The following is a 57,671-nucleotide window of genomic DNA, read 5'->3' on the forward strand; positions in this document are numbered from 1 at the left end:
GGTGATGGGTGACCACCGCTCGGCCTCCGGGGACTCCCTGGAGCACTGGCAGCAGTCCGGTCGCAACATCGACAGCGCCACCATCCCCGAGGGTGAGGTCGTGGGCCGGGCCTTCACCGTGTTCTGGCCGTTCGACCGGGCCACCTGGCTCACCGTGCCCAAGTCGTTCGACGGGATTCCCAACCCCTGACTGGTTCGCGACCACCCGGGCGTGGCCGAGCGTCGACACCGTCTGGCAGGCTGATGCGGTGACCGTCTTCCACCCCCGTCGTGCGGCCCGGGTGCTGCTCGTCGACGCGTCCGGCCGGGTGCTCCTCTTCGCGGGCGTCGACCCGGCCCGCCCGGGTCACCGGTACTGGTTCACCCCCGGTGGTGGGCTCACCCCGGGGGAGTCCCCGGCGGCCGGGGCGGCCCGCGAGCTGGCCGAGGAGACCGGGCTGCGGCTGACCCCGGCCGAGCTGGGCGGGTCGGTCCGCTCCGAGACGGTGGAGTTTCCCTTCGACGGCGTGTGGTACCGCCAGGAACAGGAGTTCTTCGTGGTCCGGGTGCCCACCTGGGAGGTCGACACGGCCGGGTTCGACGAGATCGAACGGGCCAGCGTCACCGGACACCGCTGGTGGTCGGCGGCCGAGCTGGCCGACACCGCCGAGCGGTGCTACCCGGCCGACCTGGCCGCCCTGCTCACCCAGGTGCTGGCCGCCGCCCCGGCCCCGGAGGCGTCGTGCTGACCCCGCCGCGCACGGTGGTGCGCCGCGACGGAGGGCTCTACGCGCTGGAACGGGCCCTGCAACGGCGCGGCTTCCGGCACGTCGCGGGCGCGGACGAGGCCGGCCGGGGCGCCTGCGCCGGCCCGCTGGTGGCCGCCGCCGCGGTGCTCCCCGAGGGACGACGCGGCGAGATCGAGGGGCTGGCCGACTCCAAACTGCTCACCCCGGCCAGCCGGGAGCGGGTCTACGCCGAGGTCGTCGCCCGTGCCCTGGCGTACGCGGTGGTGGTCATCCCGGCCGAGGAGGTCGACGCCCGGGGGCTGCACGTGTGCAACCTCGCCGCGATGCGCCGGGCCCTGGCCTCACTGACCACCCGACCGGAGTACGTGCTCACCGACGGCTTCGGGGTGGACGGGCTGGACGTGCCGGGGCTGGCGGTCTGGAAGGGTGACCGGGTGGCGGCCTGCGTGGCGGCGGCGAGCGTACTGGCCAAGGTCACCCGGGACCGGATCATGGTGGAGCTGGACGGACACCACCCGGGCTACGGCTTCGCCGAGCACAAGGGGTACATCACGGCCGAGCACACCGAGGCGCTGCGCGAGCGTGGGCCCTGCGTGGAGCACCGGTTCTCGTACGTCAATGTGGCCGCCGTGTCGGGCCGGGAGGGTGCCCCGCCCCGGGCCCGTCGGCCGCTCGGCGCAGCCGCTCCCGAGCCGATGGAGCGCTCGGGCACGGCAGGGGGTACCGTCGGCGTGGCGTTGGGCGAGCAGCCTCGGCCTCCGGCACCGGTGGGGGAAGATGTGGTCATGGAAGGCGGAGTGCGATGAGCGCGGAAGATCTCGAAAAGTACGAGACCGAGATGGAGCTGCAGCTCTACCGGGAGTACCGCGACATTGTCCGTCAGTTCTCCTACGTGGTGGAGACGGAACGCCGCTTCTACCTGGCCAACCAGGTGGACCTGCACGTGCGCAACTCCGACGGCGAGGTGTACTTCGAGGTCGAGATGCACGACGCCTGGGTCTGGGACATGTACCGTCCGGCCCGCTTCGTCAAGAACGTCCGGGTGATGACGTTCAAGGACGTCAACGTCGAGGAGCTGGAGAAGCCCGACATCTCGCTGCCCGCCGACTCGGGTTTCGGTAGCTGACCCCCCGCCCCGCGTCGGCCCCCACCCGCCGACACCGGGGCCCCGCCGGGCCAGGGTTGTTCACCCCGCCGCCGACCTCACTCCTCGACGACGAGCACGTCGACCCGTTGGACCAGGTTGTTGGCGAAACCACCCCGGTTCCACGGCTGCTCCACCGGCTGGGTACGCCCCGACGCGTCGGTCGCCCGCGCGGCCAGCGCGTACCGGCCGGGCTGCGGCGTCCACTCGTACCGCCAGCGCCGCCAGGACCACTCGCCACCGCTGGGCGGGTCCAGGACGGCCGGCGTCCAGGTCACCCCGCCGTCCGTGGTCACCTCCACCGCGACCACCGGGGCGTGCCCCGACCAGGCACGTCCGTCCACCGTGCACGGCCCCGGACGCAGCACCCTGCTGCGGGACATGAAGTCCGGGAAGCCCGGCGGCCGGACCAGCGCCCGGGGCTCGATCCGGGTCACCGGCACACCCGGGTCGTCGGCGTCGCGCCGCAGCCGGTAGGCCACCGCGTTCTGGTAGCCGTCGAACTCCCCGGTCAGCACGTTGATCGACCGTAGCCACTTGACGTGCGCCATGCCGTACCAGCCGGGGACGATCAGCCGCAGCGGTGCGCCGTGCTGGGGCAGCAGCGGAGCGCCGTTCATCTCGTACGCCAGCAGCACCTCGTCGCGCAGCGCGTCGGCGACCGGCAGGGCCCGCTGGTAGTCCTGCTCCACCCCGCGTTCCACACCGTGGTCGGCGCCGGTGAACACCACGTCCACCGCGTCGGGCGCGATCCCGGCCTCACGCAGTAACGGCGCCAACGGGGTGCCGGTCCACTCGGCGTTGCCCACCGCCTCCACCAACCACGGCTGGCTGACCGGGCGGGGGTGCAGCAGCGCCCGCCCGTTGCCGGCGCACTCCAGCGTGACCCGTCGCGTCACCCGGGGGCGTTCGCGCAGCTCGGTCAGCCCGAGCCGGAGCGGCTGACGTACCGCGCCGTCCACGGTCAGCGTGTGGGTCACCGCGTCGAGGTCGGGGATGTCGTAGTGGATGAGCAGGTAGTGCAGGCCGGCCGGGGTGACGTCGTAGCGCAACGCTTCGAGTGGGATGCCGTGGTTGCGGGCAGCCAGTTGCAGCTCCTCCGCGCTGATCGCCTCGTCCGGCCCGGCGACCCGCGACGGTCGGCTCACCTCGTTGATGGTGGTCATCGGTGGCCTCCCGGTCTGCGCCCGCCTGCGATGCCGCCAGCCTAGCCCCGCTGCGGGGCCGACACCGCCGGACCACGGCCGTCCCCCTGCGCTCTCCCCGACCGCCGCCCGCACGCCGGCACAGGGGCATAGCAGAGCGACAGGCCGGGTGGGCGTTTTCCACAGCCGGTCCCGTCATCCACAGCGGACAGCCGGTCCGTGGCGTCGGTCCGCCGGCCCCGACATGCTGCGGTGATGCGCACAACACTGCGGCAGGTGGTGGCCCTCGGGGCCGCCGTGCTCATGTTCGGCCCCCACTGGGTTCCCGGGCGGTCCACCCCACCCCGGTCCACCCCACCCCCGTCCGCCCCGGTCCGGGCCGGGCCGGCCCCGGTGTTCCGGTGGCCACTCGACGGGCCACCCCGGCCGGTGCGCCGGTTCGACCCGCCTCCGCTGCCCTGGCTGGCGGGTCACCGGGGCGTGGACCTCGCCGCCGTACCCGGGGCCGCCGTCCGGGCCGCCGCAGCCGGCACCGTGCTGTTCGCCGGCATGGTCGCCGGCCGCCCGGTGGTCACCGTCGGCCACTCCGGCGGGCTGCGGACCACCTACGAACCGGTCCGCCCCGAGGTGCTCCCCGGCGACGTCGTGGCGGGCGGCGCACCGCTGGGTGTGCTGCTGGGCGGGCATCCGGGCTGCCCCGTGGCGGGGGTGTCCACCCCGACCGGCGGGTGCCTGCACTGGGGGGTCCGGCGGGGCCAGGAATACCTCGACCCGCTGGCCCTGCTGGGGCTCGGCCCGGTCCGGCTGCTCCCGGTGGCGACACCCGCCGAGGTGGGTCTCCTCCGGGTCGACGGGCCCGGCGACTCCGCCGACCGGTTCACCCCGGATGCCGCCCCCGGCGCTGACCACCTGCTGGTCCGGCGCGGCGGCCCCCTGCTGGTCCGGATTGGCGCCCTCGACACCGGTCAGCGGTGGGACCAGGGGCCGGACGGGATCGCCCGGCGGGACGAACGGCCACCCTGCCGGTGCGGTCAGCGCCCGGCAGGAGCCCCGTCACCCCTGGGCCAGCAACGCCGGCAGCCGGGAGGCCAACCGCTCGTACTCGTCGGGGGCGTTGTAGACCTGACCGCAGAGCCGGAGCCACCCCCGCCCGTTCCAGGCCATCACCGAGACCTCGGCGGCGAGCCGGTCGGCGATCCGGGCCCGCAACGCACCGGCGGCCTCCAACGTGCCGGCGACGCCCGGTGGCAACGGCACGATCCGCATCGCCACCCCCGGCCCGCCCGGGTCGGGCAGGTCGGTCGGCGGCACCCCGAGCGCGTCGGCGACCACCCGCTGCCCGTACCCCGCCAGTGCCGCGTTGTGCGCGCGGACCCGCTCCAGCCCGAGGCTACGCAATGTGTAGAGCCCGGCCGGGGCGCTCAGCCAACCCGTGTAGTCGAGTGTGGCCTGCCACTCGACGTTGCCCGGGAAGCCGCTCGCCTGCTGCCAGGACACCACCAGCGGCTCGATCCGGTCCCGCCACCGTGGGGCGACCACCAGGACGGCCGTGCCACGGGGCGCGAACCCCCACTTGTGCAGGTTGCCCACCCAGAAGTCGGCCCCGATCGCGTCGACCTGGACGGGCAGCATCCCGGGCACGTGCGCGGCGTCCACCAGCACGGCGACGCCGTGTTCACGGGCCACGGCCACCAGCGCGGCGACCGGCAGCAACCGGGCGGTGGCCGAGGTGAGCTGGTCGACCAGCAGCAACCGGGTCCGTCCCGGGCGCAGCCCGGCCCGCACGATCTCCACGAGCTGCGCGTCGCTGGCCGACAGGGGCAGGTGCAGGCTACGGGCGGTCGCACCCGTCCGGCGGCATTCCCGGGCGACGGAGAGGTGCACCGCGCCGTACCCGTGGTCGGTGCTGAGTACCTCGTCGTCGGGGCGCAGACCGAGTGACTGGAGGGCGACGGCCACCCCCGTGGTGGTGTTGCCGACCAGGGCGGTGCCCTCCGGATCGGCACCGAGGAAAGCGGCCAGGTGCCGCCGGGTGTGGGCGAGCCGGTCGGTCAGTGACTGGCCGAAGAAGCGCTGCGGGTTGGCTTCCATCTCGTCGCGCAACCGCTGCTGGGTCCGCTGCACCCCGACCGGCACCGCGCCGAACGCCCCGTGGTTGAGATAACTGACCGAGGGGTCGAGGGTGAAGAGCAGTCGGGCCCCGGGAATCGACTCGGGCGGCGGCGGGACGCTCATCCGGTGATCGTAGCCCGCACGCCGGGGCCCGCAGGACCGATCGTCGCCGGCCACTGTGGTCCGACGCCCCCTCGCTGCGGCGGTCGGTCCTGCGGGCCGGCCAGTTACCCGCGGTGGTCTACGCCGACCTGACGCGCCGGGGCCGGCGGGACTGGCCGGGCCGGGGCTGGTCGGCTGGCAGGTCAGGCCCGGGGGTGGGCCTGGCGGTAGGCGGCACGCAACCGCTCCACCGACACGTGGGTGTAGATCTGGGTGCTCGCCAGGGACGAGTGCCCCAGCAGCTCCTGCACCGCCCGCAGGTCCGCGCCGCCGTCGAGCAGGTGGGTTGCCGCCGAGTGGCGCAGCCCGTGGGGGCTGGTCGGAGGCAGCCCGGCGGCTCTGGCCCAGCCGGCGACGATCCGCCGGGCCATCGTCGGGTGCAGCCGGCCGCCCCGGGCACCGAGGAACAGTGCCCGGTCGGAGTCCGGGCCGGCCAGTGCGGGCCGGCCGACCGCCAGCCACCTGTCGACGGCCCGCTGGGCCGGCAGCCCGTACGGGACCGTGCGCTCCCGGTTGCCCTTGCCGAGGACCCGGACCACCCGACGGTCGTGGTCGACGTCCGTGCTGTCCAACCCGCACACCTCGCTGATCCGCGCGCCGGTCGCGTAGAGCAGTTCCAGCAACGCCCGGTCGCGCAACAGCAGCGGCTCGTCCGCCCCGGCCACCGACCCGACGGCTCCGCCCCCGCCCCCGCCCGGGGACGTAGGTCCGCCCTCGCCCGAAGCGGTAGGTCCGCTACCGCCCGAAGCGGGAGAGGTGCTGTCGTCCGAGGCGGGAGAGGTGCTGTCGTCCGAGGCGGGAGAGGTGCTGTCGCCCGGGGTGGGAGGCCCCTCGTCGGGGGTGTCGCCGCGGCCCGGGACGGCGGGCCCGCCGCTGCCCGGGGTGGGAGGCCGACCCCGACCCGGAGCCTCGACCAGGGTGGCGGCCTGGTCGGCCCGGAGCACCACCGGCAACTCCCGACGCGTCTTCGGGGTGGCCAACGGGGCGGCCACATCCGTGACCAGCAGACCGCAGCGGTGGGCCCACCCGCTGAAGGTCCGCACCGCAGCGGCTCGACGGGCCGCCGAACTGGCGGCCGTGCCGGTCGTCCGCTGCTTCGCCAGCCAACTGCGTAGCACGCCCAGGTCCAGGTCGCCGGGTGCGGCACAGCCCATCCGGACGGCATGGTCGAGCAGTGACACCAGGTCGGCGACGTACGCCCGGACGGTGTGCGGGGACCGGTTGCGCACCTGGGCCAGGTGCGCGGCGAACTCGTCCACGGCGTCCCGCATGGCCGGTGGCAGGGCCTGGTGGGTGACCCGGGTGCCCGGACCGCGCCGGCTCATCGCCACGCCCGTGCCGAGACCGGCCGGTGGACGCTGCCGGGGTGCGGCGGTCGCCGACCTGCCATCGGGTCCGGATCCACCGGCCCAGCTTACGGGCACCGACGCCAGCGGCAGGAGCGAGCGCGACGGCGGCAGGGATGGGCCGGCGGCAGGGCTGGCGGGGGAGCGCGCTGGTGGGGGAGAGGGCCGGCGGGAGCAGCATGCCGGCGGGCGGAGGGCGACTGGCAGCCCCGACGGGCCCGGCGAAGCTGACCGCAGGGATGACCGGCGGGTGGGGAGGTGGGTGGTCCCCCGGGGTCAGGCGAACGTGTCGGCCACGGCGACCCGGGCCGGGTCCGGGTCGGCCCAGCTCCAGTTCGGATGGGCACGGTTGGTGAGCAGCACCAGCACCCGGCGGCGGTCGGGTTGGACCAGGAACGAGGTGCCGGTGAACCCGGTGTGTCCGAAGGTGGTGGGTCGGGCGAGCCTGCCCATGAACCAGGGCTGGTTGAGCACCACGCCGAGGCCGTGGTCGGAGGTGCGGCCCGGCCGGTCCGGGTCGACGGCCGGCAGCCCGGTGTTGGCGTTGCGCAGCATCCGGGCGACGGTGCTCTCGGCGAGGATCCGTTTCCCGCCGTAGCTGCCGCCGTCGAGCAGCAGTTGCCCGATGACCGCCACCTCCTCGGCGGGGGCGAAGATGCCGGCGTGGCCGGCGATGCCGCCGAGATGGTTGGCGACGTCGTCGTGCACCACGCCCCGCAACAACCCCCGGGAGGAGCGGGCGTCGGTGGCGACCAGCCGGTTGGCCCGGTCGGCCGTGCCGAGCCAGGTGTTGGGGTTGAACCCGGTGTGGCGCAGCCCCAACGGGGTGGTCAGGTTGGTTTTCAGGGCCCGGTCGAGGCTGAGCCCGGTGACCTTCTCGACGATCTTCCCGGCCACCATCAGGCCGACGCTGGAGTAGCGGAACTTGGTGCCCGGGATGGCGCCGCTGACCAGTGGCGTGGCCAGCACCGCACGCCACCGCTGCGCCATCGTCGCGTAACCGGTGACCTTCGCACCGACCGGCAGGCCGCTGGTGTGGGCCAGCAGCATCGCCACGGTGACGGTGGACTTGCCGGTGCCGGTGAACTCGGGCAGGTAGCGGACCACGGGCGCGTCCAGGTCGATCCGGCCGCTGTCGACCTGTTGCAGGGTGAGGATCGCGGTGTAGACCTTGGTGAGCGAGGCCAGGTCGAAGATCGAGTCGGGACGCATGGCGACCCGCTTCGCCGCGGGCAGCAGCACCGGGCCGGCCCCGTAACGCAGCGCCTCACCGACCGCCAGGTGGTCGGTCGGCTCACCGTCGGTCACCGCCAGCACCACCGCCCCGGCGTACGTCGGGTGTTTGGGGTTCTCCGGGGTCGGCTGGAGGTGCCGCTGGAGTGCCGCGGCGAGCGTGCGCGGCTTCGCGGCTGCGGTCGGGGCGGAACGCCGGGCTGTGGCTCCCGGTCGGCCGGTCGCCGCCGCGCCCTGGCCGCCCTGTGCCCCGTCGCCCGGTGCGGGAGTGGCCCAGGCTCCCGCAGTCCGGGCAGGTGGGTTCGGTGCGCAACCGGCCAACCCGAGGGCGGCGGCGAATCCTAGACCGAGCGCGGAACGGCGGGGTATCGACACGGCAGCGATCATCGCATTCGTACTGCTCTCGGGCCAGCGCGATCGATGGCCGGAGCGCCCGGTGGTCGTCTGCGCGGTCCTGGCCTGACCGGTGCGTGCGCAGCGGCGTGGCCGGAGAGCCGCCGTGTCGACCGCCTACCGTCGGACCAGGGTGTAGCCGTCGTCGTGCCGGCTCACCAGGCCCAGCTCCGTCAGCAGGGCGAGCTTGCGCAACGCCGTGCGGATCGGCACGCCGGCCCGGGCGGCGAGCGCGTCCGCGCCGATCGCACCGCGCCGGGGCATCGACTCGCGCAGCATGGCCGCCTCGTCGTCGAGGACGTCCGTCGGACGGTCCGCGCCCCGGGCGGGTGGTGCCAGGTCCGCTCCGATCCGGCCCACCTCCTCCAGCACGTGCGCCAGCCCGGTCACGAGTCGGGTGCGCTCGTATTCACGGAGCAGTTCGTGCGCGCCGACGGACAGCGCCGAGGTGACCGGGCCGGGCACCACCATCGCCGGTCGTCGCAGGGCGATCGCCCGGTGCATGGTCTGGGCTGCGCCGCTGCGGGCCGCCGCCTCCACCAGCACGCTGCCCCGGGTGCCGGCGGCGATCACCCGGTTACGGATCAGGAAGCGGGGACGCAGCGGCTCCGCACCGGGCAGCCACTCGCTGATCAACAACCCGGTCTCGGCGATCCGGTCGAACAGGGCGGAGTTGCCCATCGGATAGGGGCGGTCCACCCCACATGCCAGCACCGCCACCGTCACCCCACCGGCGTTCAACGCGCCCCGGTGGGCGGCGGCGTCGATGCCGAACGCGCCGCCGGAGACCACCGTCCACTCCCGGTCGGCCAGGCCGTAACCGAGTTCCGTGGCGACGTGTACGCCGTACCCGGTGGCGGCCCGCGCGCCGACCACCGCCACCGAGCGGTCCAGCACCTGGGCCAACGGCCACCCGCCGCGTACCCAGACGCAGAGCGGTGGGGCGGTCTCCCGGTCGACCTTCCGGCTCGCCCCGGGCAGCACCAGCCCTTCCAGGTCGCCCAGCGGGGCGGGCCACTCGTCGTCGTGCGGGGAGACGATCCGCGCGCCGAGCCGGTCGGTGAGCGCCACCGCCTCGGCGGCTGCCGCCCGGGGGTCACCCGCGTGCAGCCGGGCCGCCACCGCCGCCCGCAACGTCTCGTCGGGTGCCCCACCGTCGAGCAGGAGGTCCAGCGTGGCGACCGGACCGAGCCGGCCCACCAGCCGGTGCACCAACCGGGTGCCCGGCTCGGTCAGCCAGGTCAGTGCCACCCGGGCGTGCAGATCCTCGGTGCTGTTCACACTTCCTCCCCCGTTCTCAGGCCGGTGGCCTCCCGGACGTCCTCAAGATCGGGCCGTGGCCGGCCGTCAAGATCGGCGATCGTCCAGGCGAGCCGGATGATGCGATCGAAGCCCCGGGCCGACAGCGAGCCCCGGTCGAGCCGCCCCCGTAGTTCGGCAGTGGCCTGGGCGGCGAGCCGCCACGGTGGTCGGCGCAGCAGCGGGCCCGGCACCTCCGCGTTGAGCCGGTGCCCGACCGGGGCCCACCGTTCGGCGGCAGCCGCGCGCGCCACCGCCACCCGGGCGGCGACCACCGCCGACGGTTCGCCGTCCGGGTCGACGCCCATCAGTTCGGCCGCCCGTACCGGCAGCACCCTGACCTGTACGTCGATCCGGTCGAGCAGGGGACCGGAGAGCCGGCCGAGGTAGCGCCGTCGCACCAGCGGACTGCACTCGCAGAGCGAGTCGCCACCGGGCTTCGCACAGGGGCAGGGATTGGCCGCCATGATCAACTGAACCCGGGCCGGGTAACGGGTGCTGCCCCGGGCCCGGGTGAGATGGACCTGCCCACTTTCCAACGGCTGGCGCAGCGCCTCCAGGGCTCCTTTGCTGAACTCGGCTGCCTCGTCGAGAAAGAGCACCCCCCGGTGGGCCAGCGACACCGCGCCCGGCCGGGCCAGCCCCGAGCCGCCGCCGACCAGCGACGGCACGGTCGCCGAGTGGTGGGGTGCCTGGAAGGGCGGCCGACGCAGCAACCGGCCGTCAGGTGGCAGTGTGCCGGCGATCGAGTGCAGTGCGGTGACCTCCAACGCGGCCTCGTCGTCGAGCTCCGGCAGGATCGACGGCAGGCGCTCGGCGAGCATCGTCTTGCCGGCGCCGGGCGGCCCCAGCAGACAGAGGTGGTGCCCGCCGGCCGCCGCCACCTCCAACGCCCGCCGACCCAGCCCCTGCCCGGCGACGTCGGCGAGATCCGGCCCGGACGGCGTCCCGGCGGGAGCAGCCGGCGGCGGCTCCAGCAGGGGAGCGCCGTCCCGGACGAAGGCGACGAGCCGGTGCAGGGTGTCGACGGCGCGCACCTTCACCCCCGGGATCACCGCCGCCTCCGCCGCGTTTCCCACCGGCACGACCACCCGGCCCAGCCCGGCGCGTACCGCCGCGGTGACCATCGGCAGCACGCCGCGGACCGGGCGGACGGTGCCGTCGAGCCCCAACTCGCCCAGGACCACCACCCCCTCCATCGGCAGCAGCGGCAGCTCACCGGCGGCACCGAGCAGGGCGACCGCGATGGCCAAGTCGAACGCCGAGCCGTACTTGGGGAGCGTGGCGGGAAGCAGGTTGAGGGTGATCCGGCGGTTGGGCCAGCGCTGGCCGGAGTTGACCACGGCGGCGCGGACCCGGTCCCGGGCCTCGTGCAGGGCGGTGTCCGGCAGCCCCGAGATGACCACGGCCGGTAGCCCGGGGGAGAGGTCCGCCTCCACCTCGACCAGGTGGCCGGTGACCCCCACCAGGCCGACCGCGTGCACCTTGGCGTAGCTCACCGTGCCACCCCCGCCCCCGGCCGCCCGGCGTGGTGCCGGATGACCCGACGGGCGCGGTGACGGGCCAGGGCCGGCCGGACGCGGTGGCCAGTCGGGGCCGGCCGGGCGCGGTGGCGGGCCAGAGCCGGCCGGGCGCGGTGGCGGGTCGGGATCATCAGAAGGCCCCCTTGAGGTGCTCGACCTGTGCCGGGCCGGCCGGCGGCAACCGGACCGACAGGACGTCGAAACGCACCTCGTCGGTGGTCGTCCCGGTCTCGGCCAGCCAGCGGGCGGCGAGCCCCCGCAGCCGTCGGGCCTTGGCCGGGACGACCGCCTCTGCGGGGCTGCCGTAGGCGTCGCCGCGTCGGGTCTTCACCTCGCAGAAGGCGAGGACCGGGCCGTCCCACGCGATGACGTCGATCTCACCTTCGCGGCAGCGCCAGTTGCGGGCCACCGGGCGCAGCCCGGCCCCGATCAGATGCCGTACGGCGCACCTCTCGCCGTACGCGCCGATCGCCTGGTTCCGCTTCGTCATGCCCGTCAGGCTGCGGGTGGGGCGGGGGTGGGCGCGACATCCGAGGCCGCACCTGTGGACAACTCGACGCCCTGTGGACGAGCGGACGATCAAGGCCCAGACCTGCTATGTGATCTGCTGATGCCCTGCTCCCGGGGGGTGGCCGGCGATCGTCCGTCGACCCGTCCGATCGGTCCCGTGCGCCGGTACGACCTGCGAATGGCGCCGGGCGGGTCGGTCGCATACGGTGCCGGACGTGGACGCACGACGGAGCTACCCCGAAGATCAGGAGTCACGCTGGTACCCGGCCGGCCGGGAACGCGCGTACGACGACTCCGACTGGCGGACGGCGAGCGGGGTGCGCCGGCGCGACGACGAGGCCCGCACCCCCGACCAACGAGCTGCCGAGGAAGGCCGGTACGGGGACGCCAGCCGTTTCGACTCGGGACGCCTCGACACGGCTGATCCCTTGGGTGCCGCCGGGGGCGAGAGCACCGGATACCGGCCGACCCGGTCCCGCCGGGACGACCCGGATGTCTCCGGCGAACTGCCCGGTGACCGGGTGGGTCGACGCGCCGCCCGCGAGGCCGCAGTCAGTGGCGTCGGCCCGCTCGGGGACACCGGTGCGGGCCCGCTCGGCGGTATCCCGGTGCGGGGCGTGGGCGACACCGGCACCGGCCGCCTGTCCGACACCGGCACCGGCCGCCTGTCCGACACCGGTATTGGCCGGGGCGTGGGCGACACCGGCACCGGCCGCCTGTCCGACACCGGTATTGGCGGGGGCGTTGGCGACACCGGTACCGGCCGCCTGGCCGACACCGGCACCGGCCGCTTGTCCGACACCGGCACCGGGCGGCGTGTCGGCGATACCGGTACGGGTCGGTTGGGTGGTACCGGGGGTGGTCGGCTCGGCAGCGGTGACAGTGGCACCGGCCGGTTCACCGCCGATTCCGGACTGTTGGGGGTCAGCGGGGTCGGCCCGCTGGCGGGGACCGATCCGGTCCGGCCGGCGGCGCTGGGCAACTACCCGATCGTCGAACCCACCCGACCGGCGGAGCCCTCCCCCCTGGAGGTGCCGACCGGCCCGATGGTGCCGGTCACGCCGCGGGCGGATGACCTGGCCAGCCCGGACGGGGCGTACCGCACGGGTGGCCCGACCTCCGACGGCGTGTACCGCACCCGGCGGCCGGCGCTGGCGGTGCTGCTGGGGTTGTCGGCCCTGGTCTTCGAGGTTCCCGCGCTGCGGGTGCTGCTGCACGGACTCACCGGTGACCCGGTCTCGGCGTCGCACGTCGTCGTGGGCACCTTCCTGGTGATCGGGTTGCCGGTCTTCGCCGGCGGCCTGTACGGGCTGCGCACCGGTGGCCTGGCGATGGCCGACGGGGCCCGGGGCTGGCTGCGCCCGCCGACCGCCTACCTCACCGTCGGGCTGGTCCTCTTCCTCGCCGCCGCCCTCGCCGCCCGCTGAACCGCCCCCGGACCGCCCCGGACCGCCCCTGAACCGCCCCCGGACCGCCCGTCGAACGGCGGCCTGCGGAGAACCGTCACCGTCCCCGACCCGCTGGACCCCCGTCGCCTGCCGACACCTCGGCACCCACCCGATCCAACCCGAGACCCGAGACCGGGAGCCGGGAGCGAGAGCCGAGAGCTGGGGGCGGGAACCGGATGCGCGGCTGGATGGTGGGGCGGGGGTCGGGTGGCAGGGCGGGGGCGTACACTGGCCTCTTGGCGACCGCCTCGGCGGTCGACCTCGCGTGCCCTCTCCACGTCTCGTCGTGGGGCGACGGCCTCCCTGGTCCCGATCTCCTTCGGGCCCACCATGGGCCGGCGACCAGGCACCAGGACGCCCGGCCACCGGCCGGGCGTGACAACCAGGGATCTTGAGGAGTACCCCACCATGGCCGTCGTGACCATGCGTCAGCTGCTGGAGAGCGGTGTCCACTTCGGGCACCAGACCCGGCGCTGGAACCCGAAGATGAAGCGCTTCATCATGACCGAGCGCAACGGCATCTACATCATCGACCTGCGCCAGACCCTCGACTACATCGAGAAGGCGTACGACTTCGTGCGCAACACGGTGGCCGAGGGCGGCAGCATCCTGTTCGTCGGCACCAAGAAGCAGGCTCAGGAGGCCATCTCCGAGCAGGCCACCCGGGTCGGCCAGCCGTACGTCAACCACCGCTGGCTCGGTGGCATGCTGACCAACTTCCAGACGGTGTACAAGCGGCTCCAGCGGATGAAGGAGCTTGAGGCGCTCGGTGACCTGACCGGCACCGCCGCCGGCTACACCAAGAAGGAGACCCTGCAGCTGTTCCGCGAGAAGACCAAGCTCACCAAGACCCTTGGTGGCCTGCGGGACATGCAGAAGCTCCCGGCCGCGGTCTGGATCGTCGACACCAAGAAGGAGCACATCGCCGTCGACGAGGCCCGCAAGCTGGGCATCCCGGTGATCGCGGTGCTGGACACCAACTGCGACCCGGACGAGGTCGACTTCCCGATCCCGGGCAACGACGACGCGATCCGCTCCGCCGAGCTGCTGACCCGGGTGGTGGCCGCCGCCGTCGCCGACGGTCTGATCGCCCGGTCCGGCCGTCGTCGTGGTGGCGACGAGAAGCCGGAGGCGGGTCAGGTCGGCAGCGACGAGCCGCTGACCGAGTGGGAGCGTGAGCTGCTGGAGCCGAAGAAGGCCGACGAGCAGCCCGCCGCTGCCGAGCAGCCGGCCGCCGAGCCTGCCGCCGCCGCCGAGCAGCCTGCCGCCGAGCAGAAGCCGGCCGAGCAGCCGGCGGCCGCCGCCGCCGAGTGACCCGTACCGCCGGATCCTCGCCGCTCGTCCGGGCGGCGGGGTCCGGCGGTCACCGCCGGGCGCATCCGGCCTGTTCCGGGTAGCCGGCATCCCAGACCACCCACCGCAGACTCAACACCCGAAGAGAGAGTCATGTCCAACTTCACCGCCGCGGACGTCAAGAAGCTCCGCGACCTCACCGGCGCCGGCATGATGGACTGCAAGAAGGCGCTCACCGAGGCTGAGGGCGACTTCGACAAGGCCGTCGAGATCCTGCGCGTCAAGGGCGCCAAGGACGTCGGCAAGCGGGCCGGCCGGACCGCCGCCAACGGCCTCGTCGCGCACTCCGGCAAGGCGCTGCTGGAGCTCAACTGCGAGACCGACTTCGTGGCCAAGACCGACGCGTTCGTCGCGCTGGCCCAGCAGCTGGTCGAGCACGGTGAGCGCAGCGGCGTCGGCACCGCCGAGGAGCTGCTCGCCACCGAGCTGGACGGCAAGACCGTCGCCGACCTGATCCAGGAGCAGTCCGCCAAGATCGGCGAGAAGCTGGTGCTCAACCGCTTCGCCAAGCTCGACGGCACCGTCGCGGTCTACCTGCACCGCAAGAGCCAGGACCTGCCGCCGGCCGTCGGTGTGCTGGTGGAGTACAGCGGCAAGACCGACGAGGCCGGCGACGCCGACGCCCGGGGCACCGCCATGCAGATCGCCGCGATGCGGCCGAAGTACGTCACCCGTGACGAGGTGCCGGCCGAGGTCGTCGAGTCCGAGCGGCGCATCGCCGAGCAGACCGCCCGCGAGGAGAACAAGCCCGAAGCGGCCCTGCCGAAGATCGTCGAGGGTCGGGTGAACGCCTTCTTCAAGGACTACGTCCTGATCGAGCAGGCGTCGGTCTCCGACAACAAGAAGACCGTCAAGCAGGTGCTGGCCGAGGCCGGCATCGAGGTGACCCGCTTCGTCCGGTTCGAGGTCGGCCAGGCCTGAGCCGCCACCGTCCGGGCGCGCGTGCCGCGCCCGGACGGGCACGCAACGTCGACGAGGAGGCCGCAGGTGTACGCGACAGGCACCGCGGCCTCCTCGTCGCATAGGGTCGGCAACGGGCAGGTACGCGGTGACGCGGCGCGGTCGACGCGCACGCGGGAGGGGCGGGGCGGATGACACAGGTTGTGAACGACCGGAGCCTGGAGGCGGACGACCCGACGGCGCCGCCGGCCGGCCGCGCCCGCCGGGTGGTGCTGAAGCTCTCGGGTGAGGTCTTCGGCGGTGGGGCGATCGGTGTCGACCCGGACGTCGTGCAGGCCATCGCCCGGCAGATCGCCACCGTGGTCCGCCGTGGTGTGCAGGTCTCCGTGGTGGTCGGCGGCGGCAACTTCTTCCGTGGGGCGGAGTTGCAGAAGCGCGGCATGGACCGGGCCCGCGCCGACTACATGGGCATGCTGGGCACGGTGATGAACTGCCTGGCGTTGCAGGACTTCCTGGAGAAGGAGGGCATCGAGACGCGGGTGCAGAGCGCGATCACGATGGCCCAGGTCGCCGAGCCGTACATTCCGCTGCGGGCGATCCGGCACCTGGAGAAGGGACGTGTGGTGATCTTCGGTGCGGGCGCCGGGATGCCGTACTTCTCCACCGACACGGTGGCCGCCCAGCGGGCGCTGGAGATCCGCGCCGACGTGGTGCTGATGAGCAAGAACGGCGTGGACGGCGTCTACAGCGCCGACCCGCGGATCGACCCGGCCGCCAGCAAGTTCGACTCGATCACCTTTTCCGAGGTGTTGCAACGCAACCTGCGGGTGGCGGACGCGGCGGCGTTCAGCCTCTGCATGGAGAACGGGCTGCCGATGCTGGTCTTCGGCGCCCAGGGCGAGGACACGATCATCCGGGCCGTCGGCGGCGACACGATCGGTACGCTGATCACCGCCTGACCGGTCCCGGCGACCCGAGCGGTCCTCCGCACCAGAGCAGCAGCTTCAGCCCACGACGAGCAACAGAAGGAGGCGAGGAGACCGGTGATCGACGACACCCTCCTCGAGGCCGAGGAGAAGATGGAGCGTGCGGTCGAGCACGCCAAGGAGGAGTTCGGCGCCATCCGTACCGGTCGCGCCAACGCCGCCATGTTCTCCAAGGTCATCATCGACTACTACGGCACGCCGACCCCGCTGCCCCAGATGGCGTCCATCGGGGTGCCGGAGCCGCGCATGGCCATCATCAAGCCGTACGACAACTCGCAGATCAACGCCATGGAGAAGGCGATCCGCGACTCCGACCTGGGGTTGAACCCGAACAACGAGGGCAACCAGCTGCGCATCCTGCTCCCGCAGATGACCGAGGAACGTCGCCGCGAGATGATCAAGGTGGCTCGGCACAAGGGCGAGGAAGCCAAGGTGGCGGTCCGCAACGTCCGCCGCAAGGGCAAGGAAGAGCTGGACCGCCTGGTCAAGGACGGTGAGGTCGGCGAGGACGACGGCCGCCGCGCCGAGAAGGAACTCGACGACATGACCCAGCGTTACGTCGCCACGGTCGACGAGCTGGTCAAGCACAAGGAGTCGGAGCTGCTCGAAGTCTGAGCCCGGCCCACGGCACCGGCGCGTCACCGCTCTGCGGAGGCAGCGCCGGTGCCGTCGTCGTCCGTCGGCCGGACGGCCGGGCCGACGTCCACCGTGCCCGGCTGGCCGGTGCAGTAGGCTCGGCAGGATTCCTGGCCACCGGGCGGTGAACGGCGGGGATCGATCGGTCGTCGGGCCGGTCAACCGGAAGTAGTCACGCGGGTAGGGGATGGTTGTGGTCTTGCGTCATGTGGTGGCACTCGTACCCTCGTCCGGTGCGTGATGTCCCCCCTCGACCCCTACAGCGGCACCGAGCCCCGTGGCTGGGAGCGGTCCGACCGTCCCCCGGCCCTGCCCTGGCCGGAACGGGAGGTCGAACCGTGGTCGCCCCGGCAGTCCGGCCCCGGATTGTCGGCCGGGCCGCAGGCCCCGCTCCGGCCACCGGTGCGTGGCCACGACGAGCCGAACGGCGGGCCGTACGACGAACCGGTCGGTGACCTCTTCGGTGCCGATCACCCGGGCGGGCCGCTCGCCGACGACGCCTCGACCGCGCAGTTCGCCGCGGTGCGCGACGACGACGCCCCGACCGCGCACCTGACGCCGGTGCGCGACGGCGACCTGCCGACCCCCCAGTTCGTCCCGGTCGGTGACGACGGCGGTACCGGGTCGCGCTTGCCGTCGCCCGATGCCGAGGCGGATCCGGAGCCACCGGCCGGTCGACGGTTCCGGGGCCGACGGCGGGCCAGTGCCGACCGGCCGGCCACCCCACTGCCGGCGACCGGGCGGGCCGGTCGTAACCTGCCGGCCGCCATCGGCGTCGGGCTGGGGCTCGGCGCGTTGGTCCTGGTGCCGCTCTTCTTCTTCCTGCCCGGCTTCCTGGCCGTGCTGGCCGGCGCGATCGGGGTGGGCATCTGGGAGATGACCCGCGCGGTCCGGCGCAGCGGCGCGCACCCGCCGCTGGTGCCGCTGCTCGCCGGTGGCGTGCTCACCATCGGGTTGGCCTGGTTCGCCGGGCCGGACGCGCTGAGCCTGGGGCTGCTGGTCACCGTGCTGGGCGCGATGGTCTGGCGGCTGGGTGACGGCCCGGCCGGCTTCCAACGGGACATCACCGCGGCCACCCTGATCGCGGTCTACGTGCCGTTCCTGGGTGGTTTCGCGGCGATGCTCGCGGCGGCTCCGGGCGACGGCCACCTGCGGGTGCTGGTCACCGTGGTCGGCGTGGTGCTCTCCGACACCGGCGGGTACGCCGCCGGGGTGTCCTTCGGTAGGCACCCGATGGCACCCAGGATCAGCCCGAAGAAATCCTGGGAGGGGTTCGCCGGCTCGGTCGCCGCCGCAGCGCTCGGCAGTGCCCTGCTGATCTGGCTGCTCTTCGACGTGGCGCCCTGGTGGGGTGCGGTGTTCGGGATGGCGGTCTCCGTCGCGGCGGTGCTGGGCGACCTCGCCGAGTCGATGATCAAACGGGACCTCGGCGTGAAAGACATGAGCACCCTGCTGCCGGGGCACGGTGGCCTGATGGACCGGCTGGACTCGATCCTGTTCGCCGTACCCACCGCCTACCTGCTGCTGGCGATCCTCGTGCCGGTGGTGGGCTGAGGGATGAATCACGCCGCGCCACCCGGGTGGTCCCCCTGGTGGGGGCCGATTCGGCACCTCCGGACGGGTGGGTCCGGCGACCGGCGTGACAGACTGGACCAGCCATGACGATCCTGCCTGTGATCCCCGTTGACCCGGACGCCCCCGGCCGCCGCCCGGCGATGCCACCCCGACACCTCGCCGACCTGGACCTGCCGGGCCGGCGGGCGCTCGTCACCGAGCTGGGTGAACCAGCCTTCCGGGCAAAGCAGGTCTCCCACCACTACTTCGGGCGACTGGTGCGCGACCCGGCCGAGATGACCGACCTGCCGGCGGCCACCCGGGACCGGTTGGCCGGGGCGCTGCTGCCCCGGCTGCTCACCCCGGTCCGCGAGCTGGCCTGCGACGACGGGGCCACCCGTAAGGCGCTGTGGCGGTTGCACGACGGGTCGCTGGTGGAGAGCGTGCTGATGGGTTACCCGGACCGGGTCACCGTCTGTATCTCCAGCCAGGCGGGCTGCGGCATGGCCTGCCCGTTCTGCGCCACCGGCCAAGCCGGGTTGACCCGCAACCTGTCCGCCGCCGAGATCGTCGACCAGGCGGTCTATCTCGCCGGGGTCGCCGCCTCGGGCGCGGTGGCCGGGTCGCCACCCCGGTTGTCGCACGTCGTGTTCATGGGCATGGGTGAGCCGCTGGCCAACTACTCCCGGGTCGTCACGGCGATCCGGCGGCTGGTCGCGCCGGCCCCGGAGGGGCTGGGTCTGTCGCAGCGGCACATCACCGTCTCCACGGTCGGTCTGGTGCCGGCCATCCGCCGACTGGCCAGCGAAGACCTCGCGGTGACCCTTGCGTTGTCGCTGCATGCGCCCGATGATGAGCTGCGCGACGAACTCGTGCCGGTCAACCAGCGCTGGAAGGTAGCCGAGGTGCTGGACGCAGCGTGGGACTACGCGGCGACGACGGGGCGCCGGGTGTCGATCGAGTACGCGATGATCAAAGACGTGAACGATCAGCCGTGGCGGGCCGACCTGCTCGGGCGGTTGTTGGCCGGTAGGTCGGCGCACGTCAACCTCATCCCGCTCAATCCGACACCGGGTAGCCGGTGGGACGCCAGCGCCAAGCCGGTGGAGCGGGAGTTCGTCCGACGGTTGCGGGAGTCCGGCGTCTCCACCACGGTGCGTGACACCCGGGGGCGTGAGATCGACGGTGCGTGCGGGCAGTTGGCTGCCGCGGTGGACAGTGACATCGAAGCGCCGCGCGGGCGCGACCGGGCGTAGCGGTACGAGACCAGGAGACATAGTGGCGAGTCAGGGTCAGCGTTTCCGGCGTAAGGCGCTCCGCCGGGGCTACAAGGTCGACGAGGTCGACGCCTTCCTGGACCGGGTGGAGGCCACCCTCGCCGGTCAGCCGGTCGGTGCCCCCGTGGCCTCCCAGGAGGTCCACGACGTCGTCTTCCGGGTCCGCTTCAACGGCTATGACGAGTGGCAGGTCGACCTGCACCTGGATCGGGTGGAGCGGCAGTTGGCCGAGCTGGAGGAGCGCGCCGCCCCCGGTGGCCGGGTCGCCGACCCGCGTGGCGCGGACCGGCTCGCCCCGCCGATGCGCGACGACCACCGGGGTATGTCGCCGGTGCCGCAGCCGATGCCGCCCCGCGCGATGCCGGCCCAGCCTGGTCCGCCGGACCGTTACGGCAGCCGCTACGACGAGCCGAGTGGCGCCTTCGCCGTCGGACGTGACGCGCCTCGCGGTGGGTACGACGAGCCGAGTGGCACCTTCGCCGTCGGACGTGACGCGCCGCGCGGTGGGTACGACGAGCCGAGCGGCGCCTTCGCCGTCGGACACGACGCGCCGCGCGGTGGGTACGACCCGCCTCGTGGTGGGTACGACGCGCCGCGCGGCCAGTTGGGCCCGGGCCCCGGCGGGCCGATGGGCCCCGGTCCGAGCGGGCCGATGGGGCACGGTGGCCCACCGCCGCGGGGTCTGCCGGCCGGCCCGGGTAGTGGCTACGGCCCCCCGGACGAGCAGCGCTTCGACGGTTTCGAGGCGGGCCGGCACGGTCGTACCGACATGACTGCCGAGATCCGGATGCCCGAGCGCGACCGGATGCCGGAACGCGACCGGATGCCCGAGCGGGACCGGATGCCCGAGCGCGACCCGCGGGAGATGCGTGGTCGTGGTCCGGGAGGCCCGCCGCCGATGGGTGGCCCGTCGATGGGCGGGCCCGCGCCGATGGGTCCGCCGGCTGGTGGCCCGCCGATGGTGGGTCCGCCGATGGCCGGCCCGCCCGGCAGCGAGCTGTACCGGGTCGACCAGATCCGGCGCAGCTTCCAGGTGCGCCGCTTCGGCAGCGGGTACGACCCCGACCAGGTGGACCGGTTCTTCGAGAGCCTGCTCGGTGGGATGCAGGGCCGTAACCAGATGCCGGTGAACCCCAAGGACCTGGACACGCTGCGGTTCGGGCTGGTGCCCGGTGGTTACTTCGAGGCGGAGGTCGACGCCGCGCTCAAGGACGTCCAGGACATCCTCTTCGGCCGTTGATCCAGCAGATGTGACGAGGGCCCATCCCCGACCGGGGTGGGCCCTCGTACGTCTGTGGGGCGGTGCGTCAGGAGCGCAGCCCGCTGCGGCGCAGCACGGCGTCGCCGATGACGATCGCCAGCAACAGCACGGCCAGGCCGACCAGCCAGATGTCCTCGACCTTGCCCTCGTGGTTGCCGCACAGCATCGCCAGCAGCGCCAACGCGGAGAGCACCGCGCCGATCCGTCCGGCCTTGCGGTGCCCGGGCCTGTGCTGATCTGGCGCGGTTACCGGCTCGCTTCCTGCCACTGTCGGTCCTTCCCTCGCGATCGGATCTCCGGCTAGTCTGGCACGCCCTGCCCCGGCCCCGGTGCGGGGTCCGCCCTGCCGAAGCCCGGCGGACCGGGAAACTCGTGGCGCGCGGCCGGCTGTTGACCAGCAGCGCCCGGGCCGCCGGGGGCCGGGCCGGCAGGATCGGGGTGCCGGGTGGCCGGGCCGGGCAGGAGTGGGCAGGGCTGGCCGGGGACCGGGCCGAAAGACCCCGGCCCGGTGGGGCGGGTCGGCTCTACCGGCGTCGCGGGCCGTCGACCACACTGCCTCCGGTAGCGTTCGGGCGTACACCTTGATTGTCTGTTTGAGGGGGACTGCGGTGCGAGTGACCGGTACGGGACATGCCAGCATGCGGATCGACACGGCTGCGGGCAGCATCCTGTGCGACCCGTGGGTCAATCCGGCCTACTTCGCCTCCTGGTTCCCGTTCCCCGACAACTCCCTGCTCGACTGGGAGGCCCTGGGCCAGGTCGACTACCTGTACGTGTCGCACCTGCACCGGGACCACTTCGACGCCAAGCACCTGCGGGAGTTCGTCTCGAAGGACGCCACCGTCCTGCTGCCCGAGTTCCCCACCTCGGAGATGGCCGACGAGCTGCGGGCGCTGGGCTTCACGAAGTTCCTGCGGGCCCCCAACGAGCAGGTGGTGGAGCTGCCCGGCGGCCTGAAGATCATGATCCAGGCGCTGACCAGCCCGACCGACGGCCCGATCGGCGACTCGTCGCTCTGGGTGGAGTACGACGGGGTCCGGCTGCTCAACCAGAACGACGCCCGCCCCACCGACCTGACCGTCTTCGCCGAGCTGGGCCACGTGCACGCGCACCTGCTCCAGTTCTCCGGCGCGATCTGGTACCCGATGGTCTACGAGCTGCCGCAGTCGGCGAAGACCGCGTTCGGCAAGCAGAAGCGGGAGCGGCAGTTCGACCGGACCTGGCGCTACATCGACGACCTGAAGGCCGACCACGTCTTCCCGATCGCCGGCCCGCCGTGTTTCCTCGACGACGCGTTGTGGCAGTTCAACGACATTCACGGCGACGAGGGCAACATCTTCCCGGACCAGTCGGTGTTCCTGTCGGAGTACGCGAAGGTCGGCGGCACCAACGGCATCGTGCTGCTGCCGGGCAGCGTCGCCGAGGTGACCACCTCCGGCGCGACCACCACCCACCCGCAGCCGGTCGAGGAGTTCTTCGCGAACAAGACCGCGCACCTGGAGGAGATGCGGGAGCGCAAGCGCCCGGTCATCGAGGCCGAGAAGGCGTCCTGGCGGCACCCCGAGATCGACGTGCTGGCCGGGATGAAACGCCGGATCGAGCCGCTGCTCGACGAGTCGATCTACCTGGCCAAGGGGGTCGGCGGCCCGGTCCGCTTCGACCTGGTCGGCTACGACGGGGACAGCGTCGAATCCATCGTGGTGGACTTCCCCGGCAAGCAGGTCCGGCCGTACGCCGACGAGAAGGTCAGGTACCGGTTCCGTACCGAGCGGGCGCTCATCGAGCACCTGCTCCATATCGACGAGGTTGACTGGGTCAACTCGCTCTTCCTGTCCTGCCGGTTCTCGGCGGCCCGGATCGGCCAGTACAACGAGTTCGTCTACGCCTTCTTCAAGTGCCTGTCCACCGAGCGCCTCCAGTACGCCGAGGGCTGGTACGACGAGCACGAGCGGGCCGTCGACGCCGAGGACATCACCCTGGGTGACTGGGTGGTGCAGCGCCGCTGCCCCCACCTCAAGGCGGACCTGACCCGGTTCGGTATCGTCGACGGCGACCAGCTCACCTGCCAGCTGCACGGCTGGAAGTTCGACCTGCCGTCGGGCCGCTGCCTGACCAGCGTCGGCCACAAGATCCGCGCCGCCCGGGTGGACGCGGAAGCTCCCGCCCCGGCGAACTGACCGGCCGCGCCCGACCGCTCCCGTCCTCGCTGCCGCCCGATGGGGTGGCGGCAACTGACCCCGTTCCCACCCCGCCATCCCCCGTTTCCGGCGACCATGACGTGGTGCCGGCCCGGCTGACCGGTGCACTCCGGGCACGGTGACGTCAGGACCGACAGGGCGGGTGGGGCGGGGTGGTGGACGAGGAGGAGTACGAGTTCGGGCACCGGCGGGAGAAGGAGCGGGACGCCTCCCGGGTGGAGGCGTTCAGCGACGCGGTGATCGCGATCGTGCTGACCCTGATGGCGGTGGAGCTGCTCCAACTCAGCCCGCAGCGGCCCGAGGGGCAGGATCTGCCCGGGGCGCTGTTCCACGAGTGGCCCGCCTACCTGGCGTACGTGATCACGTTCGTGATCGTCGGTCAGGTCTGGTTGACCCACCACAACATGTGGCGGTACGTCGTCAAGGTCGACCAGTTGCTGCTCGTCCTCAACCTGCTGTTGTTGCTGTTCGTGGCGGCCATTCCGTTCGCGGCCAGCCTGCTCGCCGACAACCTGCGGGGCACCGTCGCCGACCAGCGGTTGACCGCCGCCCTCTATGTCGGCACGGTGCTCGGTGAGGCGCTGTTCTTCAACCTGAGCTGGTGGTGGGCCCGCCGCCGACGGCTGCTCGACCCGGGATTGGATCCCCGGCTGGCCCGCGCCGTGGCCCGCCGCTTCCTGCTCGGCCCGGTCCTGTACCTGGTGGCGTTCGGCATCTCCTTCGTCGACCCGGTGCTCAGCCTCGCGGCGTACTTCCTGCTCACCGGGCTCTATCTGATCCGGGGCCCCGGCGACCTGCCGTCCTCCCGTCCAGCTCCCGCCTGAGCCGGGCAGGCCCGTCTCCGCCCGTCCGGACGGCGACGGTGTCACCCGGCCCGCCCGCCCGGCGGCGGTCTCACCCGGCCCGGCCGGACGGCGACGGTGTCACCCGGTCCGCCTGCCGGGACGGGCCGGTGGGCGTCAGCGGCCCAGGTCGGCGAGGATGCGTCGGGCGGCGTTGTGGCCGGCCGCGCCGATCACGCTGCCCGCCGGGTGGCAGCCGGCGCTACCCGCGTACACCCCGTCGATGCCGGTGGCGTACGGCATCCGGTCGGTGAACGAGACGGTGTTGTCGACGTGGTGGATGTGCCCGCCGGTGATGCCGAAGTGCGCCTCGATGCCGGGCGGGGGCAGCGGCACCGCGTCGGCGATCAGGTCACCGGTGCCCGGGGCGTACCGTTCGCAGATCTCCACCAGTCGGGTGACGTAGCCGGGTAGCGCGCTGTCCCAGTCGGTGCCGGCCAGCGTGTAGGGCACCGACTGGACGAACAACGCCGACGAGTGGTGCCCGGCCGGGTCGGACAGCGACGGGTCGACCGTGGTGTGCAGGTACCACTCGATGGTCGGTTCGGCGGGCAGCCGCCCGGCCTGCACGTCGGCCCACATCGCCCGCAGCGCCGCCATCGGTGACTCGCCGCCGGCCCCGACCAGCGACGCCGACCCGGGCAGCAGGTGGATGGTGGACCCGAACGGGCTGGGCGCGTCGGCCGGCAGGCAGGAGAACCGGGGCAGCCCGGTCAGCGCCAGGTTGAGCTTGAGGGTGGTGCCGGGCCGGCGGACCGCCGCCATCCGCGCGCCCAGCTCCGCCGGGAGCGCGCCGTCGGGCACCAGCTCCATCAGCCGGTACGGGTCACACGCGCCGAGCACCACCTCGGCGGCGACCTCCCGCCCGTCGGCGAGCCGGACGCCCGACGCCGCGCCCCCGGTCAGGGTGACGGCGTCGACCCGGGCACCGGTCAGGATGGTCGCCCCGGCGGCGCGGGCGGCCTCGGCGAAGGTGCGCGAGACGGTGCCCATCCCGCCCTCGGCGATCATCCAGGTGCCGTCCGCGCCGGGCAGCCGGCACATGTTGTGCACCAGGAAGTTGTGGCCGGTGCCGGGGTCGTCCGGGCCGGCGTTGAGGCCGGACAGCCCGTCGGTGACCGCGTACATGCTGACCAGCAGTTCGGAGCGGAAGTCGAAGCGGGCCAGGTAGTCGGCGACGGAACCACGGACCAGGTCGACGAAGACCTGCCGCAGCTCGGGGCGGACGTAGCGTTCGGCGGTCTGCTCCACCGGCAGCGGCTCGGCCAGCCACGCCGGGGCCAGGTCGGCGCGCAGCTGCGCCAGCTCGGCCTGGAGCGCGTCGTCGGCGGCCACGTCGGCGGGGGAGAAGAACTCGGTGAGCTGCCGCCGGGTCGCGGCGGTGTCGCTGCCGAACAGCAGGTACGGCGCTCCGGGCCCGCCCGGGGTGGGCAGGAAGTAGTGCGGGTCGCGGCGCAGCACCGGGATGCGCACGTCGAGGGTGGCGAGCAGCTCCGGCGGCATCAGCCCCAGCAGGTACGACCCGGTGGAGTGGCGCAGCGCGGGCACCTTCGGGAACGGGTTCTCGGTGCGGGTGGCCCCGCCGATCACCTCCGCCGCCTCCAGCACCAGCACGTCCAGCCCGGCGCGGGCCAGCAGGACGGCGGAGACCAGCCCGTTGTGCCCCGATCCGATGATCACGACGTCGGCGCGGGACGGCAGCTCACTCGCATCGCTCATGCCTGGGCAGCCTAGTGCGGCGGGCGGCGTCCGTCTGCCGGCTGGACCGGCGGGGCCGGTTGGTCCGGGCCGGCCCGTCGAACGTGAACGGTTGTTGCGATAGTGGACGGCGATCGCTGCGGGGCCGACACCGGTCTCCGCCGGTCGACGGCCCGGGTGTGGGTGACGGCGGGTCGGTGGGGGTCGACGAGGGGAGAGGTGGATGTTCGCCTGGTGGGGGCGGGTGGTGGTGCGTGCCCGGTGGGTGGTGCTGGCCACCGCCGGGGTGCTGGTGGCCGTCGGGGCCACCTGGGGCGCCGGGGTGTTCGGGGAGCTGACCGGGGGCGGGTTCGACGACCCGTCGAGCGAGTCCAGCCGTACCGTGCAGCGGGTCACCGCCGAACTCGGCCGGCAGGGTGCCGACGTGATCGTGCTCTGGTCCAGCGGCACCGCGTCCGTCGACGACCCGGAGTTCCGCGACCCGGTCACCTCCACCGTGGCCGGGCTGCGCCAGCGCGCCGAGGTGGCCGAGGTGACCACCTGGTACGACACGCCCGCGCCCGCGTTTGTCGCCGAGGACCGGCGGGCCACCTACGCGCTGGTCAAGCTGACCGGCGGTGACGAGGACGCCCGCTCGGCGCAGTTCACGGCGCTGCGCCCCGCGCTGGATGCACCCGGGCTGCGTACCGACGTCGGCGGGCTGGTGGCGTTCCAGGCGGAGGCCACCACCCAGAGCACCGAGGACATCACCCGGGCCGAGTTGCTGTCCATGCCGGTGCTACTGGTGCTGCTCGTGCTGATCTTCGGCGGGTTGGTCGCCGCCGGCACCCCGCTGCTCGTCGGCGGCCTGGCCATCCTCGGCGCATTCGTGGCGGTACGCCTGGTCAACCTGGTCACCGACGTGTCGATCTTCGCGATCAACGTGATCACCCTGATCGGGCTCGGGATGGCGGTGGACTACGCGCTGTTCGTCATCAGCCGATTCCGGGAGGAGCTGGCCGCCGGGCACGGCACCGCCGAGGCGATCCGGCGCACCATCCTCACCGCCGGCCGTACCGTGTTCGTCTCCGGGCTGACCGTCGCGCTCGCCATGGCCAGCCTGCTGATCTTCCCGCAGCCGTTCCTGCGGTCGATGGGCTTCGGCGGGATGGCCGCCGTCCTGATCGCCATGCTGGCGGCGCTCACCGTGCTGCCGGCCCTGCTGGTGGTGCTCGGCCACCGGGTGGACGCGGTGCGCGTACCGCTGCCGTGGCGGCGGGGGACGCGGGGTGACCGGCGGGCGACGGGTGACGAGGGTGGTGCCTGGGCCCGGATCGCGCGCAGCGTGATGCGCCGGCCGGTGCTCTACCTGGTGGGGGTCGCGGTGCTGCTCGCCGTGCTGGCCACCCCGTTCGCGCGGATCACCTTCGGCGGGGTCGACGAGCGGGTGCTGCCGGCCGACGCCGCACCCCGGGTGGTCTCCGAGCGGATCTCCGCCGAGTTCCCCGGCGGCACGATCGCCCCGATCGAGGTGCTGGTCTCCGGGGCTGCGGCCGACGCGGTGCGACCGTTCGCCGACCGGATCGCGGCGCTGCCCGGGGTGACCGGGGTCCAGGTCACGGCGGCGAAGGGGGAGTCGACCCTGCTGTCGGTGAGCTACCCGGGGGAGCCGACCGGCGACGACGCCCGCGACCTGGTCCGGACGCTGCGCGACCTGCCCGGCCCGGCCGGGGCGCAGGTGCTGGTCGGCGGGCGGCCCGCCGCCGACGTGGACCTGCTGGACAGCCTCGGCGACCGGTTGCCGTGGATGGCGCTGCTGATGGCCGGCGCGACCCTGCTGCTGCTGTTCCTCGCCTTCGGCTCGGTGGTGCTGCCGGTCAAGGCGGTGCTGATGAACCTGCTGTCGATCGGCGCGTCGTTCGGCGTGGTGGTCTGGATCTTCCAGGACGGCCACCTGGCCGGTCTGCTCGGTTTCACCTCCACCGGGTTCATCGAGCCGAGCAACCTCATTCTCATGCTCGCGGTGTTGTTCGGGCTGGCCACCGACTACGAGGTGTTCCTGCTCAGCCGGGTACGCGAGGAGTGGGACCGCACCGGCGACAACACCGCCTCGGTCGCCACCGGCCTGCAACGCACCGGCCGGATCATCACCGCCGCCGCGCTGCTGCTGATCATCGTGGTGGCCGGCTTCACCACCGGCGGGATGGCCTACATCAAGCTGATCGGTGTCGGCATGATCGTGGCGATCGTGGTGGACGCGACCCTGGTCCGGGCGCTGCTCGTGCCGGCGACCATGCGGCTGCTGGGGCGGTGGAACTGGTGGGCCCCGGCACCCCTGGCCCGGCTCTGGGCCCGTTACGGCCTGCGCGAGACCGACGACCCGGCGGATCCGCCGACGACCCCGGACACGTCGGCGTCGGCGTCGCCCGTGTCGTCGCCGCCGCCCGCTCCGCCGGTGCCGCCCGCCCCGGCGGCGGGCACCCGGGGTGGGTCGGCGGATGCCTCGGGCTGGTTCGCCGTGGCCGCTGCGGCATCGACGCCTGCGGACGCGCTCCCGGAGCCGGACGTCGACCCCGAGCCGGCGGTCGACCCCGAGCCGGACGTCGACCCGGAGGCGGCGACGCGGCGGGCCCGCCAGCGGGACAACGCGAGGGTGGCCGAGTAGCCGGCCAGCACGATCACGTGGAACAGGTAGAGCCAGAGCAGCACCGCGACGCCGGCCCCCACCGGGTCGAAGCCGCCGAACGGGACACCGAGGTCCAGCGGGAGCGAACAGAACAGCACGAAGCCGTGCAGGAAGCCGGAGAGGTTGGCGGCGGTGAACGAGCCGACCGCCAGCGTCGACAACCAGTCCGGTGAGGCCGGCCCGACCACCCGGAACACCCACATCAGCACCGGGGTGAGCACCAGCCACACCGCCAGGAACGACAGCACGATGCCGAGGGCGGCGACCCAGCCACCCTGCCGGATCAGCCGGGTGGTGGTGGGCAGCGCGATGAGGATCGACAGCAGCAGGGCGGGGGCGGGGGCGAGCAGCGGCAGCAGCAGCAACCGCCCCCGCCAGCCGACCAGCGACTCGTCCGGGTTGGGGGCGACGGCCACCGAGACGAACGCCCGGCGCAGCCCCTCACCGTAGAGCGAGGCGGGCAGCAGGGAGGCCAGCGCCAGCAGCGGGGTCAACTGCACCCCGGCGTTGACCAGCGCGTCCACCGCCTCGGGCGCACCGATCGCGTCCGGCAGCGTCTCCACGGCGTACGCGGTGAGCCGGCGTACCCGGTCCGCGCCGGCCAGCAGCGAGGTCAGCCAGATCGCCAGCAGGGCCACCGGCACCACGGCGATCGCCCCGTAGAAGGTGATCGCGGCGGCGTGCAGGGAGAGGTCCCGCCCGCGTACCGGCCGGAACGCGGCACTGGTGATCCGCTTCGTACGCTGCCATGCGCCCATCGTGGTGTTCTTCCCCCTCACGTCCGTCGGCACGCATTACGATTCCGCGACATGACCGTGCTCACCACCGACCGGCTGATCCTGCGGAACTGGACCGACTCGCCGGCCGACCTGGCCCGGATCTTCGACATCTACTCCCGCAACGAGGTGGTGCGCTGGCTGGGCGCGGCCCCGGTCTGCCGTTGGCCGACCCGGCGCAGGCGGCCGACCGGTTGGCGCTCTGGCGGGCCCGGCACGCCGACCATGGCGACCGGTACGGCACCTGGGCGGTGCAGGTGCGCGACACCGGCCTGGTGGTCGGCACGATCCTGCTCAAGCCGTTGCCCGGCCGGGACGAGCAGGTGCCCACCGCCGACATCGAGGTGGGTTGGCACCTGCACCCCGACTCGTGGGGCCACGGCTATGCCACCGAGGCGGCCCGCGTCCTGGTCGACCGGGAACTCGCCACCGGCACCGGGCAGGTGTACGCGGTGGTGGCCCCCGGCAACGGGGCGTCGATGGCGGTGGCCCGCCGGCTCGGGATGACCCACCTGGGTCGGCGCACCGACTGGTACGGCGGTGAGGAACTGGAGACCTTCGTGCGCCGGGCGCTCCCGGGCTCCCCAGGTGGCCGATAGCCACCTCAGGCGGTCATTAGCCCGCAATCCGGACGACATCTTGCGGTATCGATCGACGTCGTCCTATCCTCGCTTGTGGAAAGCGCTTTCCAGATGCTCAGTGCGGGTGTCCCGGCGAGTTCTGCTGCCGCCGGAGGCACCAGTTCGCCGTGCGCGGCAGCACGGTGAGCGGGTCGATCCGGTACCCGGCGCAACCACCCTGGCCGACCGGCGACTCCGCCCGACGGCCGCGAAGGCCCGGCCCGTCCCCGGCGCGCAGAGGTTCGCAGGATCACCACCATCACCGCCGCCCGGCCGGGCACCACACCAGGCACCACACCCCCCGGCGGCGGCACCACCACCAGGTACTGAGAAAGGTGACGCGAGGATGAGACGACCAGTTGCACGACGAGTCCAGGCGGGGCTGGCCACGGCCGCCGTCGGTGCCGCGATCTGCGTGGCCCTGCCGGTGCACCAGGCGTCGGCGGCGGCCGGCAGCGCCAGCGGCTACGCCACCCAGAACGGCGGCACCACCGGCGGCGCGGGCGGCCAGACGGTACGAGCCAGCACGGGCACCGCGATCCACGCGGCCCTGTGCAACCGGGCCAGCAGCAGCACCCCGATCGTCATCGAGGTGCAGGGCACGATCAACCACGGCAACACCACGAAGGTCTCCGGCAACAGCTGCAACACCGCAGCCGACAAGATCGAGCTGAAGGAGATCAGCAACGTCACCATCGTCGGGGTCGGCAGCGGTGCGGTCTTCGACCAGCTCGGCATCCACATCCGCGACTCCCGCAACATCATCATTCAGAACGTGACGGTGCGGAACGTCAAGAAGTCGGGCTCGCCCATCTCCAACGGCGGTGACGCCATCGGCATGGAGAGCAGCGTGCGCAACGTCTGGGTCGACCACACCACGCTGGAGGCGTCCGGCGGCGAGTCGGCCGGTTACGACGGGCTGTTCGACATGAAGGACGACGTCCAGTACGTGACGCTGTCGTACAGCATCCTGCGCAACTCCGGCCGGGGCGGCCTGATCGGCTCCAGCGAGAGCGACCGGGGCAACGGCTTCGTCACCTTCCACCACAACCTCTACCAGAACATCGACTCCCGTACGCCGTTGCTGCGGGGCGGGATCGCGCACATCTACAACAACTCGTACGTGCAGCTCAACGAGTCGGGGATCAACTCCCGGGCCGGTGCGCGGGCCAAGGTGGAGAACAACTACTTCAAGAACTCCCGGGACGTCCTGGGCACCTTCTACACCAGCGAGGCCGGCTACTGGCAGGCCAGCGGCAACATCCTGGACAACGTGACCTGGTCCAGCCCCGGCAGCGAGACCAACCCCGCCGGGCCGGGCATGCCGTCCAACACCAGCGTCAGCATCCCGTACTCCTACCGGCTGGACGGGGCGAGCTGCGTGCCGGACATCGTCCGGCAGACGGCCGGCGCGAACACCGGCCTCAAGGAGTCCAACGGAAGCTGCTCGCCGACCACGCCGACCCCGACCACCCCGGGACCGACCACGCCCGCGCCGACCACGCCGGCCCCCACCACCCCCGCCCCGACCACCCCGCCGCCCACCAGCAACCCCGGCGGGACCAACCTCAGCATCGGCGCCGGCTCCGACGGCTCCAGCAAGGCCAGCGGTACGAGCTACGGCGACGTCCGCGACGGCAACATGGGCACCTTCTGGTCGCCGGCCGGGTCGACCGGTGACATCTCGATCAAGTGGGGCTCGGCGACCGGCATCTCCTCGATCAACATCCGGGAGGCGTCGGGCTCGGCCGGCAGCATCACCTCCTGGCAGGTCCTCAACGGCGACACCGGCGCGGTGCTGGCCTCCGGCAGCCGGGCCGGCGTGATCACCTTCGCCCGGACCTCGCTGAAGAAGGTCACCTTCCGGATCAACAGCTCTGCTGCCACCCCGAAGGTCGCCGAGTTCGAGACCTACGCCTGACGGCCTACCCCAGCGGTCCCGGGGCGGTGATCGCCTTCCTCCAGCCGTCCCCGGGTCGCTGACCGTCTTCCCCGGCCGGCGCGGGTCCGAGCCCGACCCGTCGAAGCGGTGATCAACTCAATGGGGCCGATGTAGGGGTGTCCGATCGGCGTGGACACCCCCACATCGGCCCCGTTGTGATGATCAACCCTCTCCCGAGGTCGCGGGCGACGCCCCGGGCTGTGGCCGGTCGTGGCGGGTCCAGGCGAGGAAGCGGGCGAAGTAGGCGGCCGGGTCGACCGTGCCGGTGCCGACCCGCAGCGCGTCGGTGATCGCGTCGTGCATGAGCAGGCAGAGGTAGATGGCCAGCGCCGGCCGGTCGTGGGCGTACTCCCGCCGCAGGCTCAGCTTGGCCGGCTGGCAGGGCCACGGGGCGGCGCAGGCCCGGCACCGCCAGGCCGGCCGGGCGGCGACGTGCCGACCGGCACCTTCCGGCCGGACCGCCGCCGGTTGCCCCCGCCGCGTGTCGTCCGTCAGCGGGGTCGCCGCCGATTGCCTTCGTTGCGCGTCGTCCACCAATGGGGTGGCTGTCGGTCGCCTTTGCCGCGCGCGGTGCTCCGGCGGGGTCACCGGTGGCGGCCGTTCGCCCGGCGGGCCTGACCCCGGGTGACCAGGCCCGCCGCGCCCACCCAGTAGACGGCGGTGGGGCCGTTCCACCGGGGGTGTCGGGGCGCGGGCAACGGGGGCGGTGGCGGTTCCCGCAGCGGTACGGCGGCCAGCCGGTCCGGGCACGGCCAGCGCAGCCCGCAGGTGCAGTGCCGACCCCACCGGGACCAGTCCCGCCGGTGCCGGGGCGTCGTCGGTACGGGCCTGTCGCGCTTCCTCATCCGCCTATTCCTTCCGCCTGCGCTGCCGCGCCCCGGACGCCTTGCCGGGGCCACCAGCGACCTGCCGCCTGTTCACACTCTGCTGTGGACGCGACTACTGTCGGAAGACGGCGCGGGACCTCAGCGTCGGTTGTGCCGACCGGGTCCGGGCAGGTGGCCGGCGCTGGCAGCGAGTGGCAGACGTGTGGTGGAGGTGTGATGACCGGCGGACCGATGTCGACCCTGGAATTCCTCGGCGCGGAGTTGCGCCGGGCGCGCAGGGAACGCGGGCTGAGCCAGGAGGATCTGGCCCAGCAGATCACCTACTCGTCGTCGCTAGTGGGCATGGTGGAGATCGGCCACCGGACGCCGTCGCAGGACTTCGTCACCCGCGCGGACGCCGCCCTGGAGGCCGGCGGCCTCTTCGAGCGGCTGCTCGCCCTGGTCCGCGCCGACTCCGCACCCCCGTGGCTGCGCGAGTGGATCAGCGTGGAGCGGGAGGCGACCTTGATCCGCTGGTTCGAGCCGTCTCTCATCCCCGGCCTCCTGCAAACCGAGGCGTACGCCCGCGCGGTGCTGCACGGCGGTGGAATGCTCCGGGAGAGTGAGGTCGAGCAGCGTGTCTCCTCCCGAATGGAACGGCAGACCGTGCTGACCCGGGAGCACCCGCCCGAGGTGGTGGCAGTGATCGACGAAACGGTGTTGCGCCGGGCGATCGGTGAGCCCGCGGTGATGGTCGAGCAGTTCGAGCATCTGTTGCGGCTGACCGAGCACTCGCACATCAGCCTGCACGTGGTGCCGGCGGATGCGGGGATGCACGCCGGGCTGGCCGGCCCGTTCATCCTGGTCCGCGTGCCCGACGGCGGAGAGGTGGCGCATCTGGACAGCGCGCTGCGCGCTCACATCACGGACCGGCCGGATGACGTTGATAGCCTTCAGCGCAGATGGGAGAGCCTTCGCGGCGAAGCACTGCCACGCAGGGCGTCCCGGGATCTCATACGGGAGTTGGCGAAGTCATGGACTTGAGCGGCGCAGTCTGGCGCAAGTCGACCCGCAGCGACAACGGTGGCTCCACCTGTGTGGAGGTGGCGACGAATCTGCCGCAGGTGGTCGGGGTGCGGGACAGCAAGGACCGGGGCGGCCCGGTGTTGACCTTCGCCCCCGCCGCCTGGGCCGGCTTCGTCGCCGTGACCCGCTCGGGTGACCTGAACTCCGCCCGCACCTGAGCCGTACCGCTGCCGAAGCGCCCACCGTCGGCGGCTCGGCGGTGTCGTCGGCGCACCGACGCCGGGGTGGTCACCCGTCACCGCGACGAGGCCGCCGCGCCCGCCCCGACGTGGTGATCGACTCAGTTGGGCCGATGTGGGGGCGTCCACGCTGCCCGGACACCCCCACATCGGCCCCGTCGTGTTGATCAACGCGGGCGGGCAGGTGTAGGGAGACGCACTGGCGGTGCGACGGGCGGCTCCGGGGGCTGCGGCGATTAGGCTGGGACCAGCAGGATGTTCCGCTGAGGGGGTGAGCCCGGATGGCCCAGGCCGCATTCGTGCCCGAGCCCGCGCCGCAGTCGCCCGACCCGACGTCCCAGAGGCCCGAGTCCGGCGGTCAGTCGCAAGGGTCGACCGACCGGCCGACCGGGCCGTCGTTCGACGTGCTGCGCTGGCACGACGAGCCGTGGACCGCCCAGCTCGCCCTCGACCTGTTGCCGGAGACCAACGGCCCCAAGGTTGAGGTCCTGAGCGGAAGCGTGATCGTGACACCACATGCCGGATACGACCATCAGAATGCCGAGCTGGATCTGGCCTACCTGCTCAAGCAGGCGGCCCGCCGAGAAAAGCTGTGGCTCTACGCCGAAGCCAACATCATTTCTGGTGCCGACCTCTTCATTCCTGACATCGTGATCCTCGACGTTCCCGGTGGTGGGCGGACGACGATGGACATCGGCCACGCCGTGCTGCTCGGTGAGGTCGTCTCGCCGGGTAACCGGCGCAAGGACGTGATCGACCGGCCCCGCGAGTATGCCGCCGCCGGTGTCCCGTTCTTCCTCCGCGTCGACCTGCGCAACCGGGTGCCCACCATCGCGCTCTTCGAGTTGACCGACGGGGAGTACCGGCCGGTCGCGGCCGCTGCCGCCGGGACGACGTTCGTCATGCGGCAGCCCTTCGCGTTCAGTATCGATCCGGCCGACCTGCTCGGCGAGGAGGCACCGGTCGAGGAGGCGGAACCGCTCGGCGAGGAGGCACCGGTCGAGGAGGCGGAACCGCTCGGCGAGGAGGCACCGGTCGAGGAGGCGGAACCGCCCGGCGGGGAGAAGTCGGGCGGGGAGGCGGACGTTCAGGGGTGAGGCTCCCAGCGGGAGTACAGCGGGGCCGGGGCAGAATGGCCGCGTGACAACTCCCCGGGATCTCGTACTGCTCGGCTCCACCGGCTCGATCGGCACCCAGGCGATCGACATCGTCAGGCGCAACCCGGACCGGTTCCGGGTGGTGGCGCTCGGTGCCGGTGGCGGCAACGTCGAGTTGCTCGCCACCCAGGCCCTCGAGCTGGGCGTGGACGCGGTCGGGGTGGCCAAGGCGTCCGCCGCGCAGGATCTCCAGCTCGCCTTCTATGCCGAGGCGAGTCGGCGCGGCTGGGCCACCGGGGACTTCAGGCTGCCGAAGATCATCGCCGGTCCGGACGCCATGACCGAGCTGGCGCAGTGGCCCGGCGACGTGGTCCTCAACGGGGTGGTCGGGTCGCTCGGGCTCGCGCCGACGCTGGCCGCGCTGCGCTGTGGTCGTACCCTCGCGTTGGCCAACAAGGAGTCGTTGGTGGCCGGCGGCCCGCTGGTGAAGGCCGCGGTGACGCGGCCGGGGCAGATCGTGCCGGTCGACTCGGAGCATTCGGCGCTGGCCCAGTGTCTGCGCGGCGGCACCCGCGGCGAGGTACGGCGGCTGGTCGTCACGGCCAGCGGTGGACCGTTCCGGGGGCGGCGGCGCGACGAGCTGACCGCTGTCACCCCGGAGCAGGCGCTCGCCCACCCGACGTGGAACATGGGCCCGGTCGTCACGATCAACTCGGCCACCATGGTCAACAAGGCGTTGGAGGTGATCGAGGCGCACGAGCTGTTCGACGTGCCCTACGCCGACATCACCGTGATGGTGCACCCGCAGTCGGTGATCCACTCGATGGTCGAGTTCGTTGACGGTTCCACCCTGGCCCAGGCGAGCCCGCCGGACATGCGGCTGCCCATCGCGCTCGGCATCGGCTGGCCCGACCGGGTGCCCGACGCGACCGCCGCCGTGGACTGGACCACCGCCCACACCTGGGAGTTCGCCCCCCTCGACGACGAGGCGTTCCCGGCGGTGGCGCTGGCCAAGGCGGCCGGCGAGGCGGGTCGCAGCCGACCGGCGGTCTACAACGCGGCCAACGAGGAGTGCGTGGCGGCGTTCGTCGCCGGCCGGTTACCGTTCCTCGGCATCGTCGACACCCTGGAACGGGTGCTGGAGGAGGCCCCCGATTTCGGCGAACCGGGTACGGTCGAGGACGTACTCGCCGCCGAATCGTGGGCGCGCGCGCACGCGCAGGAGATCATCGCGGGGTCGGGGAAGGAAGCCTGATGCTTTATCTGCTCGGGGTGGTGGTGATCGCCCTGGCGATCCTCATCTCGGTGAGCCTGCACGAGGCCGGTCACATGCTGACCGCCAAGGCGTTCGGCATGAAGGTCACCCGCTACTTCGTCGGCTTCGGGCCGACCATCTGGTCGTTCCGCCGGGGTGAGACGGAGTACGGCCTCAAGGCCATCCCGCTCGGTGGCTTCTGCAAGATCGTCGGTATGACGCCGCAGGACGACGACGTCGAACCCGGTGACGAGAAGCGGGCCATGTGGCGTTACCCGGTCTGGAAGCGGACGATCGTGATGTCCGCCGGCTCGGTCACCCACTTCGCGCTGGCGATCATCGCGATCTGGCTGGCCGCCATGTTCATGGGCCTGCCCAACAAGGACCTGCCCAACCCGCTGCCGGCGCACGTCAAGGTCGTCGACTGCGTCATCCCCACCGACGCCGCCCGCGAGTGCGCCCCCGGTGACCCGGTCAGCCCCGCCAAACAGGCCGGGCTGCGCGACGACGACAAGATCGTCGCGGTGAACGGGGTCGCCGTCGCCGACTACACCGCGCTGGTCAAGACCGTCCGCGACCTCCCGCCGGGCCAGCCCGCGACCATCAGGTACGAGCGCGACGGCGTGGCCGGTGAGGTCCGCGCCGATCTCGCCGCCGTGCAACGCAAGCCGCTCGACGACCCCAACGGCGCCCCGGTCACCGTCTCCGCCCTCGGCGTCGCCGGCCCGATGCTCCCGCCCGGCGTCCCGGCGAACGTCACGTACGGCCCGGTCGAGGCCATCCCGGCCACCGCCGGCTACACCAAGGACCTGGCCGTCGGCACCTACGAGGCGCTCAAGCGGATCCCCGACAAGATCCCCGCCCTGTGGACCGCCGTCACCGGCGGCGAACGCGACAAGGACACCCCGATCAGCGTCGTCGGGGCCAGCCGGCTCGGCGGCGAAGCGCTGGAGAACGGCGTCTGGCAGCTGCTGGTCCTGCTGTTCATCTCGCTGAACTTCTTCGTCGGCGTGTTCAACCTGCTGCCGCTGCTGCCGCTGGACGGCGGCCACATCGCCATCGCCTGGTTCGAACGGGCCCGCTCCTGGCTCTACGCCCGGATCGGCCGGCGCGACCCGGGCCGGGTCGACTACCTCAAGCTGATGCCCATCACGTACGCGGTGATCCTCATCGGTGGGGCGTTCACGCTGCTCACCGCCACCGCGGACATCGTCAACCCGATCACGCTCTTCACGAGGTGAGTGCCCAAGTGACCGCTGTCAGTCTCGGTATGCCCGCCGTACCGCCCCCGCCGCTCGCCCCGCGCCGGGTCAGTCGCCAGATCATGGTCGGTTCGGTGCCGGTCGGTGGGGGTGCCCCCGTCTCGGTGCAGTCGATGACGACGACCCTCACCTCCGACGTCAACGCCACGCTCCAGCAGATCGCGGAGTTGACCGCGTCCGGTTGTCAGATCGTCCGGGTGGCCGTACCCAGTCAGGATGACGTGGAGGCGTTGCCGGCGATCGCCCGCAAGTCGCAGATCCCGGTGATCGCCGACATCCACTTCCAGCCGAAGTACGTCTTCGCCGCGATCGACGCCGGTTGTGCGGCCGTCCGGGTCAACCCGGGCAACATCCGCCAGTTCGACGACAAGGTCAAGGAGATCGCCGCAGCGGCCTCCGCCGCCGGTACGCCGATCCGGATCGGCGTCAACGCCGGCTCGTTGGACAAGCGGCTGCTCGCGAAGTACGGCAAGGCCACCGCCGAGGCGCTCGTCGAGTCGGCGCTGTGGGAGTGTTCGCTGTTCGAGGAGCACGGCTTCCGGGACATCAAGATCTCGGTCAAGCACAACGACCCGGTGGTGATGATCCGGGCGTACCGGCAGCTCGCCGAGCAGTGCGACTACCCGCTGCACCTGGGGGTGACCGAGGCGGGCCCGGCGTTCCAGGGCACCATCAAGTCGGCCGTCGCCTTCGGCGCGCTGCTCGCCGAGGGCATCGGCGACACGATCCGGGTGTCGCTGTCCGCCCCGCCGGTCGAGGAGATCAAGGTCGGCAACCAGATCCTGGAGTCGCTGGGCCTGCGCGAACGCGGCCTGGAGATCGTCTCCTGCCCGTCCTGCGGCCGGGCCCAGGTGGACGTCTACAAGCTCGCCGAGGAGGTCACCGCCGGCCTGGAGGGGCTGCCCGTCCCGCTGCGGGTCGCCGTGATGGGCTGTGTGGTGAACGGGCCCGGCGAGGCCCGCGAGGCCGACCTGGGTGTCGCCTCCGGCAACGGCAAGGGGCAGATCTTCGTCAAGGGGCAGGTCGTCAAGACCGTCCCCGAGGGGCAGATCGTCGAGACGCTGATCGAGGAGGCGCTGCGGATCGCCGACGAGATGGGCGCGGAGATCCCCGAGGAGCTGCGCGACCTCGTCCCCGGCCCCACCGTCACCGTGCACTGATCCACCGTCGACGAAGGCGGCCCTCCCGGTGGGAGGGCCGCCTTCGTCGGTACGAGGTGATCGTCGCCGGGATGCCCGGTGACCCGGCTCGGGGTCGTGGTGGTCCGGTCTGGCCTGATGGTGGCGAGGGCCGGGCTGATGGTGGCGGCGGTCCGGGCTGATGGCGGCGGTCCGGGCTGATGGTGGCGAGGGCCGGGCTGATGGGTGGCGGCGGTCCGGGCCGGCCGGCGGGGTTCGCCGTGCCGGGCCCGGACGTCGCGGGTGGCCGTTGGCCGGGTCGCCGGGTCGTGCCCGGCGGTCACTCGGATTCGGCGAGGATCGCGTACAGCTTGCGTCTGGTCTCGTCGAGCACCTGGGCGGCGCGTTCCCGCTGGTCGTCGGTGCCGGTCATCATCACCTGGCGCAGCGCGTGCATGGCCTGCGCGCCCGCGTCGCGGATGTCGTGCCAGCTGTTGACGGTGTCCTCGGCGAACTCGGCCCAGGGCGGGGTCTGCGCGGCCGTGGTGGCCTCGTCCCGACCGGCGTCGGTGAGGCCGAACCGCTTGCGCCCGCCGCCGGCCGGGTCGGTGCTGGCGGCGATGACGCCCTCGTCCTCCAGCAGTTGCAGGGTCGGGTAGATCGATCCGGGGCTGGGCCGCCAGGCCCCGCCGGTGCGGGAGTCGATCTCCTGGATCATCTCGTAGCCGTGCATCGGCCGCTCGGTGAGCAGGGCCAGCACGGCGGCCCGGACGTTGGGCCGGCGTCCCCGGCCGCGCCCGCGACCACCCCGGCCGCCGCCCCAACCCCCGTGCCCGTGCGGGCCGGGTGGCATGGGCGGGAAGCCGAAGCCGCGTTGCCGTGCCTCTTGCAGGGCCTGCATCCGTCGGTGGAATCCCATCGTGTCGTTCCTTCCGTGGAGTGTCGCTGATGCATCAACGATATATCGCCAAAGTGTCGTCGACAAGAGTGTTCACGATGAGGCCCGGTCCGGGTCGACTGTCGCGCGGCTGCGCCGGTCGCCCGGCGGACCACCACCCGCATCTGGCAGGCTGGAACCGTGCTGACGGTGCCCGTACGCCAACTGGGAGAATCGGAGCGCCGCGCGGTCGAGCGGTTGCTCGACCTCGACCCGTTCGCGGGCGCGCAGGTCGCCGAGCGGGTCTCCGCCCGAGGGCTGGCCTGGTGGCGGGCCGAGGGGCGCATTCTCGGCTACGGCACCCGTCGCAACCTGGAGTCGATCTGCTGGCTCGGCGGCAACCTCACCCCGATCCTCGCCACGGAGTCGGCGGTCGCCGCCTTCGCCGAGCAGCTCTCCGGCGAGGAGCGGCTCTGCTCGTCCATCGTCGGGCGGGCCGACGCGGTGCTCGGACTCTGGGACCGGCTCGCCGACCACTGGGGGCCGGCCCGTGACGTACGCCCCAACCAGCCGTTACTGGCCACCGACACTGCGCCCCGCATCCCGGTCGACCCCGAGGTGCGCCGGGTCCGGCCCGACGAGGTGCCCCGCCTCTTCCCGGCGGCGGTCGCCATGTACGCCGAGGAGGTCGGCGTGTCACCGCTGGCCGACGACGGCGGCCGGGCCTACCGCCGACGGGTCGAGGACCTGGTCCGAGCCGGTCGGGCGTACGCCCGCATGATCGACGGGGAGGTCGTGTTCAAGGCCGAGCTGGCGGTGGTGACCCGCCGGACCGCCCAGATCCAGGGGGTCTGGGTGGCACCGCAGTGGCGGGGCCGTGGCATCGCCACCGCCGCGATGGCCGCCGTGGTACGCGACGCGCTGCTCCGGGTCGCCCCGACGGTCAGCCTCTACGTCAACGACTTCAACCTCCCCGCGCGCCGGGTCTACCAACACTGCGGCTTCCGCCCCGTAGGCACCCTCGCCACCATCCTCTTCTGACCCGCCCCGGCCCTCCCACCTCACCGAACACCCCACCCCCAACCCTCTAGCCCCCACCCCGCCCCGCCCCTGCCCCCGCCCCCTGCCCCCGCCGCTCACCGGCTCGTCCCAGTGATCAAGAGCTTTAGGTCAGTTGATCAAGAGGTTTACGTCATTTTGAAGATCAACTTTGACGTAAACCTCTTGATCACCGGGGAGGGGAGGGGTGGGGCGGGGTGGGGAGGGGTGGGGGAGAGGGGTAAGGCGGGGAGGGGTGGGGGAGAGGGGAGGGGGAGGGTGGGTGGTAAATGCGTTGAGGGGAGGGGGGCGGGGGTCAGGCTGGGGGGTACCGCCACCCCGAGTTCCGGAGGGAATCTCCATGCGCCTGCTCCGTGATCTCTGGGCGTCCGCGCCACGTCGCATGACGGTCGTGATCGTGCTCGTCGTGTTGGGGGCAGCCGGTCAGGCCGCCGCCTCGGCGGTCGCCGGCCCGGTGCTGGTGCACCGCTCGGCCGGCTGGTTCGTCGCGTTGGTCGTCGCGTTGGTCGTGGCAGTCTTCGGCGAGTTGGTGATCGCGCTGCTGATGGCGGGCATCACCGCCGACTGGTCCGCCGACGTGCGTCGCCGGCTCTGCCGGGTCGCCCTCGGGCAAGACCTGCCGACCCTGGAGGGCACCCCGGTCGGCGAGCTGCTCGACCGGATCGACAACGACGTCTACCAGGTCGCCTCCGAGCTGCGCAACACCGGCGTACGGCTGGTGCAGGGTCTGGTGCTCTGCCTGCTCGCCACGCTCAGCGCGCTGTTCGTCTGGTGGCCGGCCGGGGTGGCGATGCTGCTGCTCACCGTGCTGCTCATCGTGCTGCTGCGCCGTCCCACCGCCGCCATCGCCCCGGCCCGGATGTTCGAGGAGGAAGCCTGGTCCGACCTGGCCGCCGTGATGGAGGAGGCGGTGCACGGCCAGGACGACGTCCGCACCAGCCTCGCCCAGCCGTACGTGCTGCGGTTGTACGCCCGGCGGGCGGCCGAGGTGCTGAACCGCTGCCGCCGGGTCTTCCTGATGTCGGCGCGGGTCACCGCCGTCGCCGCCGGTGCCATCCGGGTCGGGATCGCCGGGGTGGTGCTCGCCGGGGCGTGGGCGTTGACCACCGGCCGGGTCGACGGGGCCCGGTTGACCGCGATCTGGCTGCTCGCGTTGAGCTTCGGCGCGACCGTCGAACATCTCGCCCGCTGGGTGCCGCACCTGCAGTACGCCCTCGGCGCCTGGGCCCGGGTGCTGCTGCTCTCCGACGCCCCGCAGGAACCCTCCGGCGGGGTCACCCCCACCGACGGCGACCTGACCCTGCGCGGGCTCACCTTCCGCTACCCGGCCACCGGCGAGGACGAGCGGGCGCCCGCGCTGCGCGACGTCCGGCTCAGCTTCGTCCGGGGACGGTCGTACGCGCTGGTCGGGCGGACCGGTTCGGGCAAGTCGACCCTGACCAAGGTGCTCACCCGGGCGGTCGAGGTGCCGCGCGGCACGGTACTGCTCGGCGACACCGACCTGTGTGACCTGGACGTCGAGGAACTGCGTCGGTGGATCGCGGTGGTGCCGCAGCGTACCGAGATCCTTGCCGGCACCCTCGCCGAGAACGTCGCCCTGTTCGACCCGGACCTGCTCGACGCCGCCCCCCGGGCGCTGGCCGAGCTGGGGCTCACCGGCTGGGTAGCGGAGCTGCCCGACGGTATCCGCACCCGGCTGGGTGAGGGCGGGTATGTGCTCTCCGCCGGTCAGGAGCAGCTGGTGGCGTTCGCCCGGATCCTGGTCCGCGATCCGCACGTGGTGGTCCTCGACGAGGCCACCGCGCGACTCGACCCGGTCACCGAGATCCGGGTACGCGAGGCCACCGAACGCCTGCTCACCGACCGGATCGGCATCATCATCGCGCACCGGCTCTCCTCCGTGCGGCGCTGCGACGAGGTGGTGGTGATGGCCGACGGGGCGGTCCTGGAGGCGGGGCCGCTGCACTCCTCGGCCCGCTTCGCCGAGCTGCTCGCCAGCAGCCGCGCCGCCGCGTACACCCCGGTGGGTGCGGCCCCGACGGGCACCGCCCGGGGCGGGGTGGACCTGCTCGACGGCCCGGGCCCCGCCTGGCCGCAGGCCGACGCACCCGGCCCCGCCCGGCCGCAGGCCGACGCCTCCGGCGGCACCTGGCCGCAGGCCGACGCCTCCGGCCCCGCCCGGTCGCAGGCCGACGCCTCCGGCGGCACCTGGCCGCAGGCCGACGCCTCCGGCCCCGCCCGGTCGCAGGCCGACGCCTCCGGCGGCACCTGGCCGCAGGCCGACGCCTCCGGCCCCGCCTGGCCGCAGGCCGGCCGGCCGGGCGACCTGTACCCGGACGGGCCCGACACCCCCTGGGCGGACGCCGCCGCGCCGAACCGGGCCGCGCCGAACCGGGCCGAGACGGACGGCATCACGGCGGACGCCACCGGGCCGGACGGCACCGGGCCGGATGGCGGCATCACGGCGGACGGCACCGGGACGGGTGGCGTCGGGCCGGGGCGGGCCGGTGTCGAGGGGGCCGGGGTGTCCGGGCGGGCGGCGGTCGCCGTACCCAAGGGGGACCCGCCGCCGCTGCCACCCCTGCCGCCCACCCGGACGATGCGGGAGATCCTGCGGCTGGGCCTGAACGACCCGCGCTTCGGCCTGCTCTCGGTCGCGCTGTTCATGGTGATCACCGTGCTCGGCCTGGACGGCACCGTGCTGCCCTGGCTCTGGGCGGACGTCGTCGACGGCGGCGACCCGTGGCTGCCGGCGATCGGCATCGCCGCCGCGCTGGTGATCGTGCTGCCGCTGCCCTACTGGACCAACCTGCGGTTCCCCCAGTGGTGGGTACGGCAGATGCTGCGGATGAGTCTGCGGCTGGTGCACGGGCAGACCGGCCCGCGCCGGTCCAGCCGGCACACCCCGGCCGAGGTGGTGGCCCAGAGCGGCGACACCGAACGGGTCGTGCAGCTCGCCGACAACCTGATGGACCAGCTCATCGCCCTGGTGACCCTGGTGACCATGACGCTGGTCACGGGCAGCCTGGTGCCGGCGTTGTTCTTCGTCGGCACGATGGCCGTCTCGGGGCTGGCTGCCACCCTGTTCGGCCCCCGGTTGGAGCGTTCCGCCCGGGACACCGTGGCCGCCCGTGCCGCCTTCGCCACCGCGCTGGTCTCCTCGCTGTCGGCGGCCCGTACGGTCAAACTGGCCGGGGCGACCCGCCCGGTGCTCGACCACCTCTCCGCCCTGGACCTGGTCCGCAGCGACCGGCAGCGGCGGGAGATCGCCGCGCAGGTGTGGGCCCGCTCCACCCCGTCGGTGGCCAGTGGCCTGCTGCCGATCGCCGCCTGGGCGCTCTACCTGACCGGCGGGCTCTCCGCCGGTGCCACCCTGGTCGCCGTCTCCACCCTCGGGGCGGCCCGCTGGTTCGCCTGGACCACGGCGTCCCTGGTCTCGCAGTACCCGTCGGCTCGGGTGTGGACCCGGCGGACGGTGGCGATGACCGGGATCGGGGCGTACTCGGCGGAGGTGCCCGGGGTGGACATCGCCGCCGGCACCGCCCCCGCGCCGGAGCCGCCGCCGCGCCGGCCACTGCGCCGGCTGGAGCTGACCGGCTACGGGGCACTGCACTCCGACGGCACCCTCGCCGTGCGGGACGTCGACCTGACCGTCGACCGGGGCCAGTTGGTGCTGGTGGTCGGGCCGGTCGGGTCCGGCAAGTCGTCGCTGCTGCGGGCGCTGGCCGGGATCGTGCACCACGTCGGCGAACTGCGCTGGAACGGCGACCCGGTGACCGAACCGGAGCTGTTCCTGCGCCCCCAGCAGGTCGGTTACGTCGGGCAGCTGCCCCGGGTGCTCTCCGGCACCGTCGCCGACAACATCGCCCTCGGGCACGACGTGGACGCGGCCGGGGCGGTGAGCACCGCCCAACTGGAGCACGACCTGGCGGGTGGGGGTGGGCTGGGGCTGCTCATCGGGCACAAGGGCACCCGGCTGTCCGGCGGGCAGTTGCAGCGGCTGGCGCTGGCCCGGGCGCTCGCCCCGCGTACCGAACTGCTGGTCGCCGACGACGTGTCGTCCGCTCTGGACGTCACCACCGAGCTGGCCCTGTGGGCGGCGCTGCGCGAGCACGGGGTGACGGTGGTCGGCTCCACCTCGAAACGGGCGGCGCTGGTCCGCGCCGACCACGTGGTGGTGCTCATCGACGGCACGGCCGTCGCCCAGGGTCCGTGGCGTGACCTGGAGGACGACTGGGGTCACCTGGCCGGCTGACCAGGTCACCCGCGTCCTGCGTCCCGCGCCCGCCCGCTCGCGCCACCCGGGATCGGGGAGAGTTGTTGCCGCTCCAGCGACAACAACTCTCCCCGCAGTGGTCGACGCAGGCCGGTCGGCAGACGGTCAGAAGGCGCGGGCGTACGGGTCGGGCCAGTCGGGGGTGGCGCCGAGCTTCGCGGCGGCGCGGCGCGGCCAGTACGGGTCGCGCAGCAGTTCCCGACCGAGCAGCACCAGATCGGCCTCACCGGCTGCGACGACCTGCTCGGCCTGCTCCGGCTCGACGATGAGGCCGACCGCACCCGTCGGTACGCCCGCCTCGCGGCGGATCTGGGCGGCCAGCGGCACCTGGTAGCCGGGACCGACCGGGATGGCCGCCCGGGCCGACGCCCCGCCGGAGGAGACGTCCACCAGGTCCACCCCGGTCGCGGCCAGCTCGGCGGCGAGCGCGACGCTGTCGTCCGCCGTCCAACCGCCGTCGACCCAGTCGGTGGCGGAGATCCGGGTGAGCACCGGCACCTGTTCGCCGACGGTGGCGCGGACCGCGCGGGCCACCTCCAGGGTGAGCCGCATCCGGGCGGCCCGGTCGCCGCCGTACCCGTCGGTGCGGTGGTTGGTCAGCGGGGACAGGAACTCGTGCAGCAGGTAGCCGTGCGCGGCGTGGATCTCCACGACGGCGAAGCCGGCGTCGACGGCCCGGCTGGCGGCGGTGGCGAAGGCCGACACCACCCCGGCGATCCCGGCCTCGTCGAGCGCCGTCGGCTGCCGGTAGTCGGGCAGGAACGGTTCGGTCCCGGGCCCGACCGGCGTCCAACCGCCCTCGGCGTCGGGCACCCCGCCGCGTTCGGCCGCCCACGGCCGCCAGGTGCTGGCCTTGAACCCGGCGTGGGCGAGCTGCACGGCGGGCACCGCCCCCTGGCCGGCGACGAACGCGGTGACCGGACGCCACGCGTCGACGTGCGCGTCGGACCAGATGCCGGTGTCCTGGGGGCTGATCCGCCCCTCGGGGACGACCGCGGTGGCCTCGGTGACGATCAGTCCGGCACCGCCGACCGCCCGGGCGCCGAGGTGCACCAGGTGCCAGTCGGTGGGCAGGCCGTCCGGGCCGGCGCTGTACTGGCACATCGGGGCCAGGGCGATCCGGTTGGGCAGGGTGACGCCGCGCAGGGCGAGCGGGGTGAACAGGGCACTCATGCGAGTGATCCTCCGGTAGGGGCTGATGGCGGTGCAGGACGGGGGAGGGATCGCAGCCGTCGAGGTCAGGCGGGTGCCGGCGTCAGGTCGTCGCGGCGGGCCGGCCGGTCGGCGGTCCCGTCGGCGTCGGTCCCGTCGGCGTCGGTCAGGTCGCGCCGGCCGGCGTTGGCGTAGGCGTCGCGGTCCAGGATGCCCTCGCGGGCGGCCACGATGGTCGGCACGACCGCCTGCCCGGCCACGTTGGTGGCGGTGCGGATCATGTCCAGGATCGGGTCGATGGCCAGCAGCAGACCGGCTCCGGCCAGCGGCAGGCCCAACGTGCTCAGGGTCAGGGTGAGCATGACGATGGCACCGGTCAGGCCGGCGGTGGCGGCCGAACCGACCACCGAGACGAAGGCGATCAGCAGGTAGTCGCCGACGCCGAGGTCCACTCCGAAGACCTGGGCCACGAAGATCGCGGCGAGCGCCGGGTAGATCGCGGCGCAGCCGTCCATCTTGGTGGTGGCACCGAACGGCACCGCGAAGGAGGCGTACTCGCGGGGGACGCCGAGCCGCTCGACGGAACGCTGGGTCACCGGCATGGTGCCCACCGAGGAGCGGGACACGAAGGCCAACTCGATCGCCGGCCAGGCACCGGCGAAGAACCGCAGCGGGTTGAGCCGGCCGGCGGTGACCAGCAGCAACGGGTAGACCACGAACAGGACGACGGCGCAGCCGACGTAGACGGCGGTGGTGAACTTCGCCAGCGGGGCCAGCAGGTCCCAGCCGTACGCGGCGACGGCGTGGCCGATCAGCCCGAGGGTGCCGATCGGGGCGAGCCGGATCACCCACCACAGCGCCTTCTGCACGATGGCCAGCACCGCGCGGTTGAGCTCGACGAACGGTTCGGCAGCCGCACCGACCAGCAGCGCGGCGGCACCGACGACCAGGGCGAGGAAGACGATCTGGAGGACGTTGCCCTCGACGAACGCGCCCACCGGGTTGGTCGGCACGATGCCGGTGAGGAAGTCGGTCCACGAGCCGGTGGTCTTCGGGGCGGTCGCGCCGCCGACGTCCAGGCTCACCCCCCGGCCCGGGTTGGTGAGCAGACCGATGCCGATGCCGAGGCTCACCGCGATCAGCGCGGTGACGCCGAACCAGAGCAGCGTCCTCAGCGCCAGCCGGGCGGCGTTGGCCACCCCGCGCAGGCTGACCACGCTGACCACGATCGCGGTGAAGACCAGCGGCGGGACGGCCAGCTTGAGCAACTGGACGAAGAGCCCGCCGACGGTGTCGAGGGTGCCGGCAAGCCAGCTCAGGTCGCCCTCGCGGGCGAGGAAGCCCAGCGCCGCGCCGAGCACGAGGCCGAGCAGGATCTGGGCGGAGAAGGGGAACTTGCGCAGGGTGGAAGCCATCAGGATGCGTCCAAGGTCGGTAGGGGTCGGTCGGCGGGCGGCGTCAGGAGCGCGGCTGCGCCGGACAGACTCCACTGGCCTGGCGTCGGAGGTCGACGTACAGGCGCACGGTGAGGTGCCAGACATTGGTCATCGCCTGTCGACGCTACTCCCGGCCGGCCGACAGGTGGAAGGAGCGATCCCCGTGAGGCTCCTTACACGGAGGTTCTCGACCTGGTGATCCGTTCGTTACGTACGGCGTGCTCCCGCGCGCCGGGCACAGCCGGGTCGTCCGGTCCGGGGGCGGCCGGCCGGTGCCGGGCCAGCAGCAGAGCGGTGCCCAGGCCCCAGCCGGCACAGACCACCAGCAACACCCGTTCCAGCCCGGCCACCAGGTCGCCCCGGCCCACCGTCAGCAGGCCCAGCGCGACCACCCCGGCCACCGGCAACGCCACCACCCCGGCGACCCGGGCCACCCGGCGCAGCCCCGGCGTCGCCGGCCGGAGGAACCCGACCACCAGCATGGCGAGCACCGTCACCCCGGCCGCCACGATGCTCGCCCCGGCGTGCACCAGGTCGGCCGGCGTCGCCGCCTCGAACGGCGGCAGCGGGCACCCGGCGCTGCACGTCACCGCGCCGGAGACCACCGTGCCGGCCGCGCCGGCCAGCAGCAGGCCGGCCGCGAGCCGCAACGTCACCGGCAGCGCCGCGGCCAGCGACAACAGCGCCGCCGCCAGGGCGAACACCCCCATCCGGTACGTCGAGGCGAAGGCGCTGTCGCTGACGCCGGCCTCGCTGACGTACCCGCGCCACGGGCCACCCGGACCGGCCCCGACGGCGACGGTCACCGCGACCGCGCCGAGCAGCACACAGCCGGCGGCGACCCGGCCGGCGACCGCACGGGCGGCCTCAGGCACGGCCGTGCGGGGTGAGCCAGCCGGACGTGTCCGGGCCCACCGGCACCACCCCGGTGGGATTGATCTCACGGTGCGTGGCGTAGTAGTGCCGCTTGATGTGGTCGAAGTCCACCGTCTCGCCGAACCCCGGGGTCTGGAACAGATCCCGGGCGTACGCCCAGAGCACCGGCATCTCGGTCAGCTTCTGCCGGTTGCACTTGAAGTGCCCGTGGTAGGCCACGTCGAAGCGGACCAGGGTGGTGAACAGCCGCACGTCCGCCTCGGTGATCGCGTCACCCATCAGGTAACGCCGGTCGGCCAACCGCCGCGACAGCACGTCCAACCGGGCGAACAGCGCCGCGTACGCCTCGTCGTACGCCTGCTGGGAGGTGGCGAAGCCGCACCGGTACACGCCGTTGTTGACGTCGGCGTGGATCTCGGCCATCAACGCGTCCAGCTCGGGACGCAGCGCCACCGGGTACAGGTCGGGGGCGTCCGGGGCGTGCAGGCGTCGCCACTCGGTGGAGAGGTCGAGGGTGAGCTGCGGATAGTCGTTGGTGACCACCCGGCCGGTGAGTGTGTCCACCAGTGCCGGCACGGTCACCCGGCCCGTGTAGTCCGGGTCGGTGGTGAGGTAGGCCTCGGACAGCAAGCCGATGCCCAACGCCGGGTCGAAGCCGTCCGGGTCGAGGGTGAACCGCCAGCCGCGTTCGTCGCGGATCGGGTCGACCGTGCCCAGCGAGATCACCCCGTCCAGGCCGAGCAGACCGCGCACGATCATGGCCCGGTGCGCCCAGGGGCAGGCCCGGCACCAGATCAGCCGGTACCGGCCGGCCTCCAACGGCCAGCGCCCCTGGTCGTCCGGCCCACCGCCCTCGGGCGAGGTGGAGTGCGGGGTGACCCGGCCGGTGAACCGGTTGGGCTGGCGGACGAACGCCCCACCACCGGAGGTCTCTGCGCTGAACTGGGCCCGGGTCATGACGCCAACCTATCCGGCGTCCGCCCGCCGGGCCGGCGTCACGGGCCGTCCCGGCCGCCATCCGGCTCGGGAGGGTCGGCGCAACCCCCGGCCGGGGGCCGTTCGGCACGGGCGTGGATATCCTGACGGCCGGCGTCCCTGTGATCCGGGCGACGCCGGCACCGCCAGCCCCTTCCCACCCCCGAAGGACGTGCGTCGATGACCGTGGCCTACCTCGTGTCCGGAGTCCGTACCCCGATCGGCCGGTACGCCGGCGCCCTCGCCGGGGTACGCCCCGACGACCTGGCCGCCCACGTGCTGCGCGAACTGGTCGCCCGGCACCCGGCGGTGGACTGGTCCCGGGTCGACGACGTGGTGCTGGGCTGCGCCAACCAGGCCGGTGAGGACAACCGCAACGTGGCCCGGATGGCGGCGTTGCTGGCCGGCCTGCCACAGGAGGTGCCGGGCAGCACCGTCAACCGGCTCTGCGGCTCGGGCCTGGACGCGCTGGCCATCGCCGCCCGCGCCGTGGTGGCCGGAGAGGCCGACCTGGTGCTCGCCGGTGGCGTGGAGAGCATGAGCCGGGCCCCGTTCGTCATGCCGAAGGCGACCACCCCCTACTCCCGCGCCGCCGAGGTGTACGACACCACCCTCGGCTGGCGGCTGGTCAACCCGCTGATGGCGGCCGGCTGGGGCACCGACTCGATGCCGGAGACCGCCGAGAACGTGGCCGCCGAGTTCGGCGTCGACCGGCGGGCCCAGGACGAGTTCGCCCTGCGCTCCCAGCAGCGGGCCGCGAAGGCGCAGGCCGACGGCCGGTTCGCCGAGGAGATCGTGCCGGTGACCGTGCCCGCCGGCCGGCGGGAGACGAAGCTGGTCGAGGTCGACGAGCACCCCCGGGAGACCTCGCTTGCGAAGCTGGCCGCGCTGCCCACCCCGTTCCGGTCCGGCGGCACCGTCACCGCCGGCAACTCCTCAGGCCTCAACGATGGCGCGGTGGCCCTGCTGGTCGCGTCCGAGGCGGCGGTGGCCCGGTACGACCTCACCCCGCTCGCAAGGATCGGCGGCGCGGCGGTGGCCGGCGTACCGCCCAGGATCATGGGGATCGGTCCGGTGCCGGCCACCCGTCGGCTGCTCGGCCGGCTCGGCGTCGCCCTGGCAGACGTGGACGTGGTCGAGCTGAACGAGGCGTTCGCCGCGCAGGGGATCGCGGTGCTGCGCGAGTTGGGCCTGCCGGAGGACGCCGAGCACGTCAACCCGAACGGCGGCGCGATCGCCCTGGGGCATCCACTGGGGGCCAGCGGGGCCCGGCTGGCGTTGACCGCCGCCCTGGAGCTGCGTCGCCGGGGTGGCCGGCGGGCCCTGGCGACCATGTGCGTCGGGGTCGGCCAGGGCATCTCGCTGCTGCTGGAATCCGTGGACTGAGCCCGGCGGGTCGACCGGCGTCGAGTGGGCCCGGCGGGTCGACCGGCGTCGAGTGGGCCCGGCCGGTGGGGAATGCCCGGGGACCGACCGACCGGCCGACGCCGGGTGCCCGGCCGGCCGGCCGAGCCGGGAGGTGGAGGTGTCACCGTCGGGTGTGCGGGTGGCAGCCCAGGGTGACGGCGGGGCGTCCGGGTTGTTCGCGCCGCCCGGCCGGCCACAGATCGGGGTCAGCTGATCTCCCGCACCTGGGCGGACGGGCCTAGAGTGGTCAGCACCACACGATCCGCGGGTCGGCCGGTGCGGCTCCGCGTGCCCGCGCACGCCGTCGACACCGGTGCCCTCCCGCACCGCGGCGACGAACTGGGGGCCAGACAGCGATGCAGACGCCGGACGGACTTCCCGCCGAGATCGACCTGAGCCGGCCCAGCGCCGCCCGGGTCTACGACTACTTCCTCGGCGGCGCGCACAACTTCGAGATCGACCGGCGGCTCGCCGAGCAGATCGCCAGCATGACCCCGAACCTCGCCGACACCATGCGGTCCGGTCGGGAGTTCCTGCGCCGTGCGGTCCGGGTGCTGCTCGACGCCGGCATCGACCAGTTCCTCGACATCGGCTCGGGCATCCCCACCGTGGGCAACGTCCACGAGGTCGCCCAGGCCGCCGACCCGCAGGCCCGGATCGTCTACGTCGACATCGACCCGGTCGCCGTGGCGCACAGCCGGGAACTGCTCGCCGGCAACGACCGGGCCGTCGCCGTGCACGCCGACCTGCGGGAACCGAAGCTGATCCTGGACGAGGCACGCGCCAGCGGCCTGATCGACTTCGACCGTCCACTGGGCATCCTGCTCGCCGGGGTCGTGCACTTCGTCCCCGACGCCGACCGGCCGGCCGACATTCTCGCCACCCTCCGGGCCGCCGCCGCACCCGGCAGCTTCCTGGTCGTCTCGCACTCCACCTTCGAGGACCAGCCCCAGGAGATGCTCGACGCACAGCGCCTCTCGGCGCGTACCGACACCGAGATCACGCTGCGGTCCCGCGCCGAGATCACCGGCTTCTTCGGGGACTGGACGCTGCTCGAGCCCGGCGTGGTGCACATGCCGCTGTGGCGGCCCGACTCTCCGTCCGACGTGGACGAGCACCCCGAGCGGTTCGGGGCGTTCGGCGGCGTCGCCCGGTACGACCGCACAGCCGGCTGAGTCGACCATGTCCGCCGTTCCGGACCCCGGCGGCACCGACGCGGCCCGTCCGGGTGCCCAGGGCTACGCCGCCGACTGGGCCCGGGCGGTACGCCGGCTCGGGTTCGTGCCGATGAGCGCGGACGAGACCGAGCGGCTGCTGCTCGTGCACACCGTACGGCTGGCGCAGGCCCTGCTCGCCGAGGAGTTCTCCGCCACCCCGGCGGAGGAGGTGGGCCGGGCGCTGGTGGAGGCGCACCTGACCGAACCGCGCATCCTCGACTGGTCGGTGCGGGCGCTCGGCGAGCAGTTGCCGCAGCGGGTGCTGCCTCCGGTGGACCTGCCGCCCGATCTGCCCGCCCGGGTGGCGGCGGTGCAGGGTGGGCTGGCCGCCGGATTCGGTCGGGCCCTACGCGACCGTACCTTCAGTCAGCAGGAGCGGATCGCCCGATCGGCCTGGCAGGCCCGGGACGCGGTTGAGCGGGCGCTACGTGACAGCGAGGCCCGGTTCCGGGCGGTCTTCACCGGCGCGGCCATCGGCATCGGCATCGCCGGCATCGACGGCCAGATCATCGACGTCAACCAGTCGTTCGCCGACATGCTCGGTTACAGCCGGGAGGAGCTGCGGCAGACCAACGTGTCGTCGCTGTTCCACGCCGAGGACGCGGCCGGCATGTGGGAGCTGTACCAGGAGCTGATCGAGGGCAAGCACGACACCGCCCGGGTGGAGAAGCGCTACTACCGCAAGGACGGCACCGTCGTGTGGACGGACCTGGCCGTCTCGCTGATCCGGCACGACGACGGCCGCCCCCGGTTCACGGTCGCGATGATCGAGGACATCACCCAGCGGTACGAACTCCAGCAGCGGCTGCGTTTCCAGGCGCTGCACGACCCGCTGACCGGCCTGCCCAACCGGACGTTGTTCTTCGAGACCCTCGGTCAGGTCTTCGCCGACGCCGGGCCGGAGCAGCGGATCGGCGTGTGTTTCCTGGACCTCGACGGCTTCAAGGCGGTCAACGACAGCCTCGGCCACGACCTCGGTGACCGGCTGCTGATCACCATCGCCCGACGGCTCTCCGACTGTGTCATCGGTCAGGGGCACCTGGTGGCCCGGATGGGCGGCGACGAGTTCGTCATCCTGGTCAACGAGGGCGAGGGCATCGACGACGCGGTCGGTGTCGCCGAGTTGGCGCTGGCCGCGGTGGCCGCCCCGGTGCTCGTCGGCGACCACCAGCTCGCCGTCTCGGCCAGCATCGGGGTGGTCGAGTGCCCGGCCAGCGAGACCAGCGTCTCCGAGCTGATGAAGGCCGCCGACACCACGCTGTACTGGGCCAAGGCCGAGGGCCGGGGCCGCTGGGCGGTGTACGACCCGGAGCGCAGCGCCGCCGACATCGCCCGGTCCGCGTTGGCCGCCGGCCTGCCGGCGGCCCTGGACCGGGGCGAGTTCGTGGTCCACTACCAGCCGATCGTCTCCCTGCTGGACGGCTCGATGATCGCGGTGGAGGCCCTGGTCCGGTGGGCCCATCCGGAGCTGGGCCTGGTCGGCCCGGACCGCTTCATCGGGCTGGCCGAGGAGACCGGGCTGATCGTCCGGCTCGGCGAGTGGGTGCTGCGCCAGGCGTGCCGCGACGCCCGAGCCTGGCACCGCGAGTTCCCCGAGGCGAAACTGGTGGTCAGCGTCAACCTGGCCGCCCGGCAGGCCGACGACCCGGCCATCGTGGACACCGTCGCCAGCGCGCTGAGCCGCACGGGCCTGCCGGCGGAGCTGTTGCAGCTGGAGCTGACGGAGAGCGCCGTGATGGGCACCGCCGGGGAGCCGTTACGGTCGCTGCACCGGCTGGCGGACCTGGGCGTACGACTGGCCATCGACGACTTCGGCACCGGCTACTCCAACCTGGTCTACCTGCGGCGGCTGCCGATCCACTGCCTGAAGCTGGCCGGCCCGTTCGTCGAGGGCATCCGGGGCGGCGACGACTCCCCGCCCGACCACCGCGACGAACGGATCGTCGACGCCCTGGTCCGGTTGGCGCACGCGCTGGAGCTGTGGGTGACCGCCGAGGCGGTGGAGACCGGGGAGCAGGCGGAGCGGTTGCGGGCGTTGCGCTGCGACACCGGGCAGGGCCGCTGGTTCGGCCCACCCGCCCCGGCGGACCAGATCACCGCCCGCCTGCGCGGGGCGACGACGGAGTGACCTGCTCCCCGGCCGGTTCGGGGGCGTCGTCGGCGCGCGGTGGTGCCGGGCGAGGTGTGGTCGTTCGGGGTGGGGCGTGGTCGTTCGGGGTGGGGCGGCCGGAAGCGGCCGGTCGGGTACGGGTGGCCGGCGGGGAGCCGGGTGCTCTGGCATGGTGACGAGGTGACCGGGGCGGAACCGGGCGGGGGAGAGGTGGCGGGGTGAGCCTGACCGATGGTGGGGCGGCGGTCTCGGTGGTCGCGGCGATCGCGATCGTGGCCGGACTGGCCGGGGTGGTGGTGCCCGGCCTGCCGGCGCTGCCGCTGTGCTGGGGCGGGGTGCTGCTCTGGGCGGTCTTCGGCGACGCCGGGCCGGGCCGCTGGGCGGTGCTCGGCGCGGCCACCGTGGTCGCCGCCGCCGGTGCCGTGATCAAGTACGCCTGGCCGGGGCGCAACCTCAAGCGCACCGGGGTGCCGACGTCGTCGCTGCTCGTCGGGGGCCTGCTCGGGCTGGTCGGGTTCTTCGTCATCCCGGTGATCGGCCTGGTGATCGGCTTCGTCGGCGGGGTGTGGGGGGCCGAGCGGCTGCGGTTGGGCAGCAACCAGCTCGCCTGGCCGGCCACGGTGCAGGCGCTGAAGGCGGCCGGCCTGTCGATGATGGTGGAGTTCCTGGCTGGCCTGGTGATTGCCGCCCTCTGGGTCGCCGGCCTCCTCTTCACCTGACCACCCACGTGGGCGGGGCGGTGGTGGTCGGGCGGCAGGTCAGGCAGCCGGGTCGATCTGCTTGGCCAGGTCGACGAACGCCTGCCAGCTGTCCGGCGCGAAGGTCAGGGTCCCGCCGTCGCGGTCCTTGGTGTCCCGCACCAGGACGACGCCGGTCAGGTTGTCGGCCACCTCGACACACGAGCCGCCGTTGCTGCCGCTCCTGGTGCTCTTGCGCCATTGTGCGCCGGTCAGGTCCATGTGCTCGCCGCTTCCTTGAGGAGGTTGAGTGACTGCCTGCGGGAGAAGGCTTCGCCTCTGATCATCTCCCAGGTCTGCTGGAGGGTAACAAGGTCATCGGCCTCATTCACCACCTGCGCTCGCACTTGATGATCGAGATGTGCCACTACTGAGCCGTCACCAAGGGTGGCAAGAATGAAGCCGCCCTGTAGTCCAGGATAGAGCCCAGTGTCCTCACTCACCACGAGGATCTGTATGTGCGGTAGCTCAGCCACATCGGCCAGGTGGGTGAGCTGTTCCTTCATTGCGGCGGGGTGACTCTTCATCGGGCGACGTAACGCCGCCATGTCGATGACGGCGACGAGTTGCGGGGGTCTGCCGCTGGTGAGAATGGAGCCGCGCTCAAGCCGGGACGCCACGCGCTCCTCGATCTCGTCCGCAGGCAGCAGGTTGTGTGCCAGAGTGGCCCGCGCATACGCCTCGGTTTGGAGTAGGCCAGGTATCCAGCAGTGTTCAAACCAGCGCAGGGCCAAGGCTTCACGCTCCCAGTCGACCCATTTTCTCAGCCACTGTGGCTCGCGGCGCTTGAGGACATCGGGCCATAGGTCACCAACGTCCCGGCCGAGGATCGCGGCCACGGTCACCCGTCGACGCGGTTGCGGCACACGTCCCGGAGATATCCACCGCGCTGCCGTCTTGGGGTCGACTCCTGTTTGAGCGGCAAGACTCTCTGCTGTCTCGCCGGCCTCGGCCATGGCCTCCTGAAGCGCGTGGTTCATCCCGCCTCCATCGTGGATGTCACGAACGTCCCTGAGCATAGATTAACGTCGTGTACTGATCCCGTCGCTCTGGGCAAGGTTGCCCCAGGTGGGTCGGCTCTGACGGAACGGTGTCGGGGCCGACTTCGCGGGGGCCGCTCCCTTTCTGGCCAGTGGGAGCGGCCCCTTCCCAGGCACGCGAGGAGGTCGACATGAAGGGTTCGGTCATGTGGTGGAGGATCATGAGGACGCCGCCCTGCCGGGTGCTCGGGAGCGTCAAGCGGTTCCTGTGGTCGCCTGACCTGATCGACGACGAGGCGCAGGCCGCTGCGCTGTGGGGGCGGTGATGGTGGTGGTCCGTCCGCCCGTCCCGCACGTCGCGATGCGTCCGCTGTGGCGCTGCCGCAACTGCGGCCGGCAGTGGCCCTGCCAGCCGGCCAAGCTCGCGCTGCTCACCGAGTACCGCAACGACCGGATGTCCCTGCTGATCTATCTCGGCACCCTGATGCACGAGGCCACCAACCAGCTCACCCAACTCCACCCGGCCCACCCGCCCACCGGCATGACCGAACGCTTCCTCTCCTGGGCCAGGGCCCGAGGCTGAGGGATCTACCAGGGGCGGTCGGCGGCAAGATCGACTCGTCTGGGCCGAAGTTGTGCCGTCCATGCCCGGCGGATTCCGCAACATCTACCCAGGCGGGTGGATCGGGGCGGGAGTGGGTGGCGGAGCGGGACGCCCGTCGGGTACGGCACGACGCCGTACGTGAGAGAGAGGTGGACGCCCCGCGCCGCCGTGGTGCCGGGCTCCTGCCGAGCGCCCGGCGTCGGCCCGTCGCGATCGGGCCTGGTCACGGGCTCAAGCATCCGTCGGTGCCGGCCCCGGGGCAACCCGATTACCGCCCCCGGGCGACCTGACCACCGCCCGCCAGGGATGACGCGAATTAACGAGTTCGGCACCGGCGACGGATTGACCGTGGTGATCGGCGGGACGAGACTCGGGCGCACTCGCACCGGGACCACCCGGGCAGTACCGGGTACCACCTCAGGGAGGTGTGCTGTGGCCACAACGCCCCCGCCGACCACCGGGCAACCGCCGACCGCCGGGAACGGGCAACGGCCGACCGTCGGGCAACCGCACGCGCCGGACGACGACGCCCGACGACTCGCCGAACTCGGCTACCAGCAGGAGTTGCACCGCACGTGGAGCGGCTTCTCCAACTTCGCCATCTCGTTCTCGATCATCTCGATCCTGGCCGGCTGTTTCACCACCTTCGGGCAGGCGTGGAACAACGGCGGACCGGTCGCCATCTCCTGGGGCTGGCCGCTGATCTCGCTGTTCATCCTGATCATCGGGTTCTGCCTGGCCGAGCTGGTGTCGGCGTACCCGACGGCCGGGGGGATCTACTGGTGGGCGGCGAAGATGGGCCGGCCGGTGCACGGCTGGTTCACCGGCTGGCTCAACCTGATCGGCCTGGTCGCGGTCACCGCGTCGGTGGACTACGGCTGCGCCACCTTCCTCAACCTGACCCTGTCGGCGCTCTTCGACGGGTGGGAGGGGACGCTGCGGCAGGCATTCGTCCTGTTCGTGATCATCCTGGCCCTGCACGGGCTGATCAACATCTTCGGGCACCGGATCATCGACGTACTCCAGAACGTGTCGGTCTGGTGGCACGTGGCCGGCGCCGCCGCCGTGGTGGCCATCCTGCTGCTGGTGCCCGACCGGCACCAGAGTTTCCAGTTCGTCTTCACCGAGCGGTTCAACAACTCCGGGTTCGGTGACGGCGACACCGGCGGGTTGACGTTCTGGTTCTACGTGCTGCCGCTGGGATTCCTGCTCACCCAGTACACGATCACCGGATTCGACGCCTGCGCGCACGTGTCCGAGGAGACCCGGGGCGCGTCGCAGGCCGCGGCCAAGGGGCTGTGGCGGTCGATCTTCTATTCGGCGGTGGGCGGGTGGATCCTGCTGCTGGCGTTTTTGTTCGCCGCCACCGACGTGGACGCGATCAACGCGGCCAACGGGTTCTCCGGCGCCA

50 protein-coding genes and 2 pseudogenes (2 of these 52 only partly in view) are annotated in these 57,671 nt (G+C 72.9%); 33 read left to right on the forward strand and 19 right to left on the reverse strand.

Features of this window, described 5'->3' with window-relative positions; all coding sequences use genetic code 11:
* The 4 genes in view from lepB to J7462_RS27400 are tightly spaced (at most 58 nt apart) and all read left to right on the forward strand, a layout consistent with a single transcriptional unit that may run on beyond the window.
* A protein-coding gene (lepB, locus tag J7462_RS27385; protein ID WP_208567189.1) for a signal peptidase I crosses the window boundary here: on the forward strand, positions 1-190 show its 3' portion. 446 nt of this gene lie to the left of the window's left edge; the window shows 190 of its 636 coding nt (coding positions 447-636); its start codon lies beyond the left edge, outside the window; the stop codon is at positions 188-190.
* A gap of 58 nt (positions 191-248) precedes the next feature.
* The gene (locus J7462_RS27390) at positions 249-728 is read left to right on the forward strand and encodes an NUDIX hydrolase (RefSeq protein WP_219468330.1); all 480 of its coding nucleotides are present in this window, start codon (positions 249-251) and stop codon (positions 726-728) included.
* Positions 722-1,534, forward strand: coding sequence for a ribonuclease HII (locus J7462_RS27395; RefSeq protein WP_219468333.1), 813 nt, complete (start codon positions 722-724; stop codon positions 1,532-1,534). Before J7462_RS27390 ends, J7462_RS27395 begins: the two co-directional genes overlap by 7 nt.
* Positions 1,531-1,854: a DUF2469 domain-containing protein gene (locus tag J7462_RS27400; RefSeq protein WP_011905215.1), complete on the forward strand. Its 324-nt coding sequence runs from the start codon at positions 1,531-1,533 to the stop codon at positions 1,852-1,854. Before J7462_RS27395 ends, J7462_RS27400 begins: the two co-directional genes overlap by 4 nt.
* 77 nt (positions 1,855-1,931) lie before the next feature.
* Here J7462_RS27400 and J7462_RS27405 read toward each other — a convergent pair whose 3' ends face one another.
* A complete protein-coding gene (locus J7462_RS27405; protein ID WP_219468336.1) occupies positions 1,932-3,038 on the reverse strand; it encodes a sulfite oxidase in 1,107 nt (368 codons plus the stop codon).
* Positions 3,039-3,320: 282 nt separating this feature from the next.
* On the opposite strand from J7462_RS27405, the pseudogene J7462_RS27410 reads away from it, so the two are divergent.
* Positions 3,321-3,833, forward strand: a pseudogene (locus J7462_RS27410) (peptidoglycan DD-metalloendopeptidase family protein); the annotation flags it as partial.
* A gap of 237 nt (positions 3,834-4,070) precedes the next feature.
* On the opposite strand, the gene J7462_RS27415 reads toward J7462_RS27410, so the two are convergent.
* The 6 genes from J7462_RS27415 to J7462_RS27440 form a co-directional block, all read right to left on the reverse strand.
* The gene (locus J7462_RS27415; protein WP_219468339.1) at positions 4,071-5,252 is read right to left on the reverse strand and encodes an aminotransferase class V-fold PLP-dependent enzyme; all 1,182 of its coding nucleotides are present in this window, start codon (positions 5,250-5,252) and stop codon (positions 4,071-4,073) included.
* Between the two features lie 182 nt (positions 5,253-5,434).
* Positions 5,435-6,616, reverse strand: coding sequence for a tyrosine recombinase XerC (locus J7462_RS27420; RefSeq protein ID WP_219468342.1), 1,182 nt, complete (start codon positions 6,614-6,616; stop codon positions 5,435-5,437).
* A gap of 297 nt (positions 6,617-6,913) precedes the next feature.
* The gene (locus tag J7462_RS27425) at positions 6,914-8,245 is read right to left on the reverse strand and encodes a serine hydrolase domain-containing protein (RefSeq protein ID WP_308291050.1); all 1,332 of its coding nucleotides are present in this window, start codon (positions 8,243-8,245) and stop codon (positions 6,914-6,916) included.
* A 135-nt stretch (positions 8,246-8,380) separates the two neighbouring features.
* Positions 8,381-9,544: a DNA-processing protein DprA gene (locus tag J7462_RS27430; RefSeq protein WP_219468348.1), complete on the reverse strand. Its 1,164-nt coding sequence runs from the start codon at positions 9,542-9,544 to the stop codon at positions 8,381-8,383.
* Entirely contained in the window at positions 9,541-11,061 is a 1,521-nt protein-coding gene (locus tag J7462_RS27435; RefSeq protein ID WP_208567181.1) for a YifB family Mg chelatase-like AAA ATPase, read from the reverse strand. The genes J7462_RS27430 and J7462_RS27435 overlap by 4 nt, the downstream gene beginning before the upstream one ends.
* A gap of 154 nt (positions 11,062-11,215) precedes the next feature.
* Entirely contained in the window at positions 11,216-11,575 is a 360-nt protein-coding gene (locus tag J7462_RS27440; RefSeq protein WP_208567180.1) for a YraN family protein, read from the reverse strand.
* Positions 11,576-11,810: 235 nt separating this feature from the next.
* Here J7462_RS27440 and J7462_RS27445 point away from each other — a divergent pair, with 235 nt between their 5' ends.
* From J7462_RS27445 to J7462_RS27480, 8 genes are all read left to right on the forward strand, one after another.
* Positions 11,811-13,022: a hypothetical protein gene (locus tag J7462_RS27445; protein WP_255597920.1), complete on the forward strand. Its 1,212-nt coding sequence runs from the start codon at positions 11,811-11,813 to the stop codon at positions 13,020-13,022.
* 429 nt (positions 13,023-13,451) lie between these two features.
* Positions 13,452-14,357 carry a 30S ribosomal protein S2 gene (gene rpsB, locus J7462_RS27450; protein ID WP_219468354.1) on the forward strand — a complete coding sequence of 302 codons (906 nt, stop codon included), beginning with the start codon at positions 13,452-13,454 and terminating at the stop codon, positions 14,355-14,357.
* 132 nt (positions 14,358-14,489) lie between these two features.
* The gene (tsf, locus tag J7462_RS27455) at positions 14,490-15,317 is read left to right on the forward strand and encodes a translation elongation factor Ts (RefSeq protein ID WP_208567177.1); all 828 of its coding nucleotides are present in this window, start codon (positions 14,490-14,492) and stop codon (positions 15,315-15,317) included.
* Between the two features lie 170 nt (positions 15,318-15,487).
* Positions 15,488-16,255: a UMP kinase gene (gene pyrH / locus J7462_RS27460; protein ID WP_219468356.1), complete on the forward strand. Its 768-nt coding sequence runs from the start codon at positions 15,488-15,490 to the stop codon at positions 16,253-16,255.
* A gap of 84 nt (positions 16,256-16,339) precedes the next feature.
* Complete coding sequence (frr, locus tag J7462_RS27465) at positions 16,340-16,897, forward strand: ribosome recycling factor (RefSeq protein WP_219468359.1); 558 nt, start codon at positions 16,340-16,342, stop codon at positions 16,895-16,897.
* A 261-nt stretch (positions 16,898-17,158) separates the two neighbouring features.
* On the forward strand, positions 17,159-18,472 hold the full coding sequence (locus tag J7462_RS27470; RefSeq protein ID WP_219468362.1) for a phosphatidate cytidylyltransferase: 1,314 nt from the start codon (positions 17,159-17,161) through the stop codon (positions 18,470-18,472).
* A gap of 104 nt (positions 18,473-18,576) precedes the next feature.
* Complete coding sequence (gene rlmN, locus J7462_RS27475) at positions 18,577-19,728, forward strand: 23S rRNA (adenine(2503)-C(2))-methyltransferase RlmN (protein WP_219468366.1); 1,152 nt, start codon at positions 18,577-18,579, stop codon at positions 19,726-19,728.
* Positions 19,729-19,750: 22 nt separating this feature from the next.
* Positions 19,751-20,989 carry a DivIVA domain-containing protein gene (locus J7462_RS27480; protein ID WP_219468369.1) on the forward strand — a complete coding sequence of 413 codons (1,239 nt, stop codon included), beginning with the start codon at positions 19,751-19,753 and terminating at the stop codon, positions 20,987-20,989.
* A 67-nt stretch (positions 20,990-21,056) separates the two neighbouring features.
* Here J7462_RS27480 and J7462_RS27485 read toward each other — a convergent pair whose 3' ends face one another.
* Positions 21,057-21,278, reverse strand: coding sequence for a DUF2631 domain-containing protein (locus J7462_RS27485; protein ID WP_091245943.1), 222 nt, complete (start codon positions 21,276-21,278; stop codon positions 21,057-21,059).
* A gap of 340 nt (positions 21,279-21,618) precedes the next feature.
* On the opposite strand from J7462_RS27485, the gene J7462_RS27490 reads away from it, so the two are divergent.
* Both J7462_RS27490 and J7462_RS27495 read left to right on the forward strand, forming a co-directional pair.
* A complete protein-coding gene (locus J7462_RS27490) occupies positions 21,619-23,187 on the forward strand; it encodes a Rieske 2Fe-2S domain-containing protein (protein WP_219468373.1) in 1,569 nt (522 codons plus the stop codon).
* Between the two features lie 173 nt (positions 23,188-23,360).
* Positions 23,361-24,032 carry a TMEM175 family protein gene (locus tag J7462_RS27495; RefSeq protein WP_219468375.1) on the forward strand — a complete coding sequence of 224 codons (672 nt, stop codon included), beginning with the start codon at positions 23,361-23,363 and terminating at the stop codon, positions 24,030-24,032.
* Positions 24,033-24,167: 135 nt separating this feature from the next.
* Here the strand turns inward: J7462_RS27495 and J7462_RS27500 are convergent, their stop codons facing one another.
* Positions 24,168-25,769: an NAD(P)/FAD-dependent oxidoreductase gene (locus J7462_RS27500; protein ID WP_219468379.1), complete on the reverse strand. Its 1,602-nt coding sequence runs from the start codon at positions 25,767-25,769 to the stop codon at positions 24,168-24,170.
* Between the two features lie 202 nt (positions 25,770-25,971).
* Here J7462_RS27500 and J7462_RS27505 point away from each other — a divergent pair, with 202 nt between their 5' ends.
* Positions 25,972-28,392 carry an MMPL family transporter gene (locus J7462_RS27505; protein WP_219468383.1) on the forward strand — a complete coding sequence of 807 codons (2,421 nt, stop codon included), beginning with the start codon at positions 25,972-25,974 and terminating at the stop codon, positions 28,390-28,392.
* Here J7462_RS27505 and J7462_RS27510 read toward each other — a convergent pair.
* Positions 28,341-29,171 (reverse strand): annotated as a pseudogene (locus J7462_RS27510) (YhjD/YihY/BrkB family envelope integrity protein); the annotation flags it as partial. The gene J7462_RS27505 and the pseudogene J7462_RS27510 overlap by 52 nt on opposite strands.
* Positions 29,172-29,353: 182 nt before the next feature.
* On the opposite strand from J7462_RS27510, the gene J7462_RS27515 reads away from it, so the two are divergent.
* Positions 29,354-29,788 (forward strand): GNAT family N-acetyltransferase, encoded by a 435-nt coding sequence (locus tag J7462_RS27515; protein ID WP_308291051.1) that lies wholly within the window; start codon positions 29,354-29,356, stop codon positions 29,786-29,788.
* A 367-nt stretch (positions 29,789-30,155) separates the two neighbouring features.
* Complete coding sequence (locus tag J7462_RS27520; protein ID WP_208569275.1) at positions 30,156-31,730, forward strand: polysaccharide lyase family 1 protein; 1,575 nt, start codon at positions 30,156-30,158, stop codon at positions 31,728-31,730.
* 183 nt (positions 31,731-31,913) lie between these two features.
* Here J7462_RS27520 and J7462_RS27525 read toward each other — a convergent pair whose 3' ends face one another.
* Positions 31,914-32,285, reverse strand: a complete 372-nt coding sequence (locus J7462_RS27525; protein WP_374197551.1) for a hypothetical protein — start codon at positions 32,283-32,285, stop codon at positions 31,914-31,916.
* Positions 32,286-32,335: 50 nt separating this feature from the next.
* Positions 32,336-32,596: a hypothetical protein gene (locus J7462_RS27530; protein WP_219468385.1), complete on the reverse strand. Its 261-nt coding sequence runs from the start codon at positions 32,594-32,596 to the stop codon at positions 32,336-32,338.
* 198 nt (positions 32,597-32,794) lie between these two features.
* On the opposite strand from J7462_RS27530, the gene J7462_RS27535 reads away from it, so the two are divergent.
* The 6 genes from J7462_RS27535 (at position 32,795) to ispG (ending at position 38,596) form a co-directional block, all read left to right on the forward strand.
* Positions 32,795-33,601, forward strand: a complete 807-nt coding sequence (locus J7462_RS27535; protein WP_255597922.1) for a DUF5753 domain-containing protein — start codon at positions 32,795-32,797, stop codon at positions 33,599-33,601.
* Positions 33,592-33,801 carry a DUF397 domain-containing protein gene (locus J7462_RS27540; protein WP_219468388.1) on the forward strand — a complete coding sequence of 70 codons (210 nt, stop codon included), beginning with the start codon at positions 33,592-33,594 and terminating at the stop codon, positions 33,799-33,801. The genes J7462_RS27535 and J7462_RS27540 overlap by 10 nt, the downstream gene beginning before the upstream one ends.
* 302 nt (positions 33,802-34,103) lie before the next feature.
* Positions 34,104-34,919, forward strand: coding sequence for a Uma2 family endonuclease (locus J7462_RS27545; RefSeq protein ID WP_219468391.1), 816 nt, complete (start codon positions 34,104-34,106; stop codon positions 34,917-34,919).
* 43 nt (positions 34,920-34,962) lie between these two features.
* Positions 34,963-36,174: a 1-deoxy-D-xylulose-5-phosphate reductoisomerase gene (gene dxr / locus J7462_RS27550; RefSeq protein ID WP_208569277.1), complete on the forward strand. Its 1,212-nt coding sequence runs from the start codon at positions 34,963-34,965 to the stop codon at positions 36,172-36,174.
* Positions 36,174-37,415, forward strand: a complete 1,242-nt coding sequence (locus tag J7462_RS27555) for an RIP metalloprotease (protein ID WP_219468394.1) — start codon at positions 36,174-36,176, stop codon at positions 37,413-37,415. Before dxr ends, J7462_RS27555 begins: the two co-directional genes overlap by 1 nt.
* 8 nt (positions 37,416-37,423) lie before the next feature.
* Positions 37,424-38,596, forward strand: a complete 1,173-nt coding sequence (gene ispG / locus J7462_RS27560) for a flavodoxin-dependent (E)-4-hydroxy-3-methylbut-2-enyl-diphosphate synthase (RefSeq protein ID WP_219468397.1) — start codon at positions 37,424-37,426, stop codon at positions 38,594-38,596.
* Positions 38,597-38,894: 298 nt separating this feature from the next.
* Here the strand turns inward: ispG and J7462_RS27565 are convergent, their stop codons facing one another.
* Positions 38,895-39,473 carry a PadR family transcriptional regulator gene (locus J7462_RS27565; protein WP_219468400.1) on the reverse strand — a complete coding sequence of 193 codons (579 nt, stop codon included), beginning with the start codon at positions 39,471-39,473 and terminating at the stop codon, positions 38,895-38,897.
* Between the two features lie 159 nt (positions 39,474-39,632).
* On the opposite strand from J7462_RS27565, the gene J7462_RS27570 reads away from it, so the two are divergent.
* Together J7462_RS27570 and J7462_RS32675 are read left to right on the forward strand one after the other, a co-directional pair.
* A complete protein-coding gene (locus J7462_RS27570) occupies positions 39,633-40,472 on the forward strand; it encodes a DUF4081 domain-containing GNAT family N-acetyltransferase (RefSeq protein ID WP_219468403.1) in 840 nt (279 codons plus the stop codon).
* A gap of 358 nt (positions 40,473-40,830) precedes the next feature.
* Positions 40,831-44,745: an ATP-binding cassette domain-containing protein gene (locus J7462_RS32675; protein ID WP_255597923.1), complete on the forward strand. Its 3,915-nt coding sequence runs from the start codon at positions 40,831-40,833 to the stop codon at positions 44,743-44,745.
* A gap of 126 nt (positions 44,746-44,871) precedes the next feature.
* Here J7462_RS32675 and J7462_RS27585 read toward each other — a convergent pair whose 3' ends face one another.
* The 4 genes from J7462_RS27585 to J7462_RS27600 all read right to left on the reverse strand — a co-directional run bounded on the left by J7462_RS27585 (position 44,872) and on the right by J7462_RS27600 (position 49,187).
* Positions 44,872-45,939, reverse strand: a complete 1,068-nt coding sequence (locus J7462_RS27585; RefSeq protein WP_219468407.1) for an NADH:flavin oxidoreductase/NADH oxidase — start codon at positions 45,937-45,939, stop codon at positions 44,872-44,874.
* A 65-nt stretch (positions 45,940-46,004) separates the two neighbouring features.
* Positions 46,005-47,321, reverse strand: a complete 1,317-nt coding sequence (locus J7462_RS27590; protein WP_219470766.1) for a dicarboxylate/amino acid:cation symporter — start codon at positions 47,319-47,321, stop codon at positions 46,005-46,007.
* A 206-nt stretch (positions 47,322-47,527) separates the two neighbouring features.
* A complete protein-coding gene (locus J7462_RS27595; protein ID WP_219468410.1) occupies positions 47,528-48,229 on the reverse strand; it encodes a DUF998 domain-containing protein in 702 nt (233 codons plus the stop codon).
* Complete coding sequence (locus J7462_RS27600; protein ID WP_219468415.1) at positions 48,222-49,187, reverse strand: glutathione S-transferase family protein; 966 nt, start codon at positions 49,185-49,187, stop codon at positions 48,222-48,224. The genes J7462_RS27595 and J7462_RS27600 overlap by 8 nt, the downstream gene beginning before the upstream one ends.
* Before the next feature lie 198 nt (positions 49,188-49,385).
* Between J7462_RS27600 and pcaF the strand changes: the two genes are divergently transcribed.
* The 4 genes from pcaF (at position 49,386) to J7462_RS27620 (ending at position 54,658) form a co-directional block, all read left to right on the forward strand.
* Positions 49,386-50,591, forward strand: coding sequence for a 3-oxoadipyl-CoA thiolase (gene pcaF / locus J7462_RS27605; protein WP_219468417.1), 1,206 nt, complete (start codon positions 49,386-49,388; stop codon positions 50,589-50,591).
* Positions 50,592-50,968: 377 nt separating this feature from the next.
* Positions 50,969-51,787 carry an SAM-dependent methyltransferase gene (locus J7462_RS27610; RefSeq protein ID WP_208569286.1) on the forward strand — a complete coding sequence of 273 codons (819 nt, stop codon included), beginning with the start codon at positions 50,969-50,971 and terminating at the stop codon, positions 51,785-51,787.
* A 7-nt stretch (positions 51,788-51,794) separates the two neighbouring features.
* Positions 51,795-53,957, forward strand: a complete 2,163-nt coding sequence (locus J7462_RS27615) for a bifunctional diguanylate cyclase/phosphodiesterase (protein WP_219468420.1) — start codon at positions 51,795-51,797, stop codon at positions 53,955-53,957.
* A gap of 200 nt (positions 53,958-54,157) precedes the next feature.
* Positions 54,158-54,658 carry a DUF456 domain-containing protein gene (locus J7462_RS27620; RefSeq protein ID WP_219468422.1) on the forward strand — a complete coding sequence of 167 codons (501 nt, stop codon included), beginning with the start codon at positions 54,158-54,160 and terminating at the stop codon, positions 54,656-54,658.
* 39 nt (positions 54,659-54,697) lie between these two features.
* On the opposite strand, the gene J7462_RS27625 is transcribed toward J7462_RS27620, so the two are convergent.
* Positions 54,698-54,892, reverse strand: a complete 195-nt coding sequence (locus tag J7462_RS27625; protein WP_219470768.1) for a DUF397 domain-containing protein — start codon at positions 54,890-54,892, stop codon at positions 54,698-54,700.
* Complete coding sequence (locus tag J7462_RS27630) at positions 54,889-55,656, reverse strand: DUF5753 domain-containing protein (protein WP_219468425.1); 768 nt, start codon at positions 55,654-55,656, stop codon at positions 54,889-54,891. The genes J7462_RS27625 and J7462_RS27630 overlap by 4 nt, the downstream gene beginning before the upstream one ends.
* Before the next feature lie 191 nt (positions 55,657-55,847).
* Here J7462_RS27630 and J7462_RS32680 point away from each other — a divergent pair, with 191 nt between their 5' ends.
* The 3 genes from J7462_RS32680 to J7462_RS27640 form a co-directional block, all read left to right on the forward strand.
* A complete protein-coding gene (locus tag J7462_RS32680; RefSeq protein ID WP_255597924.1) occupies positions 55,848-55,982 on the forward strand; it encodes a hypothetical protein in 135 nt (44 codons plus the stop codon).
* Positions 55,982-56,239, forward strand: a complete 258-nt coding sequence (locus J7462_RS27635) for a flavin reductase (RefSeq protein ID WP_219468426.1) — start codon at positions 55,982-55,984, stop codon at positions 56,237-56,239. Before J7462_RS32680 ends, J7462_RS27635 begins: the two co-directional genes overlap by 1 nt.
* Before the next feature lie 453 nt (positions 56,240-56,692).
* Positions 56,693-57,671 carry the 5' portion of an amino acid permease gene (locus J7462_RS27640; RefSeq protein WP_308291052.1) on the forward strand. The gene runs 665 nt beyond the window's last position, so the window shows 979 of its 1,644 coding nt (coding positions 1-979); its start codon is at positions 56,693-56,695; its stop codon lies beyond the right edge, outside the window.

The organism is Micromonospora sp. RL09-050-HVF-A (genome assembly GCF_019374995.1).
Taxonomy (GTDB): domain Bacteria; phylum Actinomycetota; class Actinomycetes; order Mycobacteriales; family Micromonosporaceae; genus Micromonospora; species Micromonospora antibiotica.

Bases quoted from the DNA above. Each gene is read 5' to 3' on its own strand.
- J7462_RS32675 (WP_255597923.1), top strand. From the start codon at position 40,831: ATGCGCCTGCTCCGTGATCTCTGGGCGTCCGCGCCACGTCGCATGACG.
- J7462_RS27530 (WP_219468385.1), bottom strand. From the start codon at position 32,596: ATGAGGAAGCGCGACAGGCCCGTACCGACGACGCCCCGGCACCGGCGG.
- J7462_RS27615 (WP_219468420.1), top strand. From the start codon at position 51,795: ATGTCCGCCGTTCCGGACCCCGGCGGCACCGACGCGGCCCGTCCGGGT.
- J7462_RS27500 (WP_219468379.1), bottom strand. From the start codon at position 25,769: ATGAGCGATGCGAGTGAGCTGCCGTCCCGCGCCGACGTCGTGATCATC.
- J7462_RS27415 (WP_219468339.1), bottom strand. From the start codon at position 5,252: ATGAGCGTCCCGCCGCCGCCCGAGTCGATTCCCGGGGCCCGACTGCTC.
- pyrH (WP_219468356.1), top strand. From the start codon at position 15,488: ATGACACAGGTTGTGAACGACCGGAGCCTGGAGGCGGACGACCCGACG.
- J7462_RS27405 (WP_219468336.1), bottom strand. From the start codon at position 3,038: ATGACCACCATCAACGAGGTGAGCCGACCGTCGCGGGTCGCCGGGCCG.
- J7462_RS27555 (WP_219468394.1), top strand. From the start codon at position 36,174: ATGCTTTATCTGCTCGGGGTGGTGGTGATCGCCCTGGCGATCCTCATC.
- J7462_RS27610 (WP_208569286.1), top strand. From the start codon at position 50,969: ATGCAGACGCCGGACGGACTTCCCGCCGAGATCGACCTGAGCCGGCCC.
- J7462_RS27520 (WP_208569275.1), top strand. From the start codon at position 30,156: ATGAGACGACCAGTTGCACGACGAGTCCAGGCGGGGCTGGCCACGGCC.
- tsf (WP_208567177.1), top strand. From the start codon at position 14,490: ATGTCCAACTTCACCGCCGCGGACGTCAAGAAGCTCCGCGACCTCACC.
- J7462_RS27400 (WP_011905215.1), top strand. From the start codon at position 1,531: ATGAGCGCGGAAGATCTCGAAAAGTACGAGACCGAGATGGAGCTGCAG.
- J7462_RS27470 (WP_219468362.1), top strand. From the start codon at position 17,159: ATGTCCCCCCTCGACCCCTACAGCGGCACCGAGCCCCGTGGCTGGGAG.
- J7462_RS27630 (WP_219468425.1), bottom strand. From the start codon at position 55,656: ATGAACCACGCGCTTCAGGAGGCCATGGCCGAGGCCGGCGAGACAGCA.
- rpsB (WP_219468354.1), top strand. From the start codon at position 13,452: ATGGCCGTCGTGACCATGCGTCAGCTGCTGGAGAGCGGTGTCCACTTC.
- J7462_RS27535 (WP_255597922.1), top strand. From the start codon at position 32,795: ATGACCGGCGGACCGATGTCGACCCTGGAATTCCTCGGCGCGGAGTTG.
- rlmN (WP_219468366.1), top strand. From the start codon at position 18,577: ATGACGATCCTGCCTGTGATCCCCGTTGACCCGGACGCCCCCGGCCGC.
- pcaF (WP_219468417.1), top strand. From the start codon at position 49,386: ATGACCGTGGCCTACCTCGTGTCCGGAGTCCGTACCCCGATCGGCCGG.
- J7462_RS27505 (WP_219468383.1), top strand. From the start codon at position 25,972: ATGTTCGCCTGGTGGGGGCGGGTGGTGGTGCGTGCCCGGTGGGTGGTG.
- J7462_RS27420 (WP_219468342.1), bottom strand. From the start codon at position 6,616: ATGAGCCGGCGCGGTCCGGGCACCCGGGTCACCCACCAGGCCCTGCCA.
- J7462_RS32680 (WP_255597924.1), top strand. From the start codon at position 55,848: ATGAAGGGTTCGGTCATGTGGTGGAGGATCATGAGGACGCCGCCCTGC.
- J7462_RS27635 (WP_219468426.1), top strand. From the start codon at position 55,982: ATGGTGGTGGTCCGTCCGCCCGTCCCGCACGTCGCGATGCGTCCGCTG.
- J7462_RS27540 (WP_219468388.1), top strand. From the start codon at position 33,592: ATGGACTTGAGCGGCGCAGTCTGGCGCAAGTCGACCCGCAGCGACAAC.
- J7462_RS27565 (WP_219468400.1), bottom strand. From the start codon at position 39,473: ATGGGATTCCACCGACGGATGCAGGCCCTGCAAGAGGCACGGCAACGC.
- J7462_RS27545 (WP_219468391.1), top strand. From the start codon at position 34,104: ATGGCCCAGGCCGCATTCGTGCCCGAGCCCGCGCCGCAGTCGCCCGAC.
- J7462_RS27440 (WP_208567180.1), bottom strand. From the start codon at position 11,575: ATGACGAAGCGGAACCAGGCGATCGGCGCGTACGGCGAGAGGTGCGCC.
- J7462_RS27585 (WP_219468407.1), bottom strand. From the start codon at position 45,939: ATGAGTGCCCTGTTCACCCCGCTCGCCCTGCGCGGCGTCACCCTGCCC.
- J7462_RS27600 (WP_219468415.1), bottom strand. From the start codon at position 49,187: ATGACCCGGGCCCAGTTCAGCGCAGAGACCTCCGGTGGTGGGGCGTTC.